Consider the following 56,668-nt stretch of genomic DNA (forward strand, 5'->3'; position numbering starts at 1 on the left):
GCTCAATGAATTACTGAAGTTTTGCTATTTCTAGTGCACTTCGACAAGACATTGAAAAACAATATTTTTTTGTTTCCCAACTACCTGCGAGTGCCCACACAGTTTGCTTGATATATTGTTAAAGAGCGTTGACCTTATTCAGGTCAGGGATGCGTATTCTACGCATTCCGGTTTGTTCGTCAAGCGTTGAATCAAACTTTGTTTTGTTCGTTTCAAACCCTTGTAACCGTAGGCCGGTTGCCCCGTGTCAGTGGATGCGCATTATAGGGAACCGCGGATTTTGCGCAAGGGCTTTTTTGACAAAAACAGGCCCTTGGCGACCAACAGCCTAAACACCCAGCAAAGACACAGCTTAACCACAGAGTTACCCACAAAGGGGCCTCATTTCCCTCGCCAAATACGCTAACATGGCCGAATTAAGGTCTGCATTAAGGAAGAAACCATGACAACGCCACTCAAACACTACAACGGCATATACCCCACCCTTGGTAAAGGAGCCTTCGTAGAAGCCTCTGCCGTGCTGTACGGTGATATCACGCTGGGAGAAGACGCCAGCATCTGGCCGCTGGTTGCCGCCCGTGGTGACGTTAATGCAATCCGTATCGGTGCCCGCAGCAATATTCAGGATGGTAGCGTACTACACGTCACCCGCAAGAGCGCTGCCCTGCCCGATGGGTTACCCTTGCTGATTGGCGACGATGTCACGGTCGGACACAAGGCAATGCTGCATGCCTGCGTTATCGGTAATAGAGTGCTGATTGGCATGGGTGCCATCCTGCTGGATGGCGCCGAAATAGGCGATGATGTGATCATCGGCGCCGGCAGCCTGGTGCCACCGGGGAAAAAACTTGAAGCGGGCTATCTATATGTAGGCTCGCCAGTCAAACAGGTGCGCCCCCTTACACCAGCTGAGCGCGCCTTTTTGCCCGAGTCGGCGGCGAACTATGTCCGCCTCAAGAATGAATATCTGCAACAATAGTGAGGTGGAAGGCGTGAGGAGCACGGGAGAAAGGCCAGGCAGACCCGTCGACTTGTTTTAGTGACGGCATTGCACCTTGCACCTCATCCCTCACGCTTTTTCCTTCACTGTTTTACAGGTATAAGCCGCCGTCTGGAGCAAATGCTTCCTCGCCAACCAGCTCGGCGACCCGTTCTTCTATATCGAAACGCACCGCCTCGAATGCCAGCATGATATTGGCCTCATCTACCAGGCTCTGACCGGTCATGTGCTCGAGGTGGGCCAAAGCCAGAAAACAGTCGACTTTGCGGCCCTGCCAGTGAGCGGTAAAGGCGATGCCCTGTCGCTCGGGTTGCCAGTCGAGATCGTCGTCTACAATAATGTCCTGATTCATGTAGCTGCCTCCAGTTTGGCTCGCAATGATGTCAACACCGGCATAATGTCTGGCCGTACGCCACGCCAGAGATAAAAGCTTTCTGCTGCCTGCCCCACCAGCATGCCAAGACCATCATATCGATGTTCCAACCCAAGCCCTCTGGCCCAGGCGAGAAAGACGGTTTCTTCACGCCCATACATCATATCGTAGACTCGGGTCTCGGGATGGCAAACCGCCGCGTCCAGCGTTAGCGCCTCACCCTGCAGGCTGGCGGACGTGCTGTTGATGATGATCTCGAAGCCGATGCCAGGTGCTGCCAGCGGGGCACTGACAATGTTGCCCAGGTGACTAAAGCGCCGGGCCAGTTCATTGGCTCTCGCGGGAGTACGATTGGCGACCACCAGTTGCGTCGGCAGCTCTGCCAGTAGAGGAGCAATAGCACCACGGGCCGCGCCGCCGGCACCCAGCAGTAATATTCTGGCACCCGCCAGGGTCACGCCCAGTCGCTTGAGATCCAGCACCAGGCCGGCGCCGTCGGTGTTATCTCCCAGCCAGCGTCCATCCGGTTGCAAACTCAAGGTATTAACGGCGCCAGCCAGCTCGGCACGCTCGGTCAAGACCGCCGCCAGCTCAAGAGCCTGGGTTTTAAACGGCACCGTAATATTACAACCCTTACCACCGTCGTCGGCAAAACGGTTAAGTGTGCCGGCAAAATCATCGAGCGGAGCAAGCAGGCGCCGATAATCAAGCGGCTCACCGGTCTGTTCGGCAAAGTGGTGATGAATAAAAGGGGACTGGCTGTGCTTGATGGGGTGACCGATGACGGCATATCTGTCCATGAATTCTGCTCTCATAACTGGGCGTAAACGCCGGTACCGAATAAGACCTGCAGGCACCGACAGCAATAATGATAATATTGCCATCACCGGCACTTTTTTGGTTGCATTAATTGCTGAAACGAATAGATTTTGCGCTAACGAACAAAAATTTTGTGGCTAGCCTTGGATACTGAACTGTTAAAAACCTTTCTTGAAGTTTCTCGCACTCGCCACTTCGGCAAGGCGGCGGAGCACCTGTACCTGACTCCTTCTGCGGTCAGCTTTCGCATCCGCCAGCTCGAAAGCCAGCTGGGGGTCACGCTGTTTACCCGCTTGCGCAACAATATTCAGCTGACTTCTTCCGGTGATGCGCTGATCCCTCACGCCGAGTCCATGCTGCTGGCCTGGGCCCGGGCTCAGCACGAGGTAGCCCTGAGTGAACGCCAGACCCAGCAACTGGCGGTCGCGGGTACCGCCAACCTGTGGGATGCCTATCTGCAGGAAGGTCTGCACCGGCTTTACTGTGAACTACCGGCGCTGTCGCTGCGGGCCGATATTCGCACTCCGGAGCAAATGACCCGCGCCCTGTTGGGTCGTACCCTGGATCTGGCGTTTCTGACCGATCCGGCTCGTATCGAAGGGGTTAGCCATGTCGCCATCCACACCATGGAGCTACAGCTGGTATCCAGTTACCAGAACCTGGATACCGCCAAGGCCATGGCCCAGGACTACATTCGTATCGACTGGGGAACCGCCTTCAATACCCAGCATGCCAAGCTGTTCAATACCGCGACCCCGCCTCTGCTGCACACCGGCTCGGTACGCATCGCCCTCGAATATCTGCTGCACCATGGCGGCAGCACCTTTCTGCCCAGCTCCATGATCAGCAACTACCAGCAGCAGGAGCAGCTGTTCATCGTGGCCGACACCCCTTCAATCAAGCGGGAAGTCTATGCCGCCTATCTGCCGGGCGGGGAACGCCAGGGGCTGATCGATCAGGTTATTACCCTGTTTGGCCCCCAGACCGTCGAAATTTAAACCCAGTCTCTCGGAACCAGAAAATCATTGAGTCGGGCTTCAGCCGTCCCCGGCTCCGGCTGCCAGTCATATTCCCAGCGCGCCAGCGGCGGCATCGACATCAAAATGGACTCGGTGCGGCCGCCGGTTTGCAGGCCAAACAGGGTGCCCCTGTCATACACCAGGTTGAACTCCACGTAACGTCCGCGCCGATAGAGCTGGAATTGCCGCTCGGTATCACCAAACGCCGTGTCTTTGCGCCGCTCGATAATGGGGACATAGGCATCGAGATAACCGCGACCCACGGCCTGCATGAACTCGAAGCATTGTTCGAAGGGCCACTGGTTCAAATCATCGAAAAACAGCCCACCCACACCCCGGGTTTCATCTCTGTGTTTGAGGTAAAAGTAACGATCGCACCAGGCCTTGTATTCCGGATACACCTGCTCACCGAAAGGCGCGCACAAATCCCGGGATACCCGATGCCAGTGCTCGCAGTCCTCTTCCACCGGATAAAACGGCGTCAGATCGAAGCCACCGCCAAACCACCAGACCGGATCGGCACCCTCTTTTTCGGCAATGAAAAAGCGTACGTTGGCATGACTGGTGGGAACATGGGGGTTATGGGGGTGGATAACCAGTGAAACCCCCATCGCCTCAAAGGAGCGACCGGCCAGCTCGGGCCGGTGCGCCGTGGCCGAGGCCGGCATGGCGTCCCCATGAACATGAGAGAAATTGACCCCCCCCTGCTCAATCACACTGCCGTTACGCATGACCCGGCTACGACCGCCGCCGCCTTCTTCACGGGTCCAGCTGTCTTCTTCAAAGCGGCCCTTGCCGTCCGCCTGTTCCAGCCGGGCACAAATGTCATCCTGCAACTGCAACAGGAAGGCTTTCACAGCCGTGATATCCGGTTTACCGCTCATGTCTTTTCCTCTGAGATTTATATTCAGGCCGGGCGTACCACGGCGCCGGTAATACCATCCCGGATCAACGACGGATTGGCTCGTCCATCCGTCTGCCCGGGCAATATATAGTCGAGCGCAGCACCCATGTGCTCCGCCAACTGCTGTTCGGTTCTTGCCGGCTGCTCGCCGGTTTTATTGGCACTGGTTGAGACCAGGGGCTTGCCGAAGGCCAGACACAAGTCATGCACCTGCCGATGCGCCGTGACCCGAACCGCCAGCGAGCTGAATTGCCCCCTGAGCCAGGTCGGTACCTCGGGCCGGGCCGGAATAATCCAGGTATAGGGTCCGGGCCAGCTGTTCAGCATGACTTCGAGCCGCCCCTCCGGCAGCGCCGCCAGATCCAGATAAGGCAACAGCTGGCTGAAATCGGCGGCAATCAATACCAGCCCCTTGTCGACCGGCCGCTGCTTTATTTCGAGCAACCGCCGTACGGCGTCCCCATTATCGGGATCGCAGCCCAGGCCAAACACCGCCTCGGTGGCATAACCGATGATACCGCCCTGGCGTAATTGCTCGAGCGCGACATTCAATGCTTGCGGATTCATTAACGGATGATTTCCTTCATAAAACGACTCAATGCTGGTAGCCACAACCCTTGTTGGGACAATGCAGGCCACCCTTGCGCTCCACCAGAATGCCAAAGCCGCACTCGGGGCACGGCTCGGCCACCGGCCGCTCGTTAATCACGTAACGACAGGTCGGATAGTGGTTGCAGGCGAAAAAGCGTTTGCCATAGCGGGAGGTCCTGGCCACCAACTGCCCCTTGCCACAACGGGGGCATGGCGGATCAATCTGGCCCTGATCGTTGATATCGGCCACATGGTGACAGGCAGGATAATGGGTACAACCGATAAAAAGGCCGTAGCGGCCTTTTTTGATGGCAAGAGGATGATCGCATAGCGGACACTGGCTGCCTTCCAGCACTTTTTCCACGTCCTGATCATGTTCGATGACCTTGAGTGGGCGCAGATAATCGCAGGCCGGATAAGACGCACAACCGACAAAAGCGCCATGCTTGCCATGACGCAATTCCAGGGTACCGCCGCACCGCGGGCAAGGCTCATCAGCCCAATCGGGGCCATGATCTTGGGTGTTAAACAGACTGGAATCGATTTTCGACATACCGCGCCTCCGAATTCATTGACCGAATTCTATCAGCGCGGCCGCCTTCAGTGAACCGCCCCTTCCGGCTGTTCGAAAATCAGCTCTTCCAGTTGTTGATAGGCCGACTCGCTACCGGGCACATTGAACAGCACCATCATCACCACCCATTTGAGGTCATCCAGCTCGATTTCCGGTGGATCCAGCTCCATCAGCCGATCGATGACAATCTCGCGGGTTTCGGCATTCAGCACCTTTATCTGCTCGAGGAACAACAGAAAACCACGCCCTTCGGCGTCGATCTTGTACAGCTCTTCCTGGGTGTAGATACGGAATGAATCCGGCGTAGAGCAAGCCCAGGACGGCGCGGCTTCCGCTTCCTGCAATTCGGCCAAACGCTCCAGCCAGGCCAGCGCCTTGAGGATTTCTTCCTTGTGAAAACCCGCCTGGGTTAATTCATCGGCGAGAGCATCCTGTTCCACCATGGCATCTACATCGGTATGGATGTAGGTTTCGAACAAGTACATAAGTACATCGAACATGCTCAGCTCCTTCTCGCTCTGACATAACCCCCGGGGACGGACTCCACCCAGCCAGCCAATTCCAGCTCGACCAACCGGGTAAGCACCTCCTGCACCGGCTGTTGACAACGGGACGCGATCAAATCTACCGCCGTTGTCTCTAAACCTACGTTATCCAACAACTCGGGATAAGGCAATAATTCCTCGGTGGCCGCAGGCCGAACTTTGATCGCCGCCACCGAAAATGCCACCAGTTCTTCGAGAATATCATTGGCATTGGAAACCAGTTTGGCCCCTTGCTGGATCAGCCGGTTACAGCCGCTGGCCTGCGGATTTTGCCGGGCACCGGGAATGGCAAAGACTTCCCGCCCCTGCTCCATGGCGTAACGGGCGGTAATGAGTGAGCCGCTGCGCTCGGCGGCCTCAACGATTAACACCCCCAGGCTCAAGCCACTGATAATGCGATTGCGACGAGGAAAATGATGCGCCAGCGGACCTTCCCAGGGGTAGCATTCGGATAACAGGGCGCCGCCGTTCTCGATAATCTCTGCAGCCAGGCGCAAATGACGCTTGGGGTAACATCGGTCCAGCCCCGAGCCCAGCACCGCCAGCGTGAGCCCACCGGCATTCAGTGTCGCCCGATGGCCGAGGCCATCGATCCCTATCGCCAGACCGGAAGTGATAACCGCCCCCGCCTCCACCAGCGGCGGCACCAGATTGTTGGTGTTTTCTCGACCGACATAAGAGGGATGGCGGCTGCCGACCACCGCAATTTGCGGCCGCGACAACATCGAAATATCTCCTTCCACAAACAGCAGCAGCGGCGCAGCGGACACGGCCCTGAGTAACTCCGGATACGCGGGATCATCCCACGACAAAATATGACGATTAGGCGCCTGCTGCTGCCATTCCAGCAAGGGCTCCAGCACCGATGTGTGCGGTGTCTGCAGTTGCTCCTGCTGTTCTTCGCTCAGGCCTCGGGCATGCTGCAAAGAGTGGTACCACTGTTCGCCGAGTTGAGTTCGCAGCCGAATGGCCCGCACCGGCCCTATGCCCCTGGTATGCTGCAGCGCCAGCCAGGGCAGCAGCGGATGCTGCTCAAGAGCCGAATTCGACATCTCTCACATGCCCCAGCGGATAATGGGTCTGCACCAGTTCGCTGTTGTCCAGTACCAGGGCGGCACTGGTTTGACTGTTCACCTTGAATACCATGATACGAGCTATCGCCTCTTCCGGCAGCTGCTCCGGCCGCCCGCTGGTACGCAGATAGGCACCCGCGCTGTCCGCATAGCGCAGCCTGCCGAAAGAGCCGGGAGTGACGTCATAGACACCGGGTCCGGGTTTCATCACCGCATAAAGATCACCGGCACGAATCCCGTCCGCATGCCCCTTGTTGATAAAAACAACCCCATGGCGTCCGGTAACGCTGCCCTCGGTACCCATGGCCAGAACATAACCCTGGTCGAGCGCCGGACCCGGTCGGGGGTAGTGAAAGGCGGCAATCCCCCCCGCCATGGTCAGGGGCAGTACCTTGTCGCCCTGACGCATCTCCTGCTTCATGCTGCTGACCCGGGCCTCGGTCACCTGATGGCCGCGTTGCTTTCCTGCCAGCAGGGTGCCGACCAGTGCCGCCTTCTGCCCAAGCTCGGCATGACTGAAGCGGTCGGTGAGCATTTCTCCCGGGCGATAAACCCCATAAACGGTGCCCGGGGTCAGCTGGCCACGAACATAGACCGACGAGTCTTTCACCATGGCCTCGCGACCTTGCTGGTCACCGAGAATGTAAGACGCCTGCTCAAATACCGCCGGTGACATGACGCTGTGGCTGTCGACGAAGTTCAGCATCGAAGCGAGCGGAATGGTCGCCACCGCGGAGTCGGTGCGCACCCGGGGGGAAAGGCGCACCACCTTGTCACTCTCTTCTTTCACCAGCCGGGGCTGACCGTCCACCCAGATCAGCCGCAACACATCGCCCGGATAAATCAGATGAGGATTGGCTATCTGTCGGTTGGCCTGCCACAGGGTTGGCCACAGCCAGGGCGATTTCAGGAAATGGGCGGAAATATCCCACAGGGTGTCACCCTTGCGCACCGTGTAACGCTCGGGGTAACTCTCGTTCAGTTCAAGGCCGTGGTTGTTAGGTTCAAGACTGTTGGCCTGCAGATTAAAACAACACCCCGCCAGCAACCCGAGTAAAAATCGACCTCTGCGTTTCATCACATCCGTGTCCTCAAGTTAACTCTGCTGTTTTTTATGCGCTTAAATGGCTAAAATACTATCAGTATCGATACAGTAACAAGCAAGGTAGTCATGGCAAAAGTCTTAGAAGTATTACGTTTTCCCGATGAGCGACTGCGTACCGTCGCCAAACCCGTCACCGAGTTCACACCGGCATTACAGCAAATTGTAGATGATATGTTTGAAACCATGTACGCCGAAGAGGGCATAGGCCTGGCGGCGACTCAGGTCGACTTTCATCAGCAGTTGATCGTCATGGATGTGTCTGAAGACCGGGAGCAACAGCTGGTGCTGATCAACCCGGAAATTATCGAGCGCAGCGGCAGCACCGGTATCGAAGAAGGTTGTCTGTCGGTGCCCGGCGCCCGCGCCCTGGTGGAAAGAGCCGAACGCGTCAAGGTTCGCGCTCAGGATCGTCATGGCCAGACCTTTGAACTGGAAGCCGACGAGCTGCTGGCCATCTGCATTCAGCATGAAATGGATCACCTGATCGGCAAGCTGTTTGTCGATTACCTGTCGCCGCTCAAGCGCCAGCGCATCCGCCAGAAAATGGAAAAGCTTGCCAAGCAAGAAGCACAATAATAAAGGACGCCCCTTGAGCAAACTCAATATCATTTTTGCCGGTACGCCGGATTTCGCGGCCCGTCACCTGCAGGCACTGCTCGGCTCCGAGCACAATGTGGTTGCCGTTTACACCCAGCCGGACCGACCCGCCGGTCGCGGCAAGAAGCTGACCCCCAGCCCGGTCAAGGTTGCCGCCGAACAGGCCGGCATTCCGGTGTTTCAGCCCCAGAGCCTGCGCAACGAAGAAGCGCAGCAACAGCTTGCCGCCCTCAACGCCGACATCATGGTGGTGGTCGCCTATGGTCTGATCCTGCCGCAGGTGGTGCTGGACGCACCGCGTCTGGGCTGCATCAATGTGCATGGCTCCCTGCTGCCTCGCTGGCGGGGTGCCGCCCCCATTCAGCGCGCCATCTGGGCCGGCGACCGGGAAACCGGCGTGACCATCATGCAAATGGACAAGGGACTGGATACCGGCGACATGCTGCATCTGGCCCGCCTGCCGATCACCCCTGAAGATACCTCCGCCAGCCTGTATGACAAGCTGGCCGGCATAGGCCCACCAGCACTGTTACAGGCTCTGACCCACATTGCCGATGGCAGCATCAACGCCGAGCCTCAGGACGACGCGTTAGCCAACTATGCGGAAAAACTGTCCAAGGAAGAGGCCCGCATCGACTGGCAACTGCCGGCCGAGCAGATCGAGCGCAACGTGCGCGCCTTCAATCCCTGGCCGGTCAGCTATTTCATGGTGGACGAGCACAACATCAAGGTCTGGCAGGCCCAGGTACTCGATGAACACAACGACCAGGCGCCCGGTACCCTCATTCGTGCCGGCAAGGCCGGTATCGACGTGGCCACCGGCAAGGGTGTGCTGCGTCTGCTCAGCCTGCAACCGCCGGGCAAGAAAGCCATGACCTGTCAGGATCTGCTCAACGCCCGCAAGGACTGGTTCCAGCCCGGCAACCGCCTGGCGTGAACACACTTAACTTATTGGTAATCATATGAAAACCCGTGCCGCCGCGGCCAACATCCTTCATCAGGTACTCAACAAGGGCCAGTCGTTGTCTACCCTGCTGCCGCGTTATCAGCAGGAAGTAGCCGCCAAAGATCGCGCCCTGCTGCAGGAGCTGTGTTTCGGCACCCTGCGCTGGTACAGCCGACTCGACGCCATCGCCAAGCAGTTGCTGGACAAGCCGCTCAAGGGCAAGTATCAGCCGGTGCACTCGCTGCTGCTGGTAGGCATCTATCAGCTGCTTTATACCCGGATACCGGCTCACGCCGCCCTGGCGGAAACCGTCAACGCCTGCAAGCTGCTGAAAGCCGATCCCTTCAAGGGCATGGTCAACGGCGTACTGCGCAACGTACAGCGCCAACAGGACGAACTGACCGCCAAGGTCGACGCCCTGCCCCAGTTACGGCTGGCGCACCCCAACTGGCTGGTCAAGCGCCTGCAAAAGGCCTATCCCGAGCAGTGGCAGGACATTCTCGAGGCCAATAACCAGCATCCGCCGATGTGGATTCGGATCAATCAGAGCCATCACTCGCGTGAAGACTACCTGACACTGCTGCAACAAAATGGTCAGGAAGCCGAGCCCGACAACCTGGCCGACAGCGCTCTGCGTCTGGCTCGCCCGGTCGATGTGGCCACCCTGCCCGGTTTCGAGCTGGGCCACAGCTCGGTACAGGATGCGGCGGCACAAATGGCCGCCCAGCTGCTGGACGCCGCCCCCGGCGAAACCGTGCTCGATGCCTGTGCCGCCCCCGGTGGCAAGACCGCCCATATTCTCGAGCGTCAGCCGGCGCTGGCACAGCTGGTGGCCGTCGACATGGACGGTGAGCGTCTGAAGCGAGTACACCAGAACCTGGAACGCATCGGGCTGCAGGCCACCGTGCTTCAGGGTGACGCCGCCCAACCCGCCGACTGGTGGCAGGGTACTGCCTTCGATCGCATCCTACTCGACGCCCCCTGTTCGGCCACCGGCGTGATTCGCCGCCACCCGGACATCAAGTGGCTGCGCCGCCCGGACGATATTGCCCAGCTGGCCGCCCTGCAGGCGCAGATCCTGGACGCCCTCTGGCAGCAACTGAAGCCCGGCGGCACCCTGCTCTACGCCACCTGCTCTATTCTGCCGGACGAGAACAGCGCCCAGATCAAGGCGTTTCTGCAACGCACCCCGGATGCCCGTCATCAGCCCCTGCACCCGGACGAGTCGGTCGAGCAACCGGGCTGGCAATTGCTGCCGGGCGCCGAGCAGCGGGATGGCTTCTACTACGCCAAGCTGAGTAAGTTGCCATGAAAATCATCATTCTGGGCGCCGGTCAGGTAGGCGGAACCCTGGCGGAAAATCTGGTGGGCGAGAATAACGACATCACCATCGTCGATACCGACGGCGAACGCTTGCGCGAGCTGCAGGACAAGTACGATTTGCGGGTGGTCAACGGCCACGGTGCCTACCCCAACGTGCTGCGCGAAGCCGGTGCCCAGGATGCGGATATGCTGGTGGCGGTGACCAGCAGCGACGAAACCAACATGATCGCCTGTCAGGTGGCCTATTCGCTGTTCAACACCCCCAACAAGGTGGCGCGGATCCGCTCGCCGGAGTTTCTGGCCGAGCGTGAACGGCTGTTTCTCAACGAGGCGCTGCCGGTCGACAACCTGATTGCGCCCGAGCAGCTGGTCACCGAATACATCTACCGGCTGATCCAGTATCCGGGCGCGTTGCAGGTGGTCGACTTCGCCGAGGGCAAGGTCGGTCTGGTGGCGATCAAGGCCTATTACGGCGGTCCCCTGGTGGGTAACGCCCTGTCTACCCTGCGCGAGCACATGCCCAGCATCGACACCCGGGTGGCGGCCATCTTTCGTCAGGACAGGCCGATACGCCCCCAGGGCACCACCATTATCGAGGCCGACGACGAGGTGTTTTTCGTCGCCGCCAGCGGCCATATTCGTGCCGTGATGTCGGAACTGCAACGACTGGAAAATGACTACAAGCGCATCATGATCGTCGGCGGCGGCAACATCGGTGCCGGTCTGGCCCGTCGGCTGGAGAAGCACTATTCGGTCAAGCTCATCGAGCACAATCCCAAACGCGCCGAGCAGCTGTCCGAGTTGCTGGAGAACACCATCGTCTTCTGCGGTGACGCCGCCGATCAGGAGCTGCTGCTGGAAGAGCATATCGATCAGGTCGATGTGTTCATCGCCGTGACCAACAAGGACGAGGCCAACATCATGTCGGCCATGCTCGCCAAGAAACTGGGTGCCAGAAAGGTAATGGTACTGATCCAGCGCGGCGCCTACGTCGATCTGGTGCAGGGCGGCAGCATCGATGTGGCCATCTCACCGCAGCAGGCCACCATTTCGGCGCTGCTGACCCACGTGCGCCGGGCCGACATCGTCAACGTCTACTCCCTGCGCCGCGGTGCGGCCGAAGCCATCGAGGCCATCGCCCACGGTGAAAGATCCACCTCCAAGGTGGTCGGTCGTCAGGTGGGGGAGCTCAAGCTGCCGCCAGGCACCACCATAGGTGCCATAGTGCGGGGCGACGAGGTACTGATTGCCCACGACAGAACCGTGATCGAGCAGAACGATCACGTGGTGCTGTTTCTGGTCGACAAGAAGTTTATTCCGGAAGTGGAACGGCTGTTCCAGCCCAGTCCCTTCTTCCTTTAATCGGCCGCCCGGCCGCCGGGCAGGGAATGCAACGACCCTTCCTCGGCGGCGCGGGCCTGCAGGTGTTCGGGTAACGGCTTGGTGACTTCCACCCCCAGCTCGCGAAAGGCCTCGGCCTGTCGGATCAGGTTGCCACGACCGCTGCTCAGCTTCTTCATCGCCCGCTGATAGTTATCGTCGGCCCGCTGCAACGACTGGCCCACGGCTTCCATGTCTTCCGTGAACAATCGCAGTTTTTCGTAGATCTTGCCCGCCGACTCGGCAATTTTGCGCGCATTCTGGTTTTGCCGTTCTATCCGCCACAGGTTCTCGATGGTACGCAGCGCCACCAGCAGATTGGTGGGGCTGACCAGCAGAATATTATGGTCGAGGGCATATTTTACCAGCCCCGGCTCCGCCTCCACCGCCACCAGAAAGGCCGGCTCGACCGCCACGAACATCAGCACATAGTCGAGGGTTCTCACCCCCTGCAGGTTCTGATAGTCCTTGCGCCCCAGCTCGCGAATATGGCCGCGTACCGAGGTCACGTGATCGCGCAGCGCCTGCTCGCGTTCTGCGGCATCGTCACCGTTGAAATAGCGCTCGTAGGCGGTGAGCGACACCTTGGCATCGATGATGATGTCTTTTTCCTGCGGCAGGTGCACCACCACATCCGGCTGATAGCGCTTGCCCTCGGCGTTGTTCAGGCTGAGCTGGGTGCTGTATTCGTGGCCTTCGCGCAGCCCGGACTCCGACAGCACCCTGGAAAGCACCACTTCGCCCCAGTTGCCCTGCTGTTTGCTGTCGCCCTTCAGCGCCCGGGTCAGGGCGGCGGTATCGACGCTCATCTGCTGGTGCAGCTCGGCCAACCGCTCAATCTCGAACTTCAGGCTGTGGCGCTGGCGGCTTTCATCGGCGTAGGTTTCCTGCATGCTGCGGCGAAAGCCTTCCAGCTGCTCGCGCAGCGGCGACAAGACGCCGTCCAGGCTGTTCTGATTCAGTTCGCGGAAGTTGTGCGTTTTCTGCTCGAAGATACGCTGGGCCAGGTTTTCAAACTGCTGCCCCAGCCGGGTTTCACTGGCTTCGAACTGAGCCTGCTTTTCCGCCGCCCACTGCCGCTCCTGGCGCAACAGGGTCTCGTATTCCTTGAGCCGACCGTTCATTTTCAGCACCAGTTGCTGCTGCTGATCCAGCCGTTGCCGGGTGTCCTGCAGCTCGCCGCCCCGCTCCTCCAGCTGCGCCTGCAACTGCCGGTTTTGCTGGGCCAGCAACTGCAGGCGAGTACCCAGGCCGAGCCGGGTCAGCCCCCAGCCGGCCAGCGCGGTTGCCGCCGCCAGCCAGTAAGGCCAGCTCGTTGCCAATAACGACGTCATCAGCGCCTCCGCTGTTCAAGCATGGCCAGCACGCGGCGGTTGAAGCGCAACCAGAGCAGCACATAGAGCAGGTACAACAGCATGATCAACCACTTGTGCTGATTCACGCCATTGTCGAATTCGGCCAGCGGCAGCCCCGTCAGCTGGCAGTACAACCACAGCAGCAACGGAAACATCAGCAATACCGACCAGCGCCAGCACTGGCCGAGCAAGGAAATAAGAAAGCCGTTATCCAAAATGTATTCCAACCGTCTGATAATCAGGCGCCAGCTTAACAGCGAGCGCGCGGGAAATCAGCCAGAGCGACGCAGATAACTCCTTAACTGCTCCGACGGAATCGAACTGCTGGAAGACAGGGTGTAGGCCGCCCACTGCCCGGCCTGGATCAAGGTTGCCGACATCGATAGCCCGGATACCAGTCCGTGGATCAGACCGCCGGCAAAGGCGTCACCGGCGCCGGTGGCATCCACCACCGACACCGGCCGGCTCGGCACCCGAATATGCTGATCGGCCGAAAAGGCCTCGGCCCCCTGCTCGCCGTGGGTGACTACCAGCCATTGCAACCGCTCACCCGCCAGTTGCCGGGCGTGCTCCCAGAGATTGGGTTGCGGCGTCAGATCCGCCGCCGAGGCGATCATCACCTGGCAGGGCCGGGCCCAGCGCCCGCCCTTGGGGTATTGGCTTACCACCAGGCTGTGTTCCGCCATCTGCGCCATATACGCTGCCACCTCACCGCCGTCATAATTGACATACAGGCAGTCCACCGGACCTATGGGCAGGTTGCCGGGCAAGGCCGGTCGCCGGTGCTGGCGCAATATGGTGCGTTCGCCCAGACTGTCCACCAGCACCAGCAGCTCACCGGTTTCACCGTCAAACTGCTCCACCTGCTTCACGTCCAGCCCCAGCTTGGCTGCCTGCCGGCACAGCCAGTCACCGGTGTCGTCGTTGCCTACCCGGGCGGCAATGCTCACCTGATGCCCGGCCCACAACAGCCCGACGCCGGTATTGGCGCCGCCGCCGCCCAGCCGCCGCCCCTGATCCCGATATAACAGACGCCCTCCGGCGGCCAGGGGGTCATTCAGCAGCACATGATCACAATTCAGGTTGGCCAGCAGCCGTATTTTTGCCATTCAGGCTCCTCAATGAGAATGGCGCCCACGTCGGCGCCATCCTGGTAATCGATTGTCGATGATACGGGGGTGATGAGTAAGCAGCCTACTCCACCGTCACTTGAATGAGTTCAGACATGATCGGTGGCTGATGCGGCGCATGTTGCGCATCGCCCAGCACCAGTTGCAAACGATATTGTCCCGGCGGCAGACTGAGCCGGGTTTCGGTCTGACCACCACCAAAATGGCGCACCTGATCGCTGGCCGGTAGCGGCTGGGTCAGATCCGGCATGGGATCGGCGTTAATCAGCAGGTGATGGTGACCGGTGTTTTCCTGTTCCACCCCGGCCGGCGCCACGCCCATGCCTTCCAGGCCGAAGCGCACGGTAAACTCGCTACTCAGGGTGTCGCCATCGGCCGGACTGAGGAAATAGACCCGAGCGCCTGAAGGCGCCGGGGTGGCCGATACCGATAACGCCGCCAGCAGGGCGGCAGTACCGAACATGCTCGTTATTCTCATCATTGTCGGTCTCCGTGGGGATATCAGTCCCAAGCATAGCAGCGCTTTTGGGCTGATGGCGCATCTTGGCCAAGGCCGGACGCCGACACCATCTTCGATATCGATTTAAAAACCGGCATGGCAAATACACCTCATACGACTCCTTATTGCCATGACAATTATCAATAAATTCACGATTTTAGGCGTATCGCTTTCCATATGGCGCTGATAATCTGATACAAGCTGGCAACACTTTCGCATCATGCATTAGCCAGCCTGAATATAACAAGCACGGGACGCTGCAACCTGATGTCTGGAACACCGGCACAGCCATGGCTGTTGTCGGCATCATCCAATGGTCACGGCTCATCCCCCACCCGGAATTCAACAGCAATAGCCAGTGGCGACCCGTCACTGGGAGGATGGACATGCAATTTCTGAATAATCTCAGTCTGCGTTACAAGCTGCTGGCCATGGTCGCCAGCCTGTTTATCGGCATTCTGCTGGTACAGGGTTCGGCCATGATCGGCCTGCGTCACGAGTTGCTGGATGCGCGCAAGGAAAAGGTACAAGAACAGGTAGAAACGGCGGTGTCACTGATCGGTTACTACTATGGCCAACGCCAGACGCTGGGCGAAGAGGAAAGCAAGCGCCTGGCCAAACAGGCGGTAGGGGCACTGCGTTATGGCAGTGACGGCTACATGTGGATCAACGACATGCAACATCGTCTGGTGCTGCACCCGATCAAACCCGACGCCGAAGGCAAGGACATGACCCAGGTGCAGGATGCCGATGGCCAGTACCATTGGCAGGCCATGGTGCAACGGGTCAAACAACAGCAGGCCGGTTTTGTCGAGTACAGCTATATCGGCCCGCAGTTCGACTCGCCGCAGCAGAAGGTGTCTTATGTGCAGGGCTTTACTCCCTGGGGTTGGGTCATCGGCAGCGGCGTTTACCTGAGTGACGTCAACACCCTGTTCTGGCAGCAAGCCACCAAGTCGCTGCTGCTGATGGCGCTGGTCATGGTGCTGGCGCTGATTATCGTGGTACTGATCAGCCGCTCGCTGACCTTCTCGGTGGCACGGGTGCTGGAGGTGGTGCAGCAGTTCGGCAAGGGGGATTTGAGTGTTCGCACCGACTCGACCCGGGCCGATGAAATCGGTCAGCTGTCGCGTGGGGTCGATACCATGGGCGAACAGCTGTGTACCTTGCTGCAAAAGGTCCGCAATGCCTCGACCACCCTCGATGATGAAGCGGAAGGACTGAGCGTCAAGAGTCAGCAAACTCGTGCCAGCATGCAGGCACAGTTTTCCGAGGTGGATCAGGTCGCCACCGCCATGAACGAAATGAACGCCACCGTGCATGAAGTGGCGCGCTACGCCAACGATGCCTCCCAGGCCGCCGATCACGCCAACAGCGAGGCCCGCATGGGGCACGACGACGTGGCCCGCAGTATCGATACCATGCTGCAGCTGGCCGAGTCGGTGACACAGGCCGACAACGCCATGCGCGAACTGGAAAGCCAGACCCAGAAGATTGGCTCCGTGGTCGAGGTCATCCGCACCATTTCCGAGCAAACCAACCTGCTGGCGCTGAACGCCGCCATCGAGGCCGCCCGGGCCGGTGACTCCGGCCGCGGTTTTGCCGTGGTAGCCGACGAGGTTCGTTCGCTGGCGCAACGCACTCAGGACTCGACCGGTGAAATTCAGCGCATGATCCAGCAGCTGCAGAGCCATGCCGGCACCGTGGTCGAGCATATGCAGAGCAGTCAGGAGCAGGCCGGGATCAGCGTCGATGTGGTACGCGCCGCCGGCAAGGATCTGGAAAAGATTCTGGACGAAGTGCAGCGGATCAACGACATGAACGCCCAGATCGCCACCGCCTCGGAAGAGCAGTCTGCCGTGGCCGAAGAGATCAACCGCAACCTGCTGCACATCAACGAAGGCTCGCAGGAAGCGCTGCAGGTGAGTGAGCTGATTTCACAAACCAGCCACCGGGTGCTGGGTGCCTCGCGCGATTTGCATCAGCAGATAGCGCATTTCCGGCTGCAGCAAACCAATGAGCACGGGATCGTGTTTGATGCCGTCGAGGTCAAGACGCAACCCGCCTGATCCGGCACCAGCCACCAACAACAAGGCCGCCCGCGGGCGGCCTTTTTTTATTACCAGATTGCATCACCAGACGTCATCCTCGGCTCTATACCGTCTCCTTCTCCGGCTTAATCACCATGTTATCCCACCCCGCCGTCACCCCGTTCGGCAAGGTGTGCTGTTGCAACCAGACATGAAAATCATGGCCGATATGGGTCAGGATCATCTGCTTCGGTCGCAGGCTGTCATGCAGTTCCAGCACCTGTTCCAAGGTGTTGTGGTTACGGCCCTGGCTGCCGGGGGGAAAGCTGCAGTCAACCACTACCGCATCCAGCGTTGGCTGGGCATGCAGCCAGCGGCTGCTGTGTTCCGGCAGGCCCAGGGTGTCGGTCAGGTACGCCAGTCGACGCTCGCCGAGGCGGAAAACATAGCCCAGGGTCGGCCGGGAGTGCACCAAATCGAGCGGAGTAATGCTCAGCTCGCCCAATTGCCATTCCTGCCCGTGCTGCAGCGGCGGTTGAAAGTCCAGACAGCCGGGATGCTTGAGCAGATCGGCGCAACCGGACGAATCATTCGGGCACCACACCGGTATCGGCGCGCTCCGGCCCCAGCGCAGATGAAACAGCCCCTGCACATGATCGACATGAAAGTGAGTCAGCAGAATGCCCTCCAGGCTGCCCGGCACAAAGCGCCGGTGCAGATCCATCAGGCCACCGTCGATCAGCAGCCGCTTGCCCTGCCACTCCAGCAGGGCCGAGCACGGCGCCCGACTCAGGGCCGGGTCGTGCTCGGCCCGAGCACAATAGTGACAGTCGCAGCCATACAGCGGCATGCCCCCGGCCGCTCCCGTGCCCAGCAGGGTCAGCCGCATCATACGGGCAACGCCTGTCGATAGCGCCGAAACTGCTGCAGGGTATCGGTCAGGGCGCCACTGTTGTCCAGCCGCCATACGCCGTCCGGCAAACCGCGATTCAGGGCCGAGGCCCGCTCCAGCCGCCGGATGATGTCCGCTTCGCTTTCTCGCCCCCGGGCCCGCAGCCGCCGCTCCAGGGTCTTGGTATCGACGCTGATCATCACCGGCACCAGACATTCGGCAAACCTGGCCCGCGCCTGTGGCAGATGCTCGCGAGAACCATTGACCATGACATCCATACCCGAGCCCAGCCAGCTTTCAATCTCTCGCCCCACCGCATAATGCTGGCCGTTGGCGGCCCAGCTGAGGGCAAACAGCCCCAGTTCCTGACGCGCACTGAACTCCGGCTCGGACAACTCGATATGGTTCTCCCCCCCTGCCGAGGCGGCCCGGGTGATGTAACGGTGCGCCACCAGCAGGCCTTCGCCCCAGTGTTCACGCACCGCCTGCATAAAGCTGTCCTTGCCGGCGCCCGAGGGCCCCATCACATAAAACAGTCGTCCTGTTCCGCTGCTCATCCTCGCGCTCCTGTCAGTAGGCCAGCTCGCCCCGGCACCATACCCGGGTGGGATAAACCTGACCCTGATGCCGCTGCACCAGCACCAGATCGGCCCGCCGCCCTTCCGCCAGTATGCCTCTGTCTTCCAGCCCCAGCGACCGGGCCGGGTTTATCGTGGCCAGCCGGGAGGCGTCGGCCAGCCCCATGGTATTGCGTTCGTCGTCGGCCAGCTGGAACACCGCCTCGAGCAGACTGCCCGGATAATAGTCGGACGACAGCACATCCAGCACGCCCAGCGCCGCCAGTTCATGGGCGGCAACATTACCGGAATGGGAGCCCCCGCGCACCACGTTGGGCGCACCCATCATGACCATGAGACCATGCTGATGCGAGGCGGTGGCCGCCTCGACCGTGGTCGGGAATTCGGCAATCACCATGCCCAGCTGATGCGACTCCAGCACGTGGGCCGAGGTGGCATCGTCATGGCTGGCGAGGGAAATATTCCGCTCCCGGCACTGGCGGGCTATTTCCGCCCGGTTGGGCGCCGACCAGCGGGCCGACAACGCCAGCTGACTCTGCTCGAATTCCTGCATCTGCCGATCGTTGAGCCGGTACTTGCCCTGATAGTATTCCCGGTACTTCACCATGTTGACGAACTGACGCTGACCGGGAGAGTGGTCCATCAGTGACACCAGCCGAACCTCCGGCAGCTCGAGGTAATGCTCGAACAGGGGCACAGTGGTGTCGTGGGGCAGTTCACAGCGCAGGTGCAGCAAATGCTGGGCCCGGTTCAGGCCTTGCCGCTCGCTGTTCACCACCGTATGAATCATCTTGTCGAGATTATCCTGGCGGGTGCCGCCGTCCCGCTCGTCGCCGATGGCCACCGCATCCAGTACCGTGGTAATGCCCGACGCCACTATCTGGGCATCGTGGGCGCGCATGGCGCCAAAGGGCGGCCAGCTGACCTTGGGCCGCGGAGTGAAATGCTTGTCCAGGTTGTCGGTATGCAGCTCGACCAGGCCGGGCAGCAACCAGCCACCGTTGCCGTCAATGGCGCCCGGCTGCTGGCTCGGGCTGTCGGCCAGGGCGCGGATCTCGCCATCGATGACCTCGACCGATCCCCGCACCACTTCATGCTCCAGAACCAGGTTCACATTGGTAATAATCATGCGGAATGCTCCTCTTGCGCTGTGGCAGTCTGATGGTTGCTGTCGGGCTGGATTTCGTAGAGCTGGTCGGCGACCTGCTCACGCACGTCTTCATCATGAAAGATGCCGACGATGGCCGCGCCCCGGGCCTTGGCTTCCCGGATCAGTTCCACTACCACCGCCCGGTTGGTTGCATCGAGCGAGGCGGTCGGCTCGTCGAGCAGCAGAATCGGGTAGTCGGCGATAAAGCCCCGGGCAATGTTCACCCGCTGCTGCTCGCCGCCGGAAAAGGTCGCCGGCGCCAGCGCCCACAGATGCTGCGGCACATTGAGCCGGGTCAGCAGCCGCTCGGCCCGGGCCTGAGCCTCGGCCCGGTTGCCGCCCTGCTCTATCATCGGCTGCATCACCACCTCCAGCGCGCTGATGCGGGGGATCACCCGCAGAAACTGGCTGACCCAGCCAATGGTGTGGCGGCGCACATTGACCAGGGTGCGCGGCGGCGCCTGAGTCATGTCCAGCAGCTGTCCCTGATGCTGCACCTCGATGCGGCCGCTGTCGGTCAGGTAATTGCCGTACAGGGTACGCAGCAGGGTGGACTTGCCGGTGCCGGAGCGACCGTGCAGTACCACGCACTCTCCCTGCCCGACCGAAAAGGAGGCTCCGGCCAATACCGGCAGCCGGATGCCATTCTGGTTGTGCAAGACGAAGGTCTTGCGAACATTCGAAACGTTTAATGCGAAGGTCATGACCGCTCCTAGCTTTGCAGTACAGAAGACACCAGTAACTGGGTATAGGGATGCTGCGGATCGTCCAGCACCTGATCGGTGAGGCCGGTTTCCACCACCCGACTTTGCTTCATCACCATCAACCGGTGCGCCAGCAACCGGGCCACCGCCAGATCGTGGGTGACGATCACCACCGCCAGCCCCAGCTCGGACACCAGCCGGCGCAGCAAATCCAGCAGTCGCGCCTGCACCGACACATCCAGTCCGCCGGTGGGCTCGTCCATGAAAATCAGCTTGGGATGGGTCACCAGGTTGCGGGCAATCTGCAGCCGTTGCTGCATGCCGCCGGAAAAGGTCACCGGCATGTCGTCGACACGGTCGACGGGAATTTCCACGTCCTGCAGCCACTGCAGCGCCTGCTCGCGAATGCTGCCGTAGTGGCGCTGGCCCACCGCCATCAGCCGTTCGCCGATGTTGCCCCCGGCCGACACCCGCGGCCGCAGGCCGTCGAGCGGGTGCTGATGTACCACGCCCCAGTCGGTGCGCAGCAGTTGCCGACGCTGGCTTTCCGCCATTCGATACAGGCTGACCACCTGCTGCAGCTGGCTGTCGGCGCTGCCACGCAGATACAGCACTTCGCCCTCATCCGGGGCCAAGCGACCGGAAATAGCCTGCAGCAGGGTGCTTTTACCGGAGCCGGACTCGCCGACGATGCCCAGCACTTCCCCCGGATAAAGGTCGAAGGAGACATCGCTAAAGCCCTTGCCCGGCGCGTAGAGTCGGGTCAGGTTCTGTACCGACAACAATGGCTGTTCCTGCCGCTTGGGGGTCATCTCCGGCGCGGCCGATGAGTCGGCCAGAGGAGTGGTTAACACGTGCTGATTCATGCCTGTTTCTCCTGCTGCTGGCGGCAATAATCGGTATCGGAGCAGATAAAGACCCGCCCACCCAGATCGTCGGTCACTACCTCGTCGAGGAAGCTGTCGGTGGAGCCGCAGATATCACAGGGCTCGTCCCACTGCTGGATCTCGAAGGGATGATCCTCGAAGTCGAGACTCTTGACCCGGGTATAGGGCGGAATGGCATAGATGCGCTTTTCCCGGCCGGCACCAAACAGCTGCAGGGCCGGCATCATGTCCATCTTGGGGTTGTCGAACTTGGGAATCGGCGAGGGATCCATGATGTAGCGCTCATTCACCTGCACCGGGTAGGCATAGGCGGTGGCGATATGGCCGTAACGGGCGATGTCTTCGTACAGCTTGACGTGCATGATGCCGTACTCTTCCAGTGCGTGCATTTTGCGGGTTTCGGTTTCGCGCGGCTCGATAAAGCGCAGCGGCTCCGGAATCGGCACCTGATACACCAGGATCTGGTCCGGACCGAGGGCGGTTTCCGGAATGCGGTGGCGGGTTTGAATCAGCGTGGCCTCGGTGGTCACCTCGGTGGTGTTCACCTGGGCCACCTGCTGGAAGAAGGAACGAATGGACACCGCATTGGTGGTGTCGTCGGCGCCCTGGTCGATCACCTTGAGGGTGTCGTCGCGGCCGATGACCGCCGCCGTCAGCTGCACGCCGCCGGTACCCCAGCCGTAGGGCATGGGCATTTCCCGGCCGCCGAAGGGCACCTGATAACCGGGAATGGCCACCGCTTTCAGCAGCGCCCGACGGATCATCCGCTTGGTCTGTTCATCCAGATAGGCGTAGTTGTAGCCGTGATGCTGTGCATCGATCGTGGTCTGCTGAGTCATCATGCCTGCTCCCCTGCCCGGCCGGCTGCCGGGCCATGCGTTTGTTCGTGTTCCCGCCGCATCTTGCGCAGCAGCTCCAGTTCGGCCTGAAAGTCCACGTAGTGCGGCAACTTCAGGTGTGACACAAAGCCGGAGGCTTCGACGTTGTCCGCATGGGCCAGCACGAATTCCTCGTCCTGGGCCGGTCCGGCCACCTGCTCACCGTATTCCGGCGCCTGCAGCGCCCGGTCTACCAGCGCCATCGACATCGCCTTGCGTTCGCCAAAACCGAAGGTCAGGCCGTAGCCCCGGGTAAAGGCCGGCTTTTGCTGCTTGTCGCCGACAAAGCCGTTGATCATCTGACACTCGGTCAGCTCGATGTCACCGATATCGATGGCAAAGCCCAGCTCTTCCGGCACCAGCTCCAGGGTCACTTCACCGCAGCGGATTTCGCCGGCAAAGGGATGGTTGCGGCCATAACCGCGTTGGGTGGAATAGCCCAGTGCCAGCAAAAAGCCTTCGTCACCGCGCACCAGCTGCTGCAAACGGGCGGAGCGGTCGCAGGGGTAAGTGGCCGGTGCCATGGTGATATCGGCCGGCGTTTCGCCGTTGTCGGTTTCCGTTACCATCAGCTCGAGCTGTTCGAGAATACCGGCCACCTGGGGACAGGCTTCCGGTTCGATCGCCACCGGATCCGGTCCCGGATGCTCGCCCTCGGCCAGCAGGGTAAAGTCCAGCAAGCGGTGGGTATAGTCATAGGTCGGCCCCAGTAACTGGCCACCGGGCAGATCCTTGTAGGTCGCCGAAATACGGCGCGCAATGCGCATGGCGGCGGTATCGACCGGCTCGGTCGTCGCCAGTCGTGGCAGAGTGGTGCGATAGGCCCGCAGCAGAAAAATCGCTTCCACCAAATCACCCCCCGCCTGTTTGACCGCCAGCGCCGCCAGCTCCTTGTCGTAGACACCGCCTTCGGTCATCACTCTGTCTACCGCGCCGGCCAGTTGCTCTTCTACCTGAGCCACGCTGATTTCGGGCCTTTCGGTATTGCCCCGTCGTTTCTTCGCCTGCAGTTGGTGTGCTGCGGCAATGGCTTTTTCGCCCCCTTTCACTGCTACATACATGCTTATCTCTCCACTCGGGTGGTACGTGGAATGGCGACCAGTTCCCGGTCACACACCAGTATCAGGTCGATACCCAGCGGAAACGCCGCGTCCCGCTCGCTCAAAAAGCGCACCAACGCCTCGGGCACCTGTCCCAGACAAATGCGGCGGCTGTCCGGAATGCCCGGGCCCGACAGGGTGACTTCGACGCCCCGATCCAGCGAATCGGTTTCAATCAGCAGGGTGGCGCCGTTATCCGGGTATTCTTCGCTGCCTACCGGCAGGGCACGCAACAGCGCGTCGCACTCGGCCAGGTCGGCGCCGGCCAGCACGGCAAAGTCGGCCTCGGCGGCATTCGCACTCAAGGGCGCCGCCACATGAAAGCGAATATTGTCGAGCACGGCGTCGTCCTGCTGCAGCGCCGGCGATAACCAGAGCCGGGTGCCGCTGTCGGCCAACGTCAGCAGGGTCTGCACGCAACCGGCATTCATGGATCCAAAGCCGCCGGCGCGGTCCAGCTCCACCCGGGTGCCCGGCTCCGACATCGCCTTTAACAGTCGGCGAAAACAGACCTGGCTGTCGTGAATGGCATCCGAAAATGCCGTGGTGATCATGGTCATTCGTCTTCTCCCCGCACCATGGTAAAAAAGTCCACCTTGCTGGCTGCCGCTTCCCGGCGGGTGCATTCTTCCTGCTCCGCCTTCTGCGCCGCCAGCGGAGCAATCAGCCCCTTGTCCAGCACTTCATGTCCGCTGCGGGTTTGCATCAGCGCATCAATCAGCGCCGCCAACTCCGCATGGGGTTTGTTGCGACCGCGCAGGTAGCTGTAGCCCAGCTCGCCGCTGTCCAGTTTGACGACCGCCCGGGTGATGGTGACATCGCCGAGATTGAACGGCCGACCGGAACTGCCCATCCGGGCCCGAACCTGGGCCAGGCCAATCTCGGGGGCCCGAATCAACTGATAATCCGGTGCCAGCTGCAGGGCTTGCCAGCCGCGTTGCAGCTCCGAAAACGATGTGCGGGCCAATACCGACATCCATTGCTTGCGTTGTGGTGTATTCATTTAGTGCTCCACGACATATTCAATTAAATCGGAACGTGCCGAACTCACGGAGAACTCCGCTATCTGTTCCGAGCCTTTAAGCAGGTTTTTGGTTTTAATCCGCATCACCGGAATGGACTTGTTGATCTGCAGTAAACGACTTTCTTCACCGGAGGGTATTCTGGCCCCCAGGCGGGTCGACTTTCTTTTCAGCTCGATATCCAGCGTTCGCTTTAAAAACTCATGCAGGGAACCTTGCTGAAATTGTTTTAATACCGGCCACCACTCGGGATTACTCAAATAGTGATGAATCACCGAGCGAGGAATGTTTTCCGTTTTCCGCAGTGTTTGTATGTAAATAATCTTTTGCTCCTGCCCCAGCTGTAATTCATGCGCCAACCTGCTGGTGATCGGCATCAACCGGGAACGAATCACCTGGCAACTGGGAAACGAGCCCTGCTCCAGGAAATTGCCGGTGAAGTGGGCGCCATCGTGCAGCTTGTAGAGGTGCGGCTGGCGCAAGACCATGTTGCCCTTGCCCTGATGGCGCTGTATCAGGCCATTGGCTACCAGCTCATCGATGGCGCGCCGTACCGTATGGCGATTGACCTGAAAGCGTTCGGCCAGCTGCATCTCTGGCGGAAGATAATCACCCGCCTTGAAATACCGATGAATATCCGCTTCCAGTTGCCGGTAAATAACCTGATAGACGCGCATGCTTTCCCCCTTCCCTCCGGCCGTTTTATTCGCCACTCTTGTCTAGACAAGTCGGGTTAAATAAATCAGATATACCGTTTGCGAATGGTCTGCGAGGCCACATCGAGCAGGCTCACGGTCACGATCACCACCAGCATGATGGCCGCCGTCTGTGCGAACTGAAAACTGCGAATCGCTTCCCACAGCAAGACCCCGACGCCGCCGGCACCCACCATGCCCACCACGGTGGCCGAACGTACGTTGGACTCGAAACGGTAGAGCGAATAGGAGATCCACAACGGAATCACCTGCGGCAGCACGCCGTAGAGAATCTCTTCCAGTTTGGTGGCACCGGTGGCCCGCACGCCCTCGATGGGGCCCGGCTCTATGGCTTCCACCGCCTCGGAAAACAGCTTGGCCAATACGCCGGTGGTATGTACAAACAGCGCCAGCACCCCGGCAAAGGGTCCCAGCCCTACCGCCACCACAAACAACATGGCGAACACCATTTCATTGATGGCCCGAGCCGCATCCATCAGCCGGCGCATCGGCTGACACACCCACTGCGGAAACAGGTTGTCGGCACACAACAAACCGAAGGGAACCGCCAGCACGATGGCCAGCAGCGTGCCCCACAGCGCCACCTGCAGGGTGACCAGGGTTTCTTTCAGATACAGCTGCCAGTGGGTAAAGTCCGGCGGAAAAAAGTCGGCGGCCAGCTCGGCCATGTTGCCGGCATCCTGCACCAGCACCGCCGGGTTCATTTCGGCGCCCTGCCAGGCCCAGGCCAACACCAGCGCCAGCAGCATCCACTTGACCATTTGCCCTAGGCGCGATCCCGATTCAGGCCGGGTAATGACGTCAGTATTCATTTTCAGTCTCCGCTGACCTCACGGAGCCGGTCACGCCGGCTCCGGGTCGGTCTTTAGTTGGTCATGGCTTCCAGGGCAGACATCTGACGGTTCAGCACCGCCAGTTCCATTTTTACCTGATTCATGTCGGCCGCATCGGCCTCGTTGTTTTCCAGCTCCTGCAGATCCTTGAACAGCTGCAGCTGACGGATGGGCAGCAGCTGCATGTCGCTGGAAGGAGAGAACGAGGCCCATTCAAGCTGTTCCAGAATCTTCTTCTGCTGCGGGTCACCGGACTGGCCGTATTGCATGAAGAAGTCGTACACCAGCTGCTTGGTGGCTTCCGGCAGGTTCTTGCGCCAGACGATGGGGTCGGCCGGAATCAGCGGTGACTTCCACAACACCTTGATGTTGCCAGCCTTTTCGGGACTGCGCTCGGCAAAGCGTTCCAGACTCTCGGTGTTGTTGGTGGCCACATCCACCTGCTTGTTGAGCACCGCAAACACGTTCACCTCGTGGCTGGAATTGAGGGTGCGCTTGAACTCCTGGGCAGAAACCTGATTCTGGGCAAACACATAGTAGGAAGGCACCAGATAACCGGAGGTCGAGTTGGGATCGCCGTTACCGAATGTCAGCTCCTTGCGCTGCGCCAGCACGTCGTCCACCGTGTTCAACGGGCTGTCCTTGTGGGCAATCAGCAGGCTCCAGTAACCGGGCTGGCCATCGGCACGCACCGTCTGGGCAAAAATTTCGGCGCCGGCCCGGTCAACCGCTTCCATCGCCGACTTGTTGCCTAGCCAGGCAATGTCGACCTTGTCGAAGCGCATGCCCTGAATGATGCCAGCGTAATCGGGCGCGAAGAAGGCTTCCACCTCAATTCCAAGCTGCTGCTCCATGTCGGCGAGGAAGGGTTCCCAGTGTTGCTTGAGATTCTGCTGGGATTCGGTGGAAATGATGCCGAAGTTGATGGTCGACAGCGCTGCGTCTTCGGCCAGCGCCGGAGTGGCCATCATGGCGGTCAGTAACGAGGCGCCGGCGAACTTCTTCAATGTACGAATCATGACGGTTGTCCTTGAATGGAACGGGATGCAAAAGCAGGGGTGGGCCGTAGCGGCCTGATGGCCGGGGCCGGCATGGGGTCGCTGGTCGGCGCCTTGGTATACAGCGCGGTCAGCGCCTGTTCGGTAATGTCGGCCGCCGCGCCCTGATAGAAGACTTCGCCTTCACGCAGGGCAACCAGTTGCTGGCAGTACTTCAGCGCGTAATCCACCTGATGCAGGGTCACGACGACGGGAATGCCTTCCCGCTCGTTAATGTCCTTGAGCAGCTCCATCACGGTGCGCGCCGACTCGGGGTCGAGCGAGGCGATAGGCTCGTCGGCAAAGATAATGCTCGCTTGCTGCATCAGCGAGCGGGCGATGGCCACCCGCTGTTGCTGACCGCCCGACAGAGTCGACACGCGCTGGTCGGCAAAGGCCGCCATGCCTACCCGCTCCAGCGCCGCCATGGCCTGCTGGCGCTGCTCTTGAGTAAAGCAGCCGGTCAGGGTGCGCCACTTGGCGGTGGAGCTCAGGGCTCCAATCAACACATTGGTCAGCACACTCAGGCGATTCACCAGATTGAATTGCTGGAAGATATAGCCGGCCCGCGCCCGGCAACGACGCACCTGTGGCGCCGCCTTGCCGTGGGATTGCACCAGCTCTCCCATCACTCTGACTTCGGTACCTTCACGGTGATCGGAAAACACCAGGCCACTCAGATGACGCAGCAGAGTGGACTTGCCCGAGCCGGACGGCCCCAGCAGCGCGGTGATTCCCGAATGGGCAATCTCCAGACTGATCTCTTTCAGCGCTTTTTTATTGTCAAAGGTCTTGCTCAGACTTCTGACCTCAATGATCTTGTTCATTGCTAGCAGCCTCACGATAGGTTCGCGAGCCATACTGGCGGCCAAAGATGACGGTTTTATTGAAGAATTAAGTCAGCCAGATGTATAACCGACACTGTTGCAGTGGAAATAAAAGCTGCAACGTACTGTGATTAAAGGAGTTATGGAGTAAGGCGGTATGATGAGGCGCACTTGTATAGACAAGGCTTTCAGAAAAGCTTCATCTTTCAATATGGCCGGAAGAACACTGCCATCGCCTATCAAGGAAATGACATCGGCGGCAAGGGCAACGGAAGGGTTATTTCAGAAGAGGAAAAGGCGCAAGGGTTAAAGCGAATTATCGGGATTCAGAGCCGAAAACAACAAGGCCGCCCGCGGGCGGCCTTGTGTTATTGGTTTATCGCGGGTGATCAGCCCTGCAGTACCTTGTTCAGCGCCTGCTCGAAGGTGGCGACGGTACGATCCACATCCTGCAGCTTGTCGAGACCGAACAGACCGATACGGAAGGTCTGGAAATCGGCCGGCTCGTCACACGCCAGCGGTACACCGGCGGCAACCTGCAGCCCTTCGGCGGCGAACTTGCTGCCGTTCTTGATCGCCGCATCGTCGGTATAGCAGACGATGACACCCGGCGCCGCAAAGCCGTCGGCGGCCACACTCTTGATGCCATGGTCGGCCAACAGGGCACGCACCCGGTCACCCAGCTGTTGCTGACGCCGCTTCATCTCGGCAAAGCCCAGACCATCTGTTTCATTGATGGTATCGCGGAACTGCGCCAGGGCATCGGTCGGCATGGTCGCGTGGTAGGCGTGGCCGCCCTGCTCGTAGGTTTCCATGATTTGCAGCCATTTCTTCAGATCACAGGCAAAGCTGGTGCTCTGGGTCTGCTCGATGCGCTGGCGGGCCCGCTCGCTCATCATCACCAGACCACAGCAGGGCGAGCTGCTCCAGCCTTTCTGCGGGGCACTGAGCAGAATATCGACGCCACAGGCTTCCATATCTACCCAGATGGTACCGGAGGCGATACAGTCGAGCACAAACAGACCGCCCACTTCATGTACCGCGTCGGCTACCCCCTTGAGGTAATCATCCGGCAGTATCATGCCAGCCGCGGTTTCCACGTGTGCGGCAAACACCATGCCTGGCTTGTTGGCCTTGATGCTGGCAACCACTTCCTCGATGGGCGCGGGAGCCAGCGCCGCCTGCGGGCCTGGCTCGATGGCACGGGCCTTGAGTACCGTCTCGGACGCCGGAATCTTACCGGCTTCGAAAATCTGGCTCCAGCGATAGCTGAACCAGCCATTGCGAATGATCAGGCAATCCTGCTCGGTAGCAAACTGACGCGCCACCGCTTCCATGCCGAAGGTGCCGCTGCCGGGCACCACCACCACCGAATGAGCCTGATACAGCTCCTTCAGGCTGGCGGAGATATCACGCATCACCTGCTGGAAACGCCGGGACATATGGTTCAGGGATCTATCGGTATACACTACCGAGTATTCCAGCAGGCCATCGGGGTCGATATTGGGCAGTAATCCGGACATAATCACCTCTTGGTCAAATAACTGATACAAAACATGCCGCGTAAGACAGTGGCCAGCGCCGGCAAACAGACCTTTCTGCACCAAGAATGGCACAGGTGAACCCGCAGAGGCGAGCTCATAATGAGTCTGAACGGAGTCTGGCCGGTATTGCAAGCCGGGGTGGCGGTCTGGGCGCGATGCCGCAATGATGCCCAATATGTTGGTAGATGACAAAGATCTAATGCAGTCAATCCGGCACTTTGCCTATTTCCAGCACAGTCAGCTGCAGCGGCGGCAAAAATCCAATATTTTAAACCAGAACAAGGACTCGCAATGAACGAACAATTCAGCCTGGAAGGTCAGCCCTTCATTCCTCTGCACAACCTGCTTAAGGTGCTTGGCTGGTGTGACTCCGGCGCCGTGGCCAAGATGGTGATCGACGACGGACTGGTGCAGGTCAACGGCGCAATCGAGCTGCGCAAGCGCTGCAAGATAGTGGTCGGACAGACCGTCAGCTTTAACGGCCAGCAGGTCGCAGTGACCGAATAATCGATCGGCGGGGCTCAGTTCGAGCCCCAAGCCGAAGCGTGCACATCGCGCACTGCAGAAAGATCACCAAAAGCGGAAAACAAAAAGGGCTCATCAAATGATGAGCCCTTTTTGAGGATTTGGTCGGCATGAGAGGATTCGAACCTCCGACCCCTTCGTCCCGAACGAAGTGCGCTACCAAGCTGCGCTACATGCCGTCAACGGGGCGAGAATTTACCGAAATGACGGTATTGTTGCAAGCTCTTTTTAAGTAAAACCCCTATTTAGACCCATGCTGGCGCCCACCATGGAAAAACCGCCTGTTTCTTCATCAGAAAGAGCATAAAGAGCCTGGATATACCCTTGATCTCAACGTGTCCGCCACACCGTCAGCCAGGCCGCTTCTGCCGGATTTTCGGATTACGTCTATAACAAGGTATGAGTTCACTCATTTTCCGGGATCATCAGGAAACAACCGCCATGAAGAGATTGCTGCTATCACTGCTTGCCCTGTTCAGCCTGTCTGCACAGGCAGCACTGACGGTCAGGATCCCCCAACCCGAGTCGCTTCCACCTATGTATTCCTACTACCGACAACTGCTGACCCTGGCGCTGGAAAAAAGCGGTGAGGAGTTTGTCATCAAGCAGGTAACACTGAACGAGCCCCAACCGCAGCTGGCGCTGAAACTACGCGATGGCAAGCCGATCAACCTGCTCTGGGCCGGCACCACCGGCGAATACGAGCGACAATTGCTGCCGGTGCGAATACCGCTGCTGCGCGGCCTGTCCGGATTTCGACTGCTGCTGATCAATCAGACCCGGCAACAGGAATTCAGCCAAATACAGAATCTGGCCGAGCTGGCGTCCTTTACCGGCGTGCAGGGCATCGGCTGGAGCGATGTCGACATTCTCAAACAGGCGGGGCTTAACATCAGTGCCGCCCCCTACTACACCATTCTGGACATGCTGAATCGCAATCAGCAGGTAGATTATTACCCACGCAGCCTGGTGGAAGCCCACGTCGAGCTGACTGTCGCCACCGCGCAGTACCCGCTGCTGATGGCCGAACCCCGCTTGTTGCTGTATTACCCTTTCGCCATTTATTTTTTCGTCAGTCCCGAATACCCCGAACTGGCCGACGCCCTGACCCGGGGGCTGGATCGAGCTTACCGGGATGGCAGCTTCATCGCCCTGTTCGAGCAGTACCCGCCGATCCGCGCCAGCCTGCCGGTGCTGCAACAGCCGCGCTTGCGATTGGATCTCGCTAATCCGGATTTGACCGAATCCACCCGCGCGCTGCCGGATCATTACTGGTATCCCGGCACCCGGCCTTGAAAAAGCGTCACCGGCTGTTCACTATTCTTGAACCACCCTCGTTTCTGGAGTCACCACCGGTGAAAATCGCCTTTTTCAGCAGTCAGCCTTACATGCAACAGCCCTTTACCGAGCACAATAAGGACTGTGGCTTCGATATCACCTGGTTCGAAGCCCGGCTGGAAGCGCACACGGCGTCACTCTGCCAGGGCTTCGATGCGGTATGCGTGTTTGTGAACGACAAGCTGGGCGCCGATGTCATACAGTTTCTGTCATCCGCCGGCGTGCGTTTCATAGCCCTGCGTTGTGCCGGCTACAACAATGTGGATCTGGAGGCGGCCAGGGCCGCCGGCATCAAGGTGGTGCGGGTGCCGGCCTATTCGCCGGAAGCGGTGGCCGAGCACACGGTGGGGTTGATGCTGACCCTCAACCGGCATATCCACAAGGCCTACCAGCGCACCCGGGACGCCAACTTCTCGCTAAACGGCCTGGTCGGTTTCAACATGCACGGCAAGACCGCCGGCATCATAGGGACCGGCAAAATAGGCATGGCCACGCTGCGCATACTGCAGGGACTGGGCATGAAACTGCTGGTCCACGACCCGGTCGAAAATCCCGACGCACTCGCCCTCGGGGCCCGCTACGTGCCCCTCGCACCACTGTTCCTCGAGGCCGACGTCATCACACTGCACTGCCCACTGCTACCGGAAAATTATCATCTGCTGCGGCGTGAGAGCTTCGAACAGATGAAAGACGGGGTGATGATCATCAACACCAGCCGGGGCGGCCTGCTCCACGCCCAGGATGCCATCGAGGCCATCAACAGCGGTAAAATCGGCAGCCTGGGGCTGGACGTCTATGAAGAGGAGGAAAACCTGTTCTTCAGCGACAAGTCCTGTGAAATCATCCATGATGACACCTTTCATCTGCTGTCAACCTATCCCAACGTGCTTCTGACCGGCCACCAGGCGTTTCTGACCCGGGAGGCGCTCGCCGCCATCGCCCGGATCACCCTGGACAACCTGCAACAACTGTCCCGCAACGAAGTTTGTGATAATCAAATCAATTAAGGAATCTTTATGAAAACCACCCTCGTCATGAAAACAACCATTGCCGCCGCCACCGCCCTGCTGCTGAGCGCCTGTAGCGGCGGCCTCAAGGTGGTCGAGTCCGACCTGCAGCATCACCACTGGAATCTGACCGCCATCAACGGCGTGGCCGTCGACCCGGAGATCAAGTCGGATCTGGAAATTGCCGAGCACTTCACCATCAACGGCATGGCCGGCTGTAACCGCTTCTTCGGCAGCGCCACCCTGGAGCAGAACCGGCTGAAAGCCGATCCCCTGGCCAGTACCAAGATGGCCTGCGACCCGGTAGCGCAAAAAGTGGAAACCGCCGTACTGCAGACGCTGGGCGAGGGCGCCACCGTCAATAACAAAGGCCAGCAGCTGGAGCTGGTTGGCGAGCAGTACACCCTCACCTATCAACTGGCCGACTGGATGAAATGATGAGCGACCACTTCCTGATCTGCCCGGCCTGCCAGGCCAAAAACCGGGTGCCCGGCGAACGGCTGCAGCAGGCACCGCAATGCGGTAAATGCAAAGCGCCCCTGCTGCCGCCCCAGCCGCTGACGCTGGACGGTCCACGCATGGACCGACTGCTGGCCAACGAAACCCTGCCGCTGGTAGTCGACTTCTGGGCGCCCTGGTGTGGCCCCTGCCAGAGCATGGCACCGGTGTTTTCGGCCGCCGCCGGCGAGGTGGCCGGTCAACTGCGGCTGGCCAAGCTGGACACCGAAGCCCATCAGGCCGCCGCCTCTCGCTTTGGCATTCGCTCCATTCCGACCCTGATCGCCTTCAAAAATGGCAAGGAAATTGCTCGCCAGTCCGGTGCCCTCTCCGCCGGCCAGCTCAGGCAGTGGCTGCAAAACCTGCCGGTATAAAGACGCCCTCGCAGAGTGCCGCCACCGTGCTCTGCGGCTTCATTCATATTTTTTGACCGAGTCCGGCGAATTTATCCGCTGTGATCCCTTGGTCGGTTTGCCCACACTAGACTCAGCATATTCATCCAGATGAGGAGAACGGTATGGGCAAGCTGGTTGAGGGCATCTGGCATGATGTCTGGTATGACACCGAGGAAAACAAGGGCCGCTTCAAGCGCAGCGAGAGTCAATTTCGCAACTGGATAACCACCGACGGAGCAGCCGGCCCCACCGGTAAGTCCGGCTTTGCCGCCGAGGCCGGGCGCTATCACCTGTATGTGTCGCTCGCCTGCCCCTGGGCGCACCGCACCCTGATGATGCGCAGCCTCAAGGGGCTGGAAGACATGATTTCGGTCTCGGTGGTACATCCGCTGATGGGCGAACACGGCTGGACCTTTAACACCGATTTCGAAGGCGCCACCGGCGATGCGCTTTACCGGCTCGACTATCTGTATCAGCTGTACCTGAAGGCCGACGCCGGGTATTCCGGCCGGGTCACGGTGCCGGTGCTGTGGGACAAGCAACAGGAAACCATCGTCAGCAACGAGTCCGCCGATATCATCCGCATGCTGGGCGGCGCCTTCGATCATCTCGGTGCCAGGGCCGATGATTACTACCCCAGCGAGCTGCGGCTACACATCGACGACATCAATGCCGAGGTATACGACACCATCAACAACGGCGTCTACAAGGCCGGCTTCGCCACCCGTCAGCCCGCCTATGACGACGCCGTCAGCGCCCTGTTCACCGGGCTGGATCGGCTGGAGCAACGACTGGACCAGCAGCGCTACCTCGTCGGTAACCGGCTGACCGAGGCCGATATCCGGCTGTGGACGACCCTGGTCCGCTTCGACGCCGTCTACCACACCCACTTCAAGTGCGATCACCGCAAAATAAGCGAATATCCCAACCTGTACGGTTTTTTACGCGACCTTTATCAGCACGCGGGCATCGCCGATACCCTGAACATGAATCATATTCGCCATCATTATTTTTGCAGCCACCCGAGCATCAATCCCCATGGCATTATCTCCATCGGGCCGGCTCAGGACTGGTCAGCCGCTCACGACCGAGCGAGCCGCTTTGCGTAAGGAGTTGAACATGAACAACAGAACAATCATGGCGCTGTATCCGGCAAAGGCCACCAGCGACGGCGCCGGGGTCAAACTCAAACGCGCGCTGGGCCAGAGCCAGCAACAGCGCATGGATCCCTTTCTGATGATGGATAACTTCTCGTCGAATGAAGCCGACGACTACATTGCCGGTTTTCCCGACCATCCACACCGGGGCTTTGAAACCATCACCTACATGCTCGACGGCCACATGCTGCATCGGGACCACATGGGCAATGAAGGCCACCTTTGCGCCGGTGATGTGCAATGGATGACCGCCGGCCGGGGCGTGATTCATTCCGAGATGCCCCAGCAGGAATCCGGCCGTATGCGCGGCTTTCAGATCTGGCTCAACCTGCCTGCCGCCCTCAAGATGCAGCCGGCCCGCTATCGGGATATTCCCGCCGCCGAGCTGCCGAGAATGGCGCTGGACGATGGCGGAGAGCTGGTGCTGCTGGCGGGCTCACTGAGCCTGAACGGGCGAACGCTGAAAGGGCCGATACAAAGCGAACACACACAGCCGTTGATCCTGGATATTCGACTGGCGGCCGGTCAATGCCTGACGCTGCCGGTTCCCGCCGGTCTCCATGCCCTGGTGTATGCCTTTGAAGGCAGCCTCACGCTGGGCGACACCGCCTTGCCCAACGAGAATACGGCGCTGCTCGGCGACGGCGACCAGCTGCCGTTACGGGCCGGTGATGCGGGCGGACGTCTGCTGCTGCTGGCAGGCAAGGCGCTGAATGAACCCATTGCGCAGTACGGACCCTTCGTCATGAATACAGAACAGCAAATTGAGCAGGCGATCATGGATTATCAGGCGGGCAAGCTGGTATAAGGAGGTTTTTACTCCTGTGGAATGCATGATGGATCAACTCGAACAACAGCGCCTGGCGCACATCCTGAATCAGACTCGCAGCATTGCTCTGGTGGGCGCCTCCAATCGGCCTGAGCGAGCCAGTTATCAGGTAATGGAATACCTGCTGCAGCACGGCTACCAGGTGTACCCAATCAACCCACAGCTGGCCGGCGCCGTCATTCTTGGCCAGACCTGCGTCGCCGAACTGGACGAGCTGGATCAGCCGGTGCAGCTGATCAACGTGTTCCGTCGCGGCGAGTTTGCCGCCGACATTGCGCTGGAGGCCATAGAGCATGAGGCCCAATGCCTGTGGCTGCAGGAAGGAGTGCAGAGTGTGACGGCCGCCGAGTCCGCCGCCGAAGCCGAGCTGGAATACGTCGAAGACCTCTGCATCAAGAAGGTGCATAGGCAACTGTTGAGCTAAAGCCGCCCGCATCAACAACAAAAAAGGAGCCTGGGGCTCCTTCTTTCGTTTATCCCTTTAAAGGATCAACGTCGGTTAATGCTGATCGTGGCCGTGGCCCTGCGCTTTGGCCGGCTCGGCATCCACCGCCACTTCCACCTCAACGTCACCGGCCTGCTTGAAATGCAACGTCAGCGGAAAGCGCTCGCCGACCGCCGGCACCTGCTTCAGGCCCATCAGCATCAGGTGATGACCACCCGGCGCCAGGATCTGTTCGCCACCGGCCGGGATCACCAGCTCGTCCAGCTGGCGCATCTTCATCAGGTCGCCTTCCTTGATGTGGGTATGGATCTCCACTTTGTTCGCGACCGGACTCTCGGCACTCAGCAACACATCTTCCGCTGCGCCCTTGTTGGTGATCGTCAGATAGGCCACTCCCGTGGTGGCCACCGGCGGCAGCGGCCGGCTCCAGGGGTGGGCGATATCCAGATCACCGCCATGGTAGTCGTGGGCCGAGACTGCGGCCGAGGCCAGCAGCATGGCCGAGGCCAGCAGGGTGCGTAACGATGCCATTATGTTATTCCTTGTAGATAATAGAAGCCGCTTCATTGTAATCGGCGCCGACAAAAAGGCCAGAGCATCCGCCCCGGCCTGCCATATTCAGCACAATGTCTCTGTCGTGGACTAGCCGGTTATATCCACCGCCGTGGTGGCCGCGACAGCCGGTACTGCTTGTGCCCCCGGACTGTCTTCCGCCCGCTTGCCCAGTACGCGCAGTCCCAGCGCCATGGCTAGGGCACAGATGGCGATACCCAGCCACCAGGGCAGACCATAGGCCACCGGCACTATGCCGAACAGGGTGGCGATAACGCCCACGAACAGCGCGTAGGGCAACTGGGTCCGCACATGCTCGACCAGACCGCAGCCGGAGGCCATGGCGGCCAGCAGCGTGGTTTCCGCCAGCGGTGAACAGTGATCCCCCCACACGGCACCGGCCAGTACCGCCGCCACCGAGGCATAGAAGAGATGCATAAACTCGGGGTTACCGGCCAGACCATGATGCTGCAGCACCGCCCAGGCCAACGGCACCACCAGCGGCATCATGATACCCATGACGCCCCAGGACGAGCCGGTGGCGAAGGCGGTAAAGGCCGACAGCAGGAAGACGCTCACCGGGATCAGCTCGGGGGTCAGGCTGTCGCTCAGCACGCTCACCAGATAATCACTGGTATGCAGCGACTCGTTCACCGACGACAGCGCCCAGGCCATCATCAGTATGGTGATCGGCAGCAACATGGATTTCACCCCTTCGAACCAGTAATGAGCGGCTTCGTCCATACTCAGCAGTCGCTGCGCCTGGGTCATGATCAGCGCCACCAGGGTGCTAAGCAGAGAGCCCCACATCATGGCGGTAAAGGAGTCGCCGTTACCGAATACGTCACGCAGGCTGTACTGGGCGGGATGGCCCAGCTCTTCCATGCCGGTGTACCAGATGCCTCCCAAGGTGGTGAGCACCAGTACCGTCATCGGAATGATGGCGTTCAGCGCCCGGTGTGGTATGCCCGGCTTGGCATCGATACTGGCTTCTTCGGCGATGGCTTCCCGGTCGGTCAGGGCGTCGTCGGCGTCCTGCTGTTGCTGCACCGCCCTGATCTCGGCCTTGAGCATGGGGCCGAAATCGCGACCGCTGAGGCTGATCATGAACACGAACAGCAGGGCCAGAATCGGATAGAAGCTGTAACTGATGGCCGAGAGGAATACTCCGTAGGCCGAGCCCTCGAAACCATCAACCTGGCCCAGTGCCTCGTCGATCAGCCCCACCTGAAAGCCAATCCAGGTAGTCACCAGCAGAATGGCGGACACGGGGGCGGCGGTGGAGTCGACGATGTAGGCCAGCTTTTCCCGGGAGATACGCAACCTGTCGGTGATGTTACGCATGGTGTTACCGACGATCAGCGCGTTAGCGTAGTCGTCGAAGAAGATGGCGGTGCCCAGCAATCCGGTGGTGGTCTGGGCGCTGCGCCGGCCCCGCACGAAGCGGGTGATATGGTTGGCAATGCCGACGGTGCCGCCGTTGCGGGAGATGATGCCCACCATGCCGCCGATAAGCAGACAGAACAACACGATCGACATGTGCTCGGAATCGCTGGCGGCAGTCAGCACATGCACGTTAACCGAGTCCAGTACGCTGACCAGCGCCTTATTACCGGCCATGCCGTAACTGAGCCAGCCACCGGCACAAATGGCCAGAAACAACGCCAGTATCACCTGCCGAAACACCAGCGCCAGCACTATGGCCAGCAGCGCCGGCACCACCGACAGCCAGGCGGGAATGGCCGGGCTGTTCACCTCGGCCAGCACGGTGCCCGAGTCATCGATCAGGGTGAGCTCGGCGTTATCGGTGTTACTCAACAGCCCCTCCACCACCGCCTCGCCGCCGGTAAAGGTCAGCGCATGGCGCCGACCGGCGTGCTCCAGCCACAGCGGCAGCTCGGGTTCACCGCTTTCTCGTTCGACATTAAGAGTCACGCTGAAGGGAATGCCCTGCAGCACCAGGCCGGGCATATCGATGCTGGGGGTCTCGGCCCGGCTGATCGCCGGTGCCAGCAATAACAGCAAGGCCAGCAAGACGCCGCCCATGCCAAACAACTGTCGTGTTTTCATCTTGTTACCTTCCATGGTGATTGAATGTGTTACCGGATCATCAGACCGAACGCAGATACCAGTCGAATTCCTGCGGGCTGACATTGCGCATGAACAGCAATCGTTCGCCATGGCGGTTGGCGTGATACACCCGGCAGAACTCCCGTCCCAGGTAGTCCGGCAGCAGCTCGTTGCGCTGCCACTGCTCCAACGCCTGGATCCAGCTGGACGGCAGACTGGGCGGATGTGAGGCATAACCATTGCCCACCACCGGCTCGGGCGGAGTCAGCCGCTGGGTAATGCCGTAATGAATGCCGGCCAGAATGCTGGCCATCAGCAGATAGGGGTTGGCATCGGCGCCGGCAACTCTGTGTTCCAATCTCCGGGCCTCGTCACTGCCGCCGGGAATACGCACCGCTACGGTACGGTTGTCGGCGCCCCAAGTCTGGCTCATGGGTACATAGAAACCGGGCTGAAAACGGCGATAGCTGTTGGCGTTGGGCGCGAAAATCACCATCGACTCCGGCATCATCCCCAGGGTGCCGGCGATGGCGCTTTTCAGCACACTGCTGCCCAGCGGGTCGTCCGCCTCGCCCTTGAACACATTGTTGCCCTGCTCGTCCAGCAGGCTGACATGAATATGGGTACCGCTGCCCGCTTCCTGGTTGTAGGGCTTGGCCATGAAGGTGGCGTCCATCTGATGACGCGCCGCCACCCCCTTGATCAGCCGCTTGAGCAGCACCGCCTCGTCACAGGCCTGCATGGCGTCATTTCGGTGCTTGAGGTTGATTTCGAACTGTCCCGGCGCGCACTCGGCGATGGCGGTATCCACCGGCAGGCGCTGAGTCTGGGCGGCCTCGTGAATGGCTTCGATAAAGTCGCAGTGATCATCCAGATCCGACAGCGAATACACCTGGCACTGGGTGTCCCGTTTGCCGGTCACCGGTGATACCGGCGGTTGCAACTGCTGCCACTCGTCCCGCTCCCTGTCAACCACGTAGAACTCGGTTTCCACCGCCACCACCGGGGTCAGCTTCAGCTCGGCAAAGCGGTCCAGCACTCGCTGCAACACATGGCGCGGATCATAGATAAAGGGAGCCCGGTTGTTTTCAAACATGCTCATCAGCACCTGGGCGCAGGGCCTGTCTTGCCAGGGAGTGCGACTCAGGGTGCCGGGCACCGGAAAACACAGCCGATCACTTTCCCCCTGATCCAGCCCCAACCCGGTTTCTTCTATGGTGTTGCCGTTGATGTCCAGCGCAAACAGCGAGGCCGGCAGGCAGATTCCGTCTTCATAGGCCTTGAGCAGGCTGTCTCGCGGAATGCGCTTGCCGCGGATCACGCCGTTGATATCTCCAATCATCAGATCGACGGAATTGATATCCGGGTTCTGTTCCAGAAATTCCCGGGCTTCTTGCAGTCCGGCTTCCATTCCCACTTCATCCATCACGACCTCCTTGTTTGGTCCTGGCAAATTGTTGTTCGCTTTTAATAAACATCAAAAACAAATATCGTTATAGAATAATCACCACAACAACACAATCACCACCACCCAACCAAGGTTGCATTAATGTTAAAAACAGCGACCCGCATCACAAAAACCTCAAACAACCCCGCAACTCATCGCTGACTCGCTTGGCTTCACCGTCATGACTGTGCTCTTATTCTTTACAAACATAGCATCGAAAACGTTAAATATATAAACCAATCAACTTATCGGGTAGCTACATGGAAAGAGCAACGCACACCCCCCTGATCGGGGTGACCGCCTGTCAGCGGCACATTGAAGGCCATGACTGCCACATGGTGGTCAACAAGTACGTGAATGCACTGCGCCAGGCAGCCGGTGTAGAGGTGGTACTGCTGCCGGCACTGGAGCAGGGGTTGGCGCCGGGCATTCTGGAGCGACTGGATGGACTCTGCCTGACCGGCAGCTACAGCAATGTCGAGCCCCGTCATTTCGACCAGGACGCCTGGCCCGACGACTGCCGTTACGATGCGGATCGGGATGGCAGCGCCCTGTCGCTGATCAACCAGGCGCGACAACTGAAATTGCCCATGCTCGGCATCTGCCGCGGGCTGCAGGAAATGAACGTCGCCTACGGCGGCAGCCTGCGCCACAAGCTGCAGGAAGATGCCGGCATGCTCGATCACCGGGAACCGGCTCACGACTGGAAAGACAGCCACTATGCTCCGGCCCACGGCATCAGCCTCAACCCGGACGGCCTGCTGTATCGGCTCACTCAAGAGGCCGACTTCGAGGTCAACTCCCTGCATCAGCAAGGCATAGGCCGGCTGGGAAAAGGCCTGATTGCCGAAGCCCTGGCGCCGGACGGTCTGATAGAAGCCATCAGCGACCCGGCCCTGCCCTTCGCCCTCGGAGTGCAATGGCACCCCGAGTGGCAGCCTGATCAGCATCCGCTGTACCAGGCCATTTTTACCGCCTTCGGCGCCGCCTGCGCCCGGCATCAATCGACTACCTGCGCCTGAATGGCACCGAACGAAAAGGACATCATCATGCCAAAATACGATACCCAGGAATTACGCCAGCAAGACGGCCGTCATCACCTCCATCCCTTCACCGACACCAAGGATCTGGGCGACAACAGCCGCATCATCACCCAGGCCGACGGTATCTATATTTACGACTCGGAAGGGAACCGGATTCTGGATGCCATGGCCGGCCTCTGGTGCGTCAACCTCGGCTACGGCCGTCAGGAACTGGTAGACGCCGCCCGGCAGCAGATGCAGGAACTACCCTACTACAACAACTTCTTCAAGACCGCCCATCCGCCGGCGATCAAGCTGGCCAGGAAGCTGACCGAGCTGGCGCCCGAGCACATCAACCATGTGTTCTTCACTGGCTCCGGCTCCGAGTCCAACGATACGGTGGTACGCATGGTGCGTCGCTACTGGCAACTGAAGGGGCAGCCGGACAAAACCGTAATCATCGGCCGCCGCAACGGCTATCACGGTTCCACCGTGGCCGGCGCCAGCCTGGGCGGCATGGCACCGATGCACGAACAGGGCGGCCCCATGCTGGCAGATATCGAGCATATCGCCCAGCCCTACTGGTTTGGCGAAGGTCGGGAAATGGACCCGCAGGAATTCGGCCTGCTGGCCGCCCGCTCGCTGGAGCAGAAAATCAAGGAAGTCGGGGTGGATCGGGTCGCGGCCTTCATTGCCGAGCCGGTACAGGGCGCCGGTGGCGTTATCATTCCACCGGAAAGCTACTGGCCCGAGATTCAGCGCATCTGTGATCACTACGGCATCCTGCTGATCGCCGACGAAGTCATTTGCGGCTTCGGCCGGGTCGGCCAGTGGTTCGGCAGTCAGCACTTCAACATCAAGCCCGATCTCATGCCCATCGCCAAGGGCCTGTCTTCCGGCTATCTGCCCATCGGCGGCGTGCTGGTCGGCGACCGGGTGGCGGATCTGCTGATCGAGCAGGGCGGCGAGTTCTACCACGGCTTCACCTATTCCGGTCATCCCGCCTGCGCCGCCGTGGCGCTGCGCAACCTGGAGCTGCTGGAAGAAGAAGGCATCATCGATCGGGTACGCGAGACCACAGGCCCCTACTTCGCCAAACAGTGGGCCAGCCTGGCCAGCCATCCGCTGGTGGGCGAAGCCCGCAGCCTGGGATTGCTCGGCGCCCTGGAACTGGTGGCCGACAAGGACACCATGGCCCGCTTCGAGCCCGGTATCGGTGGCCAGTGTCGGGATAACTGCTTCAAGACCGGCATTGTGATGCGCTCGGTGGGCGAAATCATGGTGGTCTCACCGCCGCTGGTGATCACCGAAGCCGAGATCGATCAGCTCGTTGCCCTGGCCCGCCAGAGCCTGGATCTGACCGCCCGCCAGCTGGGCATCATGGACTGAGGAGAAGACAATGCGCCAATTATCGCTTGCCGACTGGCAGGCCCGGAGCGAACAGCTGCGGCCCCAAGGCCGCGCTTTTATCCAGGGTCAGTATTGTGATGCGGTCAAGGGTGACCGCTTCGCCACCCTCAATCCGGCCAACGGCCTGCCGCTGGCCGAAGTAGCCAGCTGTGACGAGCAGGATGCCCAACTGGCGGTCGGTCACGCCCGTACCGCCTTTCGCCGGGGCGACTGGTCGACACTGGCGCCGGCGGCCCGCAAAAAAGTCATGCTCAAGCTGGCCGACCTGGTCGAACTGCACGCCGAAGAACTGGCGCTGCTCGAGACTCTGGACATGGGCAAGCCCATCGGCGACAGCCTGAATGTGGACATGCCCGCCGCCATCAATTGCCTGCGCTGGAACGCGGAAGCCATCGACAAGGTATACGGCGAAGTGGCCCCCACCGGCCTCGACAACCTGGGGCTTATCACCCGGGAGCCGCTGGGGGTAGTGGCCGCCATAGTGCCGTGGAATTTTCCGCTGATGATGGCCTGCTGGAAAATTGCCCCGGCGCTGGCCGCCGGCAATGCGGTGATCCTCAAGCCGTCGGAAAAATCGCCGCTCAGCGCCATCCGGCTGGCGGCCCTGGCCAAAGAAGCGGGCATTCCCGACGGCATCTTTCAGGTGTTGCCTGGCTTTGGCCACACCGTGGGCAAGGCGCTGGCGCTGCATCCGGACGTCGACGCCCTGGCCTTTACCGGCTCGACCCGGGTCGGCAAGCTGCTGACCCAGTACGCTGGCGAGTCCAATATGAAGCGCACCTTCATGGAATGCGGCGGCAAGAGTGCCAACATCGTCTTTGCCGATGCCGGCGATCTGGACAAGGTGGCCAGAGAAGCCGCCCAGGCCATCTTCTTCAACCAGGGCGAGGTGTGCATCGCCGGTTCCCGCCTGCTGGTGGAAAACAGCATTCGCGAGGAGCTGGTCGAGCGTATCATCGCCCACGCACAATCATGGCAACCGGGCAATCCGCTGGATCCGGCAAGCGCCATGGGCGCCATCGTCGACGCCACCCAGCTTGATGGCATTCGCAGCCACGTGGCCAGAGGCATAGAACAGGGTGCCCGCCTGCGCCTCGGCGGTGAGGCGGTGCTGACCGACGGCGGCGGTTGCTACTTTCCACCGACGGTGTTCGATGAGATCGACAACCGCTTGGCCCTGGCCCGGGAAGAGATTTTCGGCCCGGTACTGGCGGTGATCGGCTTCGACAGCGCCGAAGAAGCGATTGCCATCGCCAACGACTCGCCCTACGGCCTGGCGGCGGCGGTCTGGACCCAAAACCTGGACAAGGCGCTGAACACAGCGCGGCGACTGGAGTCGGGGCAGGTTTATGTCAACAACTACGCCGGGGGCGACATGACGGTGCCCTTCGGCGGGGTCAAGCAGTCGGGCAACGGCCGGGACAAATCGCTGCACTCACTGGCGGAATACAGCCAGACCAAGACCACCTGGATAGAATTAGGCACAAACGCCTGACCGAACCTTTCTCTTAACAGGGCGGGATAAATACCAAGGGCGCCACTTAGGCGCCCTTTTTTTGTTTGTTCCCGGTTCAATCCACCCCCAGTTGGTGCAAGAACCGCTGAAACAACTCGGCCTGACTGTTGATACCGAGCTTGGCATAGATGTTTTTCCGGTGATTTTTCACCGTGCCGGGGCTGATACACAGCTGATCGGCAATGGCCGCCGCACTGTGCCCCTGCAGAAACAACCGAGCCACCTCTTGCTCCCGATCGCTCAAGCGCTCATCAACAAACACCCCTGACGATGCTACCGCGTCATTCAGCAAGGAGGCCGACGCCTGCCAGTGATGCTTTTCCAGCAACGCCTGGAGCAAGGGGAAAAGATAGGTCATTTTGTCACTCAGCAGGTCGCCGTCCCGCTCCGGCGGGGGTTGATAAAATCCAAATGAAAAGGCCAGGGTCGTGTCGGCACTGGATGATACGAAACACATCAGCTCGTCGTGCAGACCCAGTCCGGTGTAATAGGTCAGAAAATATTCGGTGCGCCGAAACTCCGACGGGGCTATCTCGTCCAGACGAAACACACCGGCAGTAGGACGACCGAGCCAGTGCTGGTAAAACGGGTCGAGCTGGTACATGCCGGAACAATAAGGATGCAGGGTCGCAGCCTCCTGCTTCTGGCTCAAATTATGTAACACAACTTCGGGACTGCGATAACGGTGAAACCGACACAACACCAGATCGATACGCGGAAAGTAAGTTTCCAGACAGGTTTTAAGCTGAGGCAAAAAGTCTTTTTTATCAAGGGATGAAAGCAAAAACGCCAAAGGTTCTAGAGAGTGGGGAGCAATATCCTTTTGCATCAATTTTAGCTACCACCGAAATATAAAACGGTGAATAAAATGTAACATCCAAAAACCTCCCTGGCCAGTTATTGCACCGTGCCAGGGCGGTTATTTGTTAACGAATATCCTTCAACAGTGGCAGTAGGCTTTCCAGTAGCGCCGCCTGGTGGGGTTGCAGCTCCTGCTGGCCCCAGCGGGCAATGTCATCGCCGGCCGGGTCGGGTACATGGATCTCGCTTTGGCTAAGGGTTTCGATCACCCGGTGACCACAGAAGGGGACATAGCCTTGCGAATACCCCCCTTCATGCACCATGACCAGCCGACCTTCGCACAAGCGTTCGGCGGCCGTCATGACCTTTGCGGTCAACTGGCCAAAGGCATCGGCATTGAGCAGCATGCAGCCGAGCGGATCCATGGCGCTGGCATCAAAACCACAGGCCACCACGACAAGCTCCGGCTTAAAGCGTTCCAGCGCCGGGATCACCAGTTGATCCATGGCCGCCAGGTAGGCGCCGATACCGGAGCCGGCCGGCAGCGGCACATTGAGGTTATATCCAAAACCGGCACCACTCCCCCGCTCTTCCGCACTCCCCGAGTCGATGGGGTAATTGTTGTCGTGGTGCAATGAAATGGTCAGCACCTCGTCGTCTTCATAAAACGCCTGCTGGGTACCGTTGCCATGGTGTACATCCCAGTCGATTACCGCAACCCGGCGCACCAGACCCTGAGCCTGGGCAGCCCGGATGGCGATGGGTATATTACCCAGCAGGCAGAACCCCATGCCCCTGTCCGCCTCGGCATGATGGCCGGGCGGGCGCGACAGGCAGTAACCATTGTAGATTTCTCCCCTGAGCACCGCGGTCACCGTGGCCATGGCCAGGCCGGCGGAGCGACAGGCGATGGGAAAGGCATCCTGGCGAAAGGGCGCATACTGGCCGGCATCGCCGTAGCCTTGTTCGCTCATGGCGCTGAGTTCATCAATGTAACGCGGGGTATGAAAGCGCAACAGGTCTTCGCGCATCGCGGGCGTACCATTCACCGGTGTCAGTTGTTCCAGCAAGCCACTGACCGCCAGCAGGTTGCGCAATCGGCGCTTGGTTTCCGGGTGTTCAGCGGCGGCGGCAGGCTGGATGAATCCGCCGGGGCGGTCAAACACCGAGCAGGGGCCCGCATCGTGCCATAGGCAGTGTTCGTGAAAGGCGAATCCGGTTCGTTTCATTTTGCTCTCCTTGTTCAGTATCAGGCCATCAGCCACAGCAACAGGGTGGTCACGGTGGCGGCAATCAGGGTATAGGGCAGTTGACTCAGGGCATGTTGCATCGGGCTGATGCCGCATCCCCTGGCGGAAATCACGGTCGAGTCGCCAAAAAAGCAGGCATGGCTGCCAAAGGCGCCGGCGGAGACCAGGGCACCCAGGGTCAGCGCCATATTGGCATCAAGGGCCTGAGCCAGAGGGATCATGATGGGAAAGGCGATGGCATAAACGCCCCAGAACGAGCCGGTGGCAAAGGTCAGACCGGCAAGTACCAAAAAGCTGAGCGCAGGCAGCCAGCGCGCATTCATGTAGGGCGTAATGGTATCGATAAGATAGGGTGCCAGCCCAAGTTGCTCGTTTACCGCCTGCAGCACAAAAGCCGCAAACACGATGCCAAGAGGCAGCAGCATGGTAGCCATGCCCTGAATAATTTCATCAAACAGCCGGGGCAGGCTGGCCAGCCCCTGCAGCCGGTAAAGCACCAATGAGACCACCAGGGCACAGCCAACCCCCATCAGGGCATCAATATCGAAATACCAGGTGGCCAACAACAGGGTCAGCACCGGCATAATAAAGTTCACCAGGCGTGGAGGCTGAAGGTGGCCCGGCTCGTCTTCCTCCACCGGTGCGTTTTTCCCCTCCAGGCACTCCTGCTCCGCCTTTTTCATGTAGCCAAACAGCGGAATCACCCCGTAGGCCACCAAGGGCACCATCAGCAACGCTACCCAGGGGTACACCAGGTAGGGCAGCAGGCTCAGGTAGTAGTTAAACCCTTCCCCTTTGGGTACCAGGCCATTGGCTTCTATCAGCCCGGCCAGATAAATCACCCAGGTCGAAAACGGGATCAACAGGCATACCGGCGCCGAGGTGGAGTCCACCACGTAGGCCAGCATGTCCCGGGATATTTTCAGCTTGTCCGACAGCTTGCGCATGGCGGTACTGACGGTCAGGGCGTTAAGGTAGTCGTCAATAAAAATGGCAATGCCCAGCAGCCAGCTCGCAACCAGTGCATGGGACCGCCGTTTGACATATTTTCCTAGCGCATCACTGAAAGCCAGAGTCGCGCCGGAAAACTGCAGCAGCGCAATCAAGCTGCCGAGCAACCCACATACCAGGATCAGCCAACCCATGATGGGCCCCTGCATTACCTCCAGTGTACTGGCCACAAAGTTATGCAGTGTCCGCTCCGGTTCAATCAGGGCAAACCCGGCCAACGCCCCGGCCAGTAGCGGTTCCAGGGTTCGCCGGGTCAGCAGCGCCAGCCCCAATACCACCAGCGTCGGCACCAGGGCAAAGAGCCCGAATTCGCCTTCGGTTTTTCCCGTCCCGAGTGATATCACCAACAGGAACACGCCACTCAACATCACCAGCCGAAGCCAGCCGATGGGCAGTTTTTCCACCCGGGGGGTCAGTATCTTTTCCATGCCATCTTCCTCGTCGCTCCATTGACGCTTCATCATAGAAGGAGGTGGGAAGAGGCTGACATGTCCCTTGGGGGATATTCTACGTGATCAGAGTCACATCAATGGTTAACCTTCAGGATACAAAAGCGAAACATCGTGGAAACACAGGCATCAAACAGAGGGCGATACGCCCTCCTTAGTGATCAGAAATGCTTGGCGGGGGTCGAGCAGCTCACTATTCGGCAGGGACGGTCGCCGTTGTTGCGAAACCGGTGCGGCTGGGTGGTGGAAAAATAATAACTGTCGCCTTCCTGCAGCACCCGCACCTGACCGCCCACAATCACCTCCACTTCGCCTTCGATCACCACGCCCGCTTCTTCGCCCCGATAGGCCATCATGTCATGGCCGGTATCGGCGCCGGGCGGGTAGGTCTCGATGATAAAGGACATGGCGCGGTTTTTGCGGTTATAGCCGACCAGTTTCAGCGACAGATCATTCGAGCCGACGTCCTTCAGCTCGTCGGCAGCGTAGAAAATCTGATCGGTATTCTGCAAATCCAGGGTAAAGAATTCCCCCACCGTCATGGGAATACCATCGAGGATTTTCTTCAGCGAACTGACCGAGGGGCTGACCTTACCCTGCTCGATCAACGACAGGCTGGAGTGAGTCACACCGGTGCGCTTGGCCAGCTCTCGCTGGGAAATATTACGCAAGGTGCGCACCGCCTTCAGCCGGACACCCACATCGTTGGACATATCATCACTACCTTGTTGTTCCGCTGTCGTCATATGGTTACGCCAATAAAAAGGGGGGACTTTGTGCGCCTCGCATTCTACAGCAAGGTCAAATAATCCGTAAGTGAATGACTGTCGGCGAAGAGAAACTGGCGTTTATTCAGGCGGTAATCAGCAGCTCAAGAAAGTCATCTACAGGCATGGGCTTGTGGTATTTGAAGCCCTGCAGATAATCGCAGCCCTGGTGCTGCAGCCAGGCTTCCTGCTCACCGTGTTCCACCCCTTCGGCCACCACCTTCAGCCCCAGGCCTCTGGCCATGCCGAGAATGGACAGGGTAATAGCGCAATCATCCGGATCTCCGGGCAGATCCTGAATGAAAGAGTGATCGATTTTCAGCTTGGTAAACGGCAGACTCTTGAGTCGCAGCAACGAGGAGTAACCGGTACCAAAATCGTCGATGGACAAGGTGATCCCCATGCGCACCAGCTCTTCCAGCGTGCAGCGCAACACTGTTGAGTCACCCTTGATGGCGTCTTCGATCACTTCCAGTTCCAGCTGCGTGCCCAGCACCTGATAACGCTGCAGACTTTCCCAGACTTTATCCGCCAGCAGGGGATCCATTATCGAGTCGGCAGAAAGGTTCACCGCCACCGGCGGCATCGGCAAATCCTGTTCACGGGCCCGCTGTATATCCCGACATACCTGGTTCAGCACCCAGAGATCCAGCGCGGCAATTAAACCGGTTTCGTAGGCCAGCGGCAGAAAATCCGCCGGCGACATAAAGCCCTGTGTCTCATGCTGCCAGCGCACCAGGGCTTCGGCACTGACCACAGCGCTGCCGTCAGCAGACATAATCGGCTGATAAAACACACTCAGACCATCGTGGGCGATGGCGTCGGTGAGCTGGCTTTCCAGCAGAAACCGCGCCTTGGCCGTGGTTGAAATATCCTGATTGTAATATTGCGCCTGACGCCGGCCACAGGCCTTGGCATGGTACATGGCCGACTCACTGTGCCGAAGCAGGGTGGACACGTCGCCGCCATCATCGGGGAACAGAGAAATACCGATACTGGCACTGACCTGGACTTTCTGCTCTCCGACGCTGATGGGGTAGTTGACCGTTTCCAGAATGGTCGCCACCGTCTCGTCCATGGTCGCTTCCCCCGCTGGAAACCGGTAGATCATGGCAAACTCGTCTCCACCGACCCGCGCCACCATCTCCTTGCCCGGTAGCAGCATGCCGCGCAACCGGGCCGCCACCTCGCTCACCACGGCGTCACCGACCTGCTGCCCCATGCCGTTATTGATGGCATTGAGCCGGTCGATGTCGAACCACAGCAGGGCAAACGATACCGGCGTCTGCTGCTCAATCTGCTGCTGAATATGATTGCGCAGCGAGCGCAGGTTCAGCAGGCCGGTAAAATCATCATGATGGGTAATGTAGTCCAGCTCTTTGCGGCTGTTCAGCCAGGCCTCGTGGGTATTGATCAGGCTGATGGTATCGGCGATGGCGGTCACGCAGGCGATATCGGCCAGGCTCCACTGTCGTGATTGCCGGTGTTCCAGGCAGATGACACCACTCAGGCGATTGCCATCGAAGATAGGCGCATCCAGCATGGAGACCACCGGCTGGCTTGCATCCGGATAATACGGATGAAAGGAGCGAGTGCGCGGGTCGCTACATACCTCTTCGGCACAGATGATATCGGCGGCATCCAGCGCCAGAAAATAAGCCGGGTGCCGATCACGGCTCAGGCTGAACCCCGGGTTCGGATCCGCCGAAAGCGGGGGATAAAGCACCTCACGCTCGAGGCGATGAGCACAGGGGCTCAGCGTCCAGATGCTGACGTTGTCGACCTTCAGCAGCTCACCACAGAGGGCGCTGAGAGCTTCCAGCTTCTTGCGCTTGTTCTGCCCGGTAAAGCCCCGACCGTGCAACAGCTGCGTCAGGGCCTTGTGATAACCGAAAAAGGTCTGAATTTGTTCCACAGATAGTCCGTTAGCCGTTGACATACCAACCCATAATGGCAAACCCAATTGACACTGTCCATGCAGATTCCGGCTTCAATCCGAAAACCGTCGCCCCCCGCAAATTTTTATAAGATTCTGTTTTATATAAGAATTATTGAATATTAATCTCATCGGCGAAACGACGGCTTAGCGCATGCCCGTCAAACAACATTCCCGTATCGGCAGGGGCCGACGCACTGGCGGTTACTCTTCACGCACTATGGTTACCTGACTGAAGCCCAGCTTGCGGAAATATTCTTCACGAAAGTCCTTCATGGTCTTGCGGTCGTTGCGGCTGACATTGGCCACCTGGCTTTCCATGCGATGAAACTCGGTCAGATCCACCCCTTCCGCCGTGGCGATGGCGTCATAGACGCTGTGATGCTTGTCATTGGCGAAACCGATTTCTTTTTGCTGCTTGTGATAGTGGTAACTGATACGAAAGGCCATGGTGGTATGTATTCCCCGGAAAAATGCCATTGTCGCCGCAACCACGGTGCCAACTCAAGCCTTCCCTGCGAAGACAGATTCCCATCCGCCCCTCGGCAGCGCATAATCGGGGCATGAAACGAATGGACTCTTTTCCGGCTTCTGCTGCAATGCGCGAGCGCAGCCCGCTCATTCTGCTGCTGTTGCTGGGCATGGCGCTGCTCGCCTTCGTGCTGACCAGCTCGGCACGCATGCAAGCCATGGAGCAAATCCGCGAGCAGGCCGATGCCAATCTCAGCCGTTATATCGTCAGCCTGCAGTATCAGCTCGACCGGCACCGGGATTTACCTCGCCTGCTGGCCAGTCAGCAGCAGCTGATCAGCCTGCTCGAACATCCCGGCAATGCGCAGAACATCGACACCGCCAACCGCTACCTGGCCTGGGTCAATGCCACCATGGGAGCCACCGACAGCTATGTGATCGGTACCGACGGCATCACCCGGGCGGCCAGCAACTGGGATCAACCCCACTCCTTTATCGGCAACGACTACAGTTTTCGCCCCTATTTCCAGCAGGCAATGGAAGGCGGTGCCGGTCGCTATTTCGCCCTGGGCAATACCTCCCGGGTACGGGGTTATTTCTTTTCCTACCCGGTGCTCCAGGCCGGTCAGATCATCGGGATCGTCGTGGTCAAGGTCGATCTGGAAGACATCGAAGCCGACTGGAGCGATCCTCTGCAGGATATTCTGGTGATGGATGAAGACGGCGTGATCTTCATTTCCACCCGGGCCTACTGGCGCTTTCGCACCCTGGGTTACTTGCCGGAAGTCGGCAGGCAGACACTTCGGCAGTCTTACGGTAATCATGAGTCACAACCCCGGGCAGGCCGCCCACCAGTCGGTCCGGCGGCGAGCCGGCTCACCGAAATGGATGTTGCCCGTATCAGCGCCAGTCGCCGTTACGGCCAGGCTCCGCTGCTGCCACTCGATATCATTCGTCGGGAAGTCACCGAACAGGGCGATCTGCTGCTGACGCTGGTTGATACCCCGGGCATTTCGTCCGACCGTCAATCCGGCCGAGCCGGCCATTACCTGCTGCGAAGCCGGCTACTGCCCGACGCCGGCATGCGGGTTGCGGTGCTGGCCAGCCTGCGTCCCTTGCAGAGCAGCCTTCTCAAAACCCTGGGCCTGGGCCTCACCTTCTACCTGATTCTGGCCGCGCTGGTGCTGTTTTTCAGCGCCCGCCACCGCATGAAGCAACGGCACCAGGCCGAGCTGCAGCAGGCGCACGAAGCCCTGGAGCTGCGCGTCAAACTGCGCACCCGGGAGCTGACCGATGCCAACCAGCGCCTGCAACAGGAAATAGAGCAGCATCATCAGACCCAGAACCAGCTGATTCAGACCGCCAAGCTGGCCGTCCTCGGCCAGTTGTCTGCCGGCATCAACCATGAACTCAGCCAGCCGATCACCGCCATCCGCCATTTCGCCGACAACGGTCGCAAGCTGCTCACCCGGGGCAGAGCCGAGGCGGTAACCACCAATCTGGCCGAAATAGCCGGACTGGCCGATCGCATGGCCTCCATTCTGCAGCCGCTCAGGGAGTTCGCCCGCCCACAGCAGGAGTCCGGGCGGGGCGTCAATCTGCAGCATCTGCGTCAGGGGGTCATGGTGATCATGGGCAGCCAGCTGGAGCAAAAACAGGCCGACATCAGCTGGCCAGAAGGACTGGAGCGGCTCTGGGTGACCGGCGACATCGGCCGGCTGGAACAGGTGCTGGTCAACCTGATCGGCAACGCCCTGCAGGCCATGATCGGACAGTCGTCTCCCCGCATCGACATCAGGCTCAACAGCCAATCCCAATGGGTACGGCTGAGCGTGCGCGATCATGGGCCGGGCCTGAACCCCGACGCCCTGACTCATGTATTCGAGCCTTTCTACACCACCAAGCCGACCGGTATGGGGCTGGGGCTGTCCATTTCCCACCGCATCGTCCATAGCCTTAACGGCAGACTGGAAGCCGCCAATCACCCGCAAGGTGGTGCCCTGTTCACCCTGACGCTGCCATCGTATTCACCTCAGGAGCATGCATGAACCATGACGCTACTGTCATCCTGGTCGATGACGATCCCCATGTCCGCCTGTCGGCCGGGCAAACCCTGGAGCTGGAAGACTACCAGGTGCTCGCACTGGCCGATGCCCGCCAGGCCCTGGCCCGGATCACCCCCGACTTTGCCGGCGTGGTGGTCACCGACATCAATATGCCGGGCATGAGCGGGCTGGAGCTGCTGCAACAGATCAAACAGCTGGACTCGGACATTCCGGTGATCCTGATCACCGGCTTCGGGGATATCTCGATGGCGGTCGGCGCCATCCGCAACGGCGCCTACGACTTCATCGAAAAACCCTTCTCCGCCGACCTGCTGCTCGATGTGGTGCATCGGGCGCTGGAAAAACGCACCCTGACCCTGGAAAATCGCACGCTGCGTCAGGAACTGCAGGCCCAGAGCGCCCCCGGGCCGCGCATCATCGGCAGCTCTCCCGCCATACTGCAACTGCGCCAGCTGGTACTGACCGTGGCCGACACCCCGGCCGATGTGCTGCTGATGGGAGAAACCGGTACCGGCAAGGATTTGCTGGCCCGCTATATCCACGAGCACAGCCCGCGCCGGGAGCGCAATTTTGTGGCCATCAACTGCGGCGGCGTACCCGAGACCCTGATCGAGTCGGAGCTGTTCGGCCACGAAAAAGGCGCCTTTACCGATGCCAGAGAACGACGCATCGGCAAGTTGGAACATGCCAACGGCGGCACCCTGTTCCTGGATGAAATTGAAAGCATGCCGATGAGCCTGCAGATCAAACTGTTGCGGGTGCTGGAAGAAAGAGCCATAGAACGGCTGGGATCCAACACCCTGATCCCGCTCGATCTCAGGATCATCGCCGCCACCAAGGCCGATCTTCGCGCCCTGGCCGAGACCGGCGAGTTTCGCGAAGATCTCTATTACCGGCTCAACGTGGTGCGCATCGACATTCCTCCCCTGCGGGCCCGCCCCCAGGACATTCCCATGCTGTTCCAGCATTTCGCCCTGCTCGCCTCCTCTTTGTACGAACGGGAGATTCCGCCGCTGTCGCCCGAGCGCATTCACAGCTTGATGAGCCACGACTGGCCCGGCAACGTGCGTGAACTGCGCAATCTGGCGGAGCGATATGTGCTGCTCGGCGAAGCCTGTACCTTCGACTTCGACGACAGGCCCATCACCGAGCCGGAGCCGGTGACCCAGGGGCTGGCCGCTCGGGTCGAGCACTTCGAAAGAACCCTGATTCAGGCCGAACTCGCCCGCCACGGCGGCTCCATCAAACACACCCTGGAGAGTCTCCAGTTACCGCGCAAGACCCTGTACGACAAGATGAAAAAATACGAGCTGGACAAAAACGATTACAAGGACGGCACCGACTGAGCCGTCATTAGCGCCGATGGGGGGATTTACATCCATCGGCGGCGACCAATTCGCGGCAGACTCACCGGTCTCGTCACGGCCTCGGTGCCTATTTTCGCGCCATCAGGCGCCAATGGGTGGAAAGCCGCCAAAGCTCTATCTGGAACTGGCGGATTCCCACCCATTTCTACTCAATACCACACGACTGAATCACCTCGCCCTGCCCGCCAGCCCTTTAACCACGGGCCTCTGCCCCCACCCCACCAATTCTGGCCTCATTATTGCTACATGGCATTAACAACAACGCCACAGGGTTATCCGCGCTCAGGAGACACCCCGGCAGGGAAAGCCAACCGGCCCGGGAGCCGGAGCAAATACAGAGGTCAAGATGTCAAACGACGAACAACAACTCGACAGCCTGAGTCCCGACGAGCAGAAAAAGCTCAAGGAACTGATGGAGAAAGATGCCAAGAGCGAGCGCAAGCTCACCGGGCCCTGGGCCTGGCTGACCGCCGGCCTGGCCGCAGTCATGGTGGCCATCTACTTTTACGGCGCCGGCGTCGCCGCCCTCAGCACCCAGTACCATCTCGGCATCTATGTGCTGATCACCTTCGTGCTGGTCTTCCTGTTATACCCGGCGGGCAGCCGCGCCGCCCATGGCGGCCTGTCGTTGATCAGCGCCACCCTGCTGTCGTTGCTGGTCAGCTGCTTTCTGGTGTACGACTCGCCCACCGCCTTCTACCAGCAACTGACCCTGTTCCGGGAAACCTGGGACTACGACGGTCTCGGCATGGCGCTGGAGCAGGATCTGGACAAGCTGCACTACGGCCTGTGGCTGATCCTGCCCTTCGCCGCCATCCTGGTGCCGCTGGACCAGTGGCTGAACCGGCGTAACCACAACAGCCCGACCGCCAGCGATGTGATACTGGCCCTGATGACCGCCGGTACCGTACTGTACTGGATCAGCCAGTTCGAGCTGCTCAACTACCGGGCCGGGGCAGAAAACGAGGTCGACATGCTGATCAGCATCGTCGGTCTGCTGTTATCGCTGGAAATCTGCCGCCGGGTGCTGGGCTGGTCCATCACCCTGATTGGGGTGGCGATGATCGCCTTCGCCCTGTTCGGACCCTATCTGCCCGAGCTGCTGGCTCACCGGGGCTTTCGTTTCGAACGCCTGGCCACCGCCCTGTTCCTAACCACCAACGGGGTTTTCGGGGTCATGGCCAGCGTACTGGCGACCTATGTCATCCTGTTCATCTTCTTCGGAGCCTTCCTGCAGAAGTCCGGCGCCGGCAGGTTCTTCATCGATCTGCCGCTGGCCCTCGCCGGTCGCTCCACCGGCGGACCCGCCAAGGTCGCGGTGATTTCCTCCGCCCTGTTCGGCTCGGTGTCCGGTTCGGCCATCGCCAATACCGTGTCTTCCGGCGCCTTCACCATTCCGATGATGAAGCGGGCCGGTTTCAGGCCCCATGTGGCCGGGGCCATCGAACCCGCCGCCTCCATCGGCGGCATGTTTCTGCCCCCCATCATGGGTGCCGGCGGCTTCCTGATGGCCGAACTGACCGGTACCCCCTATTCCACCATCATGATGCTGTCCATCGGCCCGGCGTTGCTCTACTTTCTGGCGGTGTACTGCATGGTGCACTTCGAAGCCAAGAAGCATGGCCTGGTCGGCGTGCAGGGCGAAGAAATTCCCCACTGGAAAACCGTGTTCAAGAGCGGCTGGTACTATGCCCTGCCGCTGGTGATCATCACGGTGCTGTTGCTCACCGGCCGTTCCGCCGGCAACTCGGCATTCTGGGCTACCCTGTCGTGCATCGCGGTCAGCTGGGTCGACAGGGAAACCCGTATGGGGCCCCGGGAAGTCTGGGATGCCATTCAGATCGGCGCGCGCAACACCCTGATCGTGGGCGCCACCATCGGCGTAATCGGCATCATCGTCGGCACCATTTCACTCACCGGCATGGGCCTCAAGTTCTCGGATCTGATCATCTCCATGGCCGGTGACAGCCTGATGCTGGCGCTGATACTGGTGGCCATCGCCTCGCTGGTGCTGGGCATGGGGGTACCGGTGACCGCCGCCTATCTGATTGTGGCCGTGCTGGCGGTGCCCGCGCTGGGCGAATTCGGCGTCTCGGCCATCGCCGCCCACATGATCGTCTACTGGCTGTCTCAGGACTCCAACATCACGCCGCCGGTATGCGTGGCCGCCTATGCGGGCGCCGCCATCGCCGGATCGGATCCCTGGAAGACCGGCTGGACCTCGTTCAAGTTCGCCAAGATGCTGTACGTGATGCCGCTATTGTTCGCCTATGTGCCGGCCATGCTGCTCGACGGCAGCGTGCTGGAAATCATCACCGCCTTTGTCTCGGCCACCCTGGGTACCATCGCCTTCGGCGCCTTCGCCATGGGTTATCTGCGCCGCAAGACCCGGCTGTTGGAATGGCTGCTGCTCGGTGCCGGAACCCTGTTGCTGTACTGGCCGACGCTGGTTTCCGATATCGGCGGTCTGGCACTGGTCGCCCTGGTGTGGTGGCTGCAGCGGGAAAGCAATGCCACGCCGATGGCCGACATCCACCATTCCAATGCCAGTTAAGGATATTCCCATGGCCCAGATTAAGTTGATTGTATATGCCACCGACTTCTCCGCCAGCGCCGCCCGGGCGGCGGAGTTGGCCAGTCATCTGGCCCGGATGCACGGCGCCCGACTGCACCTGCTGCACGTGATCACCGAGCTGGGCGACCGGCACCGGCGCAGCATTCCCGCCGGGGTAATGGACGCCTTCGTCAGGGAGGTCAACACCCAGGCGATGACCGACATGCATGACTTCAAACAACGGCTGTTCGGCCAGTTTCAGGGCGAGCTGACCACCGACGTGGTGATTGGCTCCGGCCCCGAGGCCCTGTTGTCCCAGGCCAACAGCCTGGGAGCCGACCTCATCATCATGGG

At 60.0% G+C, this 56,668-nt stretch carries 57 protein-coding genes and 1 tRNA gene (1 of these 58 cut by a window edge); 22 read left to right on the plus strand and 36 right to left on the minus strand.

Features of this window, described 5'->3' with window-relative positions; genetic code table 11:
- Positions 1-442 precede the first annotated feature (442 nt).
- Positions 443-979 (plus strand): gamma carbonic anhydrase family protein, encoded by a 537-nt coding sequence (locus ABD827_RS09060; RefSeq protein ID WP_344964277.1) that lies wholly within the window; start codon positions 443-445, stop codon positions 977-979.
- A gap of 112 nt (positions 980-1,091) precedes the next feature.
- Here the strand turns inward: ABD827_RS09060 and ABD827_RS09065 are convergent, their stop codons facing one another.
- Positions 1,092-1,352 (minus strand): DUF1488 family protein, encoded by a 261-nt coding sequence (locus ABD827_RS09065; protein ID WP_344964278.1) that lies wholly within the window; start codon positions 1,350-1,352, stop codon positions 1,092-1,094.
- Entirely contained in the window at positions 1,349-2,173 is an 825-nt protein-coding gene (aroE, locus tag ABD827_RS09070) for a shikimate dehydrogenase (protein WP_344964280.1), read from the minus strand. The genes ABD827_RS09065 and aroE overlap by 4 nt, the downstream gene beginning before the upstream one ends.
- Positions 2,174-2,335: 162 nt before the next feature.
- On the opposite strand from aroE, the gene hdfR reads away from it, so the two are divergent.
- The gene (gene hdfR / locus ABD827_RS09075; protein ID WP_298719815.1) at positions 2,336-3,190 is read left to right on the plus strand and encodes an HTH-type transcriptional regulator HdfR; all 855 of its coding nucleotides are present in this window, start codon (positions 2,336-2,338) and stop codon (positions 3,188-3,190) included.
- Here hdfR and hemF read toward each other — a convergent pair.
- The 6 genes from hemF to ABD827_RS09105 are packed head-to-tail and all read right to left on the minus strand — an operon-like array spanning position 3,187 to position 7,976.
- Positions 3,187-4,095: an oxygen-dependent coproporphyrinogen oxidase gene (hemF, locus tag ABD827_RS09080; RefSeq protein ID WP_344964283.1), complete on the minus strand. Its 909-nt coding sequence runs from the start codon at positions 4,093-4,095 to the stop codon at positions 3,187-3,189. The two genes, hdfR and hemF, sit on opposite strands and share 4 nt — an antisense overlap.
- Positions 4,096-4,118: 23 nt before the next feature.
- Entirely contained in the window at positions 4,119-4,682 is a 564-nt protein-coding gene (gene tsaC / locus ABD827_RS09085; protein WP_344964285.1) for an L-threonylcarbamoyladenylate synthase type 1 TsaC, read from the minus strand.
- A gap of 28 nt (positions 4,683-4,710) precedes the next feature.
- Positions 4,711-5,259 (minus strand): DNA topoisomerase family protein, encoded by a 549-nt coding sequence (locus tag ABD827_RS09090; protein ID WP_344964286.1) that lies wholly within the window; start codon positions 5,257-5,259, stop codon positions 4,711-4,713.
- Positions 5,260-5,306: 47 nt separating this feature from the next.
- Entirely contained in the window at positions 5,307-5,780 is a 474-nt protein-coding gene (locus ABD827_RS09095; protein WP_298719823.1) for a DUF494 family protein, read from the minus strand.
- 2 nt (positions 5,781-5,782) lie between these two features.
- Positions 5,783-6,877, minus strand: coding sequence for a DNA-processing protein DprA (gene dprA, locus ABD827_RS09100; RefSeq protein ID WP_298719825.1), 1,095 nt, complete (start codon positions 6,875-6,877; stop codon positions 5,783-5,785).
- Positions 6,858-7,976, minus strand: coding sequence for a LysM peptidoglycan-binding domain-containing protein (locus ABD827_RS09105; RefSeq protein WP_344964289.1), 1,119 nt, complete (start codon positions 7,974-7,976; stop codon positions 6,858-6,860). Before ABD827_RS09105 ends, dprA begins: the two co-directional genes overlap by 20 nt.
- Before the next feature lie 93 nt (positions 7,977-8,069).
- Here ABD827_RS09105 and def point away from each other — a divergent pair, with 93 nt between their 5' ends.
- From def to trkA, 4 genes are read left to right on the plus strand one after another with little or no spacing between them, the layout of a single operon-like run.
- Positions 8,070-8,579, plus strand: coding sequence for a peptide deformylase (def, locus tag ABD827_RS09110; protein WP_298719827.1), 510 nt, complete (start codon positions 8,070-8,072; stop codon positions 8,577-8,579).
- 13 nt (positions 8,580-8,592) lie between these two features.
- On the plus strand, positions 8,593-9,537 hold the full coding sequence (fmt, locus tag ABD827_RS09115; protein WP_344964291.1) for a methionyl-tRNA formyltransferase: 945 nt from the start codon (positions 8,593-8,595) through the stop codon (positions 9,535-9,537).
- Between the two features lie 25 nt (positions 9,538-9,562).
- Positions 9,563-10,858 (plus strand): 16S rRNA (cytosine(967)-C(5))-methyltransferase RsmB, encoded by a 1,296-nt coding sequence (gene rsmB, locus ABD827_RS09120; protein ID WP_344964293.1) that lies wholly within the window; start codon positions 9,563-9,565, stop codon positions 10,856-10,858.
- Positions 10,855-12,231, plus strand: coding sequence for a Trk system potassium transporter TrkA (gene trkA / locus ABD827_RS09125; protein ID WP_344964295.1), 1,377 nt, complete (start codon positions 10,855-10,857; stop codon positions 12,229-12,231). The genes rsmB and trkA overlap by 4 nt, the downstream gene beginning before the upstream one ends.
- Here trkA and rmuC read toward each other — a convergent pair.
- From rmuC to ABD827_RS09145, 4 genes are all read right to left on the minus strand, one after another.
- Positions 12,228-13,583, minus strand: coding sequence for a DNA recombination protein RmuC (rmuC, locus tag ABD827_RS09130; RefSeq protein ID WP_344964297.1), 1,356 nt, complete (start codon positions 13,581-13,583; stop codon positions 12,228-12,230). The genes trkA and rmuC overlap by 4 nt on opposite strands.
- Entirely contained in the window at positions 13,583-13,819 is a 237-nt protein-coding gene (locus ABD827_RS09135; protein WP_298720021.1) for a hypothetical protein, read from the minus strand. The genes rmuC and ABD827_RS09135 overlap by 1 nt, the downstream gene beginning before the upstream one ends.
- A gap of 57 nt (positions 13,820-13,876) precedes the next feature.
- A complete protein-coding gene (locus tag ABD827_RS09140) occupies positions 13,877-14,713 on the minus strand; it encodes a PfkB family carbohydrate kinase (protein ID WP_344964299.1) in 837 nt (278 codons plus the stop codon).
- An 85-nt stretch (positions 14,714-14,798) separates the two neighbouring features.
- Positions 14,799-15,215 (minus strand): DUF4399 domain-containing protein, encoded by a 417-nt coding sequence (locus ABD827_RS09145; protein ID WP_344964301.1) that lies wholly within the window; start codon positions 15,213-15,215, stop codon positions 14,799-14,801.
- Between the two features lie 404 nt (positions 15,216-15,619).
- Here ABD827_RS09145 and ABD827_RS09150 point away from each other — a divergent pair, with 404 nt between their 5' ends.
- On the plus strand, positions 15,620-17,302 hold the full coding sequence (locus ABD827_RS09150; RefSeq protein ID WP_344964304.1) for a methyl-accepting chemotaxis protein: 1,683 nt from the start codon (positions 15,620-15,622) through the stop codon (positions 17,300-17,302).
- An 85-nt stretch (positions 17,303-17,387) separates the two neighbouring features.
- On the opposite strand, the gene phnP is transcribed toward ABD827_RS09150, so the two are convergent.
- From phnP to ABD827_RS09220, 14 genes are all read right to left on the minus strand, one after another.
- Complete coding sequence (gene phnP / locus ABD827_RS09155; protein WP_344964306.1) at positions 17,388-18,155, minus strand: phosphonate metabolism protein PhnP; 768 nt, start codon at positions 18,153-18,155, stop codon at positions 17,388-17,390.
- Positions 18,152-18,712 carry a ribose 1,5-bisphosphokinase gene (phnN, locus tag ABD827_RS09160; protein ID WP_344964308.1) on the minus strand — a complete coding sequence of 187 codons (561 nt, stop codon included), beginning with the start codon at positions 18,710-18,712 and terminating at the stop codon, positions 18,152-18,154. Before phnN ends, phnP begins: the two co-directional genes overlap by 4 nt.
- A 13-nt stretch (positions 18,713-18,725) precedes the next feature.
- Positions 18,726-19,862 carry an alpha-D-ribose 1-methylphosphonate 5-triphosphate diphosphatase gene (gene phnM / locus ABD827_RS09165; RefSeq protein ID WP_344964310.1) on the minus strand — a complete coding sequence of 379 codons (1,137 nt, stop codon included), beginning with the start codon at positions 19,860-19,862 and terminating at the stop codon, positions 18,726-18,728.
- Positions 19,859-20,587, minus strand: a complete 729-nt coding sequence (gene phnL / locus ABD827_RS09170) for a phosphonate C-P lyase system protein PhnL (RefSeq protein WP_344964312.1) — start codon at positions 20,585-20,587, stop codon at positions 19,859-19,861. The genes phnM and phnL overlap by 4 nt, the downstream gene beginning before the upstream one ends.
- An 8-nt stretch (positions 20,588-20,595) precedes the next feature.
- Positions 20,596-21,453 carry a phosphonate C-P lyase system protein PhnK gene (gene phnK / locus ABD827_RS09175; protein WP_344964314.1) on the minus strand — a complete coding sequence of 286 codons (858 nt, stop codon included), beginning with the start codon at positions 21,451-21,453 and terminating at the stop codon, positions 20,596-20,598.
- Positions 21,450-22,316, minus strand: a complete 867-nt coding sequence (locus ABD827_RS09180; protein ID WP_344964316.1) for an alpha-D-ribose 1-methylphosphonate 5-phosphate C-P-lyase PhnJ — start codon at positions 22,314-22,316, stop codon at positions 21,450-21,452. The genes phnK and ABD827_RS09180 overlap by 4 nt, the downstream gene beginning before the upstream one ends.
- Positions 22,313-23,413: a carbon-phosphorus lyase complex subunit gene (locus ABD827_RS09185; protein ID WP_344964318.1), complete on the minus strand. Its 1,101-nt coding sequence runs from the start codon at positions 23,411-23,413 to the stop codon at positions 22,313-22,315. Before ABD827_RS09185 ends, ABD827_RS09180 begins: the two co-directional genes overlap by 4 nt.
- A gap of 2 nt (positions 23,414-23,415) precedes the next feature.
- Positions 23,416-24,012 (minus strand): phosphonate C-P lyase system protein PhnH, encoded by a 597-nt coding sequence (gene phnH, locus ABD827_RS09190; RefSeq protein ID WP_344964320.1) that lies wholly within the window; start codon positions 24,010-24,012, stop codon positions 23,416-23,418.
- A complete protein-coding gene (gene phnG / locus ABD827_RS09195; protein WP_344964322.1) occupies positions 24,009-24,455 on the minus strand; it encodes a phosphonate C-P lyase system protein PhnG in 447 nt (148 codons plus the stop codon). Before phnG ends, phnH begins: the two co-directional genes overlap by 4 nt.
- A complete protein-coding gene (gene phnF, locus ABD827_RS09200; protein WP_344964324.1) occupies positions 24,456-25,151 on the minus strand; it encodes a phosphonate metabolism transcriptional regulator PhnF in 696 nt (231 codons plus the stop codon).
- Between the two features lie 65 nt (positions 25,152-25,216).
- On the minus strand, positions 25,217-26,002 hold the full coding sequence (gene phnE, locus ABD827_RS09205; RefSeq protein ID WP_344964326.1) for a phosphonate ABC transporter, permease protein PhnE: 786 nt from the start codon (positions 26,000-26,002) through the stop codon (positions 25,217-25,219).
- A 53-nt stretch (positions 26,003-26,055) separates the two neighbouring features.
- Positions 26,056-27,042, minus strand: a complete 987-nt coding sequence (phnD, locus tag ABD827_RS09210) for a phosphonate ABC transporter substrate-binding protein (RefSeq protein ID WP_344964328.1) — start codon at positions 27,040-27,042, stop codon at positions 26,056-26,058.
- Positions 27,039-27,887: a phosphonate ABC transporter ATP-binding protein gene (phnC, locus tag ABD827_RS09215; protein WP_344964330.1), complete on the minus strand. Its 849-nt coding sequence runs from the start codon at positions 27,885-27,887 to the stop codon at positions 27,039-27,041. Before phnC ends, phnD begins: the two co-directional genes overlap by 4 nt.
- Positions 27,888-28,276: 389 nt before the next feature.
- On the minus strand, positions 28,277-29,410 hold the full coding sequence (locus ABD827_RS09220; protein ID WP_344964332.1) for an aminotransferase class V-fold PLP-dependent enzyme: 1,134 nt from the start codon (positions 29,408-29,410) through the stop codon (positions 28,277-28,279).
- A gap of 312 nt (positions 29,411-29,722) precedes the next feature.
- Between ABD827_RS09220 and ybcJ the strand changes: the two genes are divergently transcribed.
- Positions 29,723-29,938 (plus strand): ribosome-associated protein YbcJ, encoded by a 216-nt coding sequence (gene ybcJ / locus ABD827_RS09225; RefSeq protein WP_344964334.1) that lies wholly within the window; start codon positions 29,723-29,725, stop codon positions 29,936-29,938.
- Between the two features lie 120 nt (positions 29,939-30,058).
- Here the strand turns inward: ybcJ and ABD827_RS09230 are convergent.
- Positions 30,059-30,135 (minus strand) — tRNA-Pro (locus ABD827_RS09230).
- A gap of 262 nt (positions 30,136-30,397) precedes the next feature.
- Between ABD827_RS09230 and ABD827_RS09235 the strand changes: the two genes are divergently transcribed.
- The 7 genes from ABD827_RS09235 to ABD827_RS09265 all read left to right on the plus strand — a co-directional run bounded on the left by ABD827_RS09235 (position 30,398) and on the right by ABD827_RS09265 (position 35,604).
- Entirely contained in the window at positions 30,398-31,252 is an 855-nt protein-coding gene (locus tag ABD827_RS09235) for a hypothetical protein (protein ID WP_344964336.1), read from the plus strand.
- A 59-nt stretch (positions 31,253-31,311) separates the two neighbouring features.
- Complete coding sequence (locus tag ABD827_RS09240; protein ID WP_344964510.1) at positions 31,312-32,301, plus strand: 2-hydroxyacid dehydrogenase; 990 nt, start codon at positions 31,312-31,314, stop codon at positions 32,299-32,301.
- A gap of 9 nt (positions 32,302-32,310) precedes the next feature.
- Positions 32,311-32,739 carry an META domain-containing protein gene (locus tag ABD827_RS09245; RefSeq protein ID WP_344964338.1) on the plus strand — a complete coding sequence of 143 codons (429 nt, stop codon included), beginning with the start codon at positions 32,311-32,313 and terminating at the stop codon, positions 32,737-32,739.
- On the plus strand, positions 32,739-33,173 hold the full coding sequence (gene trxC / locus ABD827_RS09250; RefSeq protein WP_344964340.1) for a thioredoxin TrxC: 435 nt from the start codon (positions 32,739-32,741) through the stop codon (positions 33,171-33,173). Before ABD827_RS09245 ends, trxC begins: the two co-directional genes overlap by 1 nt.
- A gap of 143 nt (positions 33,174-33,316) precedes the next feature.
- A complete protein-coding gene (locus ABD827_RS09255) occupies positions 33,317-34,303 on the plus strand; it encodes a glutathione S-transferase family protein (RefSeq protein ID WP_344964343.1) in 987 nt (328 codons plus the stop codon).
- A gap of 10 nt (positions 34,304-34,313) precedes the next feature.
- Positions 34,314-35,159, plus strand: a complete 846-nt coding sequence (locus tag ABD827_RS09260; protein ID WP_344964345.1) for a pirin family protein — start codon at positions 34,314-34,316, stop codon at positions 35,157-35,159.
- Positions 35,160-35,184: 25 nt separating this feature from the next.
- The gene (locus ABD827_RS09265; protein WP_344964347.1) at positions 35,185-35,604 is read left to right on the plus strand and encodes a CoA-binding protein; all 420 of its coding nucleotides are present in this window, start codon (positions 35,185-35,187) and stop codon (positions 35,602-35,604) included.
- 75 nt (positions 35,605-35,679) lie between these two features.
- Here ABD827_RS09265 and ABD827_RS09270 read toward each other — a convergent pair whose 3' ends face one another.
- The 3 genes from ABD827_RS09270 to ABD827_RS09280 all read right to left on the minus strand — a co-directional run bounded on the left by ABD827_RS09270 (position 35,680) and on the right by ABD827_RS09280 (position 39,673).
- A complete protein-coding gene (locus ABD827_RS09270; RefSeq protein WP_344964349.1) occupies positions 35,680-36,156 on the minus strand; it encodes a copper chaperone PCu(A)C in 477 nt (158 codons plus the stop codon).
- A 111-nt stretch (positions 36,157-36,267) separates the two neighbouring features.
- On the minus strand, positions 36,268-38,247 hold the full coding sequence (locus ABD827_RS09275; RefSeq protein WP_344964351.1) for a Na+/H+ antiporter NhaC family protein: 1,980 nt from the start codon (positions 38,245-38,247) through the stop codon (positions 36,268-36,270).
- 40 nt (positions 38,248-38,287) lie between these two features.
- Positions 38,288-39,673, minus strand: a complete 1,386-nt coding sequence (locus ABD827_RS09280) for a glutamine synthetase family protein (protein WP_344964353.1) — start codon at positions 39,671-39,673, stop codon at positions 38,288-38,290.
- Positions 39,674-39,954: 281 nt separating this feature from the next.
- Between ABD827_RS09280 and ABD827_RS09285 the strand changes: the two genes are divergently transcribed.
- From ABD827_RS09285 to ABD827_RS09295, 3 genes are read left to right on the plus strand one after another with little or no spacing between them, the layout of a single operon-like run.
- Complete coding sequence (locus tag ABD827_RS09285; RefSeq protein ID WP_344964356.1) at positions 39,955-40,716, plus strand: gamma-glutamyl-gamma-aminobutyrate hydrolase family protein; 762 nt, start codon at positions 39,955-39,957, stop codon at positions 40,714-40,716.
- Positions 40,717-40,743: 27 nt separating this feature from the next.
- On the plus strand, positions 40,744-42,105 hold the full coding sequence (locus tag ABD827_RS09290) for an aspartate aminotransferase family protein (protein WP_344964358.1): 1,362 nt from the start codon (positions 40,744-40,746) through the stop codon (positions 42,103-42,105).
- Positions 42,106-42,115: 10 nt separating this feature from the next.
- Entirely contained in the window at positions 42,116-43,621 is a 1,506-nt protein-coding gene (locus ABD827_RS09295; protein ID WP_344964361.1) for an aldehyde dehydrogenase, read from the plus strand.
- A gap of 76 nt (positions 43,622-43,697) precedes the next feature.
- On the opposite strand, the gene ABD827_RS09300 is transcribed toward ABD827_RS09295, so the two are convergent.
- From ABD827_RS09300 to ABD827_RS09325, 6 genes are all read right to left on the minus strand, one after another.
- Positions 43,698-44,396: a helix-turn-helix transcriptional regulator gene (locus tag ABD827_RS09300; protein WP_344964363.1), complete on the minus strand. Its 699-nt coding sequence runs from the start codon at positions 44,394-44,396 to the stop codon at positions 43,698-43,700.
- Positions 44,397-44,568: 172 nt separating this feature from the next.
- Positions 44,569-45,672, minus strand: a complete 1,104-nt coding sequence (locus ABD827_RS09305) for a class II histone deacetylase (RefSeq protein WP_344964365.1) — start codon at positions 45,670-45,672, stop codon at positions 44,569-44,571.
- 20 nt (positions 45,673-45,692) lie between these two features.
- Positions 45,693-47,132: a Na+/H+ antiporter NhaC family protein gene (locus ABD827_RS09310; protein WP_344964367.1), complete on the minus strand. Its 1,440-nt coding sequence runs from the start codon at positions 47,130-47,132 to the stop codon at positions 45,693-45,695.
- 182 nt (positions 47,133-47,314) lie between these two features.
- Positions 47,315-47,866 (minus strand): cupin domain-containing protein, encoded by a 552-nt coding sequence (locus tag ABD827_RS09315; RefSeq protein WP_344964369.1) that lies wholly within the window; start codon positions 47,864-47,866, stop codon positions 47,315-47,317.
- Positions 47,867-48,005: 139 nt separating this feature from the next.
- Complete coding sequence (locus ABD827_RS09320; RefSeq protein WP_344964371.1) at positions 48,006-49,835, minus strand: sensor domain-containing phosphodiesterase; 1,830 nt, start codon at positions 49,833-49,835, stop codon at positions 48,006-48,008.
- A gap of 225 nt (positions 49,836-50,060) precedes the next feature.
- Positions 50,061-50,306 carry a DUF2960 domain-containing protein gene (locus tag ABD827_RS09325; RefSeq protein WP_298719869.1) on the minus strand — a complete coding sequence of 82 codons (246 nt, stop codon included), beginning with the start codon at positions 50,304-50,306 and terminating at the stop codon, positions 50,061-50,063.
- A gap of 122 nt (positions 50,307-50,428) precedes the next feature.
- Between ABD827_RS09325 and ABD827_RS09330 the strand changes: the two genes are divergently transcribed.
- The 4 genes from ABD827_RS09330 to ABD827_RS09345 form a co-directional block, all read left to right on the plus strand.
- Positions 50,429-52,375, plus strand: a complete 1,947-nt coding sequence (locus tag ABD827_RS09330; RefSeq protein WP_344964374.1) for a sensor histidine kinase — start codon at positions 50,429-50,431, stop codon at positions 52,373-52,375.
- Positions 52,372-53,739: a sigma-54-dependent transcriptional regulator gene (locus ABD827_RS09335; protein WP_344964376.1), complete on the plus strand. Its 1,368-nt coding sequence runs from the start codon at positions 52,372-52,374 to the stop codon at positions 53,737-53,739. The genes ABD827_RS09330 and ABD827_RS09335 overlap by 4 nt, the downstream gene beginning before the upstream one ends.
- Positions 53,740-54,106: 367 nt before the next feature.
- Entirely contained in the window at positions 54,107-56,314 is a 2,208-nt protein-coding gene (locus ABD827_RS09340; protein WP_344964378.1) for a TRAP transporter permease, read from the plus strand.
- A gap of 10 nt (positions 56,315-56,324) precedes the next feature.
- A protein-coding gene (locus tag ABD827_RS09345; RefSeq protein ID WP_344964380.1) for a universal stress protein crosses the window boundary here: on the plus strand, positions 56,325-56,668 show its 5' portion. The gene runs 106 nt beyond the window's last position; only the first 344 of its 450 coding nucleotides appear in the window; the start codon lies at positions 56,325-56,327; the stop codon falls past the right edge of the window.

It is taken from the genome of Oceanisphaera sediminis (genome assembly GCF_039539745.1).
Taxonomy (GTDB): domain Bacteria; phylum Pseudomonadota; class Gammaproteobacteria; order Enterobacterales; family Aeromonadaceae; genus Oceanimonas; species Oceanimonas sediminis.

Bases quoted from the DNA above. Each gene is read 5' to 3' on its own strand.
- ABD827_RS09060 (WP_344964277.1), top strand. From the start codon at position 443: ATGACAACGCCACTCAAACACTACAACGGCATATACCCCACCCTTGGT.
- ABD827_RS09065 (WP_344964278.1), bottom strand. From the start codon at position 1,352: ATGAATCAGGACATTATTGTAGACGACGATCTCGACTGGCAACCCGAG.
- aroE (WP_344964280.1), bottom strand. From the start codon at position 2,173: ATGGACAGATATGCCGTCATCGGTCACCCCATCAAGCACAGCCAGTCC.
- hemF (WP_344964283.1), bottom strand. From the start codon at position 4,095: ATGAGCGGTAAACCGGATATCACGGCTGTGAAAGCCTTCCTGTTGCAG.
- tsaC (WP_344964285.1), bottom strand. From the start codon at position 4,682: ATGAATCCGCAAGCATTGAATGTCGCGCTCGAGCAATTACGCCAGGGC.
- ABD827_RS09090 (WP_344964286.1), bottom strand. From the start codon at position 5,259: ATGTCGAAAATCGATTCCAGTCTGTTTAACACCCAAGATCATGGCCCC.
- ABD827_RS09095 (WP_298719823.1), bottom strand. From the start codon at position 5,780: ATGTTCGATGTACTTATGTACTTGTTCGAAACCTACATCCATACCGAT.
- dprA (WP_298719825.1), bottom strand. From the start codon at position 6,877: ATGTCGAATTCGGCTCTTGAGCAGCATCCGCTGCTGCCCTGGCTGGCG.
- ABD827_RS09105 (WP_344964289.1), bottom strand. From the start codon at position 7,976: ATGAAACGCAGAGGTCGATTTTTACTCGGGTTGCTGGCGGGGTGTTGT.
- def (WP_298719827.1), top strand. From the start codon at position 8,070: ATGGCAAAAGTCTTAGAAGTATTACGTTTTCCCGATGAGCGACTGCGT.
- rsmB (WP_344964293.1), top strand. From the start codon at position 9,563: ATGAAAACCCGTGCCGCCGCGGCCAACATCCTTCATCAGGTACTCAAC.
- trkA (WP_344964295.1), top strand. From the start codon at position 10,855: ATGAAAATCATCATTCTGGGCGCCGGTCAGGTAGGCGGAACCCTGGCG.
- rmuC (WP_344964297.1), bottom strand. From the start codon at position 13,583: ATGACGTCGTTATTGGCAACGAGCTGGCCTTACTGGCTGGCGGCGGCA.
- ABD827_RS09140 (WP_344964299.1), bottom strand. From the start codon at position 14,713: ATGGCAAAAATACGGCTGCTGGCCAACCTGAATTGTGATCATGTGCTG.
- ABD827_RS09145 (WP_344964301.1), bottom strand. From the start codon at position 15,215: ATGATGAGAATAACGAGCATGTTCGGTACTGCCGCCCTGCTGGCGGCG.
- ABD827_RS09150 (WP_344964304.1), top strand. From the start codon at position 15,620: ATGCAATTTCTGAATAATCTCAGTCTGCGTTACAAGCTGCTGGCCATG.
- phnP (WP_344964306.1), bottom strand. From the start codon at position 18,155: ATGATGCGGCTGACCCTGCTGGGCACGGGAGCGGCCGGGGGCATGCCG.
- phnN (WP_344964308.1), bottom strand. From the start codon at position 18,712: ATGAGCAGCGGAACAGGACGACTGTTTTATGTGATGGGGCCCTCGGGC.
- phnM (WP_344964310.1), bottom strand. From the start codon at position 19,862: ATGATTATTACCAATGTGAACCTGGTTCTGGAGCATGAAGTGGTGCGG.
- phnL (WP_344964312.1), bottom strand. From the start codon at position 20,587: ATGACCTTCGCATTAAACGTTTCGAATGTTCGCAAGACCTTCGTCTTG.
- phnK (WP_344964314.1), bottom strand. From the start codon at position 21,453: ATGAATCAGCACGTGTTAACCACTCCTCTGGCCGACTCATCGGCCGCG.
- ABD827_RS09180 (WP_344964316.1), bottom strand. From the start codon at position 22,316: ATGATGACTCAGCAGACCACGATCGATGCACAGCATCACGGCTACAAC.
- ABD827_RS09185 (WP_344964318.1), bottom strand. From the start codon at position 23,413: ATGTATGTAGCAGTGAAAGGGGGCGAAAAAGCCATTGCCGCAGCACAC.
- phnH (WP_344964320.1), bottom strand. From the start codon at position 24,012: ATGACCATGATCACCACGGCATTTTCGGATGCCATTCACGACAGCCAG.
- phnG (WP_344964322.1), bottom strand. From the start codon at position 24,455: ATGAATACACCACAACGCAAGCAATGGATGTCGGTATTGGCCCGCACA.
- phnF (WP_344964324.1), bottom strand. From the start codon at position 25,151: ATGCGCGTCTATCAGGTTATTTACCGGCAACTGGAAGCGGATATTCAT.
- phnE (WP_344964326.1), bottom strand. From the start codon at position 26,002: ATGAATACTGACGTCATTACCCGGCCTGAATCGGGATCGCGCCTAGGG.
- phnD (WP_344964328.1), bottom strand. From the start codon at position 27,042: ATGATTCGTACATTGAAGAAGTTCGCCGGCGCCTCGTTACTGACCGCC.
- phnC (WP_344964330.1), bottom strand. From the start codon at position 27,887: ATGAACAAGATCATTGAGGTCAGAAGTCTGAGCAAGACCTTTGACAAT.
- ABD827_RS09220 (WP_344964332.1), bottom strand. From the start codon at position 29,410: ATGTCCGGATTACTGCCCAATATCGACCCCGATGGCCTGCTGGAATAC.
- ybcJ (WP_344964334.1), top strand. From the start codon at position 29,723: ATGAACGAACAATTCAGCCTGGAAGGTCAGCCCTTCATTCCTCTGCAC.
- ABD827_RS09235 (WP_344964336.1), top strand. From the start codon at position 30,398: ATGAAGAGATTGCTGCTATCACTGCTTGCCCTGTTCAGCCTGTCTGCA.
- ABD827_RS09245 (WP_344964338.1), top strand. From the start codon at position 32,311: ATGAAAACCACCCTCGTCATGAAAACAACCATTGCCGCCGCCACCGCC.
- trxC (WP_344964340.1), top strand. From the start codon at position 32,739: ATGAGCGACCACTTCCTGATCTGCCCGGCCTGCCAGGCCAAAAACCGG.
- ABD827_RS09255 (WP_344964343.1), top strand. From the start codon at position 33,317: ATGGGCAAGCTGGTTGAGGGCATCTGGCATGATGTCTGGTATGACACC.
- ABD827_RS09260 (WP_344964345.1), top strand. From the start codon at position 34,314: ATGAACAACAGAACAATCATGGCGCTGTATCCGGCAAAGGCCACCAGC.
- ABD827_RS09265 (WP_344964347.1), top strand. From the start codon at position 35,185: ATGATGGATCAACTCGAACAACAGCGCCTGGCGCACATCCTGAATCAG.
- ABD827_RS09270 (WP_344964349.1), bottom strand. From the start codon at position 36,156: ATGGCATCGTTACGCACCCTGCTGGCCTCGGCCATGCTGCTGGCCTCG.
- ABD827_RS09275 (WP_344964351.1), bottom strand. From the start codon at position 38,247: ATGAAAACACGACAGTTGTTTGGCATGGGCGGCGTCTTGCTGGCCTTG.
- ABD827_RS09280 (WP_344964353.1), bottom strand. From the start codon at position 39,673: ATGGATGAAGTGGGAATGGAAGCCGGACTGCAAGAAGCCCGGGAATTT.
- ABD827_RS09285 (WP_344964356.1), top strand. From the start codon at position 39,955: ATGGAAAGAGCAACGCACACCCCCCTGATCGGGGTGACCGCCTGTCAG.
- ABD827_RS09290 (WP_344964358.1), top strand. From the start codon at position 40,744: ATGCCAAAATACGATACCCAGGAATTACGCCAGCAAGACGGCCGTCAT.
- ABD827_RS09295 (WP_344964361.1), top strand. From the start codon at position 42,116: ATGCGCCAATTATCGCTTGCCGACTGGCAGGCCCGGAGCGAACAGCTG.
- ABD827_RS09305 (WP_344964365.1), bottom strand. From the start codon at position 45,672: ATGAAACGAACCGGATTCGCCTTTCACGAACACTGCCTATGGCACGAT.
- ABD827_RS09310 (WP_344964367.1), bottom strand. From the start codon at position 47,132: ATGGAAAAGATACTGACCCCCCGGGTGGAAAAACTGCCCATCGGCTGG.
- ABD827_RS09315 (WP_344964369.1), bottom strand. From the start codon at position 47,866: ATGTCCAACGATGTGGGTGTCCGGCTGAAGGCGGTGCGCACCTTGCGT.
- ABD827_RS09325 (WP_298719869.1), bottom strand. From the start codon at position 50,306: ATGGCCTTTCGTATCAGTTACCACTATCACAAGCAGCAAAAAGAAATC.
- ABD827_RS09330 (WP_344964374.1), top strand. From the start codon at position 50,429: ATGGACTCTTTTCCGGCTTCTGCTGCAATGCGCGAGCGCAGCCCGCTC.
- ABD827_RS09335 (WP_344964376.1), top strand. From the start codon at position 52,372: ATGAACCATGACGCTACTGTCATCCTGGTCGATGACGATCCCCATGTC.
- ABD827_RS09340 (WP_344964378.1), top strand. From the start codon at position 54,107: ATGTCAAACGACGAACAACAACTCGACAGCCTGAGTCCCGACGAGCAG.